Source organism: Paenibacillus sp. P5_B5, from assembly GCF_056400365.1.
The window spans coordinates 1-56,962 of sequence record NZ_JBFULK010000003.1 but is presented as its reverse complement, the minus strand read 5'-3'; the positions used below and the strand labels follow the sequence as shown (position 1 = coordinate 56,962).

Annotated in this window: 68 protein-coding genes and 4 pseudogenes (1 of these 72 cut by a window edge); 11 read left to right on the top strand and 61 right to left on the bottom strand. The window is 37.4% G+C overall.

The window, feature by feature from the left end; translation table 11 throughout:
- Positions 1-109 carry the 3' portion of a HAMP domain-containing sensor histidine kinase gene (locus AC1DOK_RS05140; protein ID WP_477553169.1) on the top strand. Its footprint begins 1,811 nt before the window's first position, so only the last 109 of its 1,920 coding nucleotides appear in the window; its start codon lies beyond the left edge, outside the window; it ends in the stop codon at positions 107-109.
- 32 nt (positions 110-141) lie between these two features.
- Here the strand turns inward: AC1DOK_RS05140 and AC1DOK_RS05135 are convergent, their stop codons facing one another.
- From AC1DOK_RS05135 to AC1DOK_RS05110, 6 genes are all read right to left on the bottom strand, one after another.
- Positions 142-696 (bottom strand): hypothetical protein, encoded by a 555-nt coding sequence (locus AC1DOK_RS05135; RefSeq protein WP_477553168.1) that lies wholly within the window; start codon positions 694-696, stop codon positions 142-144.
- 105 nt (positions 697-801) lie between these two features.
- Complete coding sequence (gene cysK / locus AC1DOK_RS05130) at positions 802-1,737, bottom strand: cysteine synthase A (RefSeq protein ID WP_477553167.1); 936 nt, start codon at positions 1,735-1,737, stop codon at positions 802-804.
- A 186-nt stretch (positions 1,738-1,923) separates the two neighbouring features.
- Entirely contained in the window at positions 1,924-2,580 is a 657-nt protein-coding gene (locus AC1DOK_RS05125; RefSeq protein ID WP_477553166.1) for a hypothetical protein, read from the bottom strand.
- Between the two features lie 2 nt (positions 2,581-2,582).
- Positions 2,583-3,116, bottom strand: a complete 534-nt coding sequence (locus AC1DOK_RS05120; RefSeq protein WP_477553165.1) for a GNAT family N-acetyltransferase — start codon at positions 3,114-3,116, stop codon at positions 2,583-2,585.
- Positions 3,117-3,193: 77 nt separating this feature from the next.
- A complete protein-coding gene (locus tag AC1DOK_RS05115) occupies positions 3,194-3,358 on the bottom strand; it encodes a hypothetical protein (protein WP_477553164.1) in 165 nt (54 codons plus the stop codon).
- A 34-nt stretch (positions 3,359-3,392) separates the two neighbouring features.
- Positions 3,393-3,629, bottom strand: a complete 237-nt coding sequence (locus tag AC1DOK_RS05110) for a hypothetical protein (RefSeq protein ID WP_477553163.1) — start codon at positions 3,627-3,629, stop codon at positions 3,393-3,395.
- A gap of 247 nt (positions 3,630-3,876) precedes the next feature.
- On the opposite strand from AC1DOK_RS05110, the gene AC1DOK_RS05105 reads away from it, so the two are divergent.
- On the top strand, positions 3,877-4,575 hold the full coding sequence (locus tag AC1DOK_RS05105; RefSeq protein ID WP_477553162.1) for a class I SAM-dependent methyltransferase: 699 nt from the start codon (positions 3,877-3,879) through the stop codon (positions 4,573-4,575).
- On the opposite strand, the gene AC1DOK_RS05100 is transcribed toward AC1DOK_RS05105, so the two are convergent.
- From AC1DOK_RS05100 to AC1DOK_RS05065, 8 genes are all read right to left on the bottom strand, one after another.
- On the bottom strand, positions 4,553-5,299 hold the full coding sequence (locus AC1DOK_RS05100; protein WP_477553161.1) for a spermidine synthase: 747 nt from the start codon (positions 5,297-5,299) through the stop codon (positions 4,553-4,555). The genes AC1DOK_RS05105 and AC1DOK_RS05100 overlap by 23 nt on opposite strands.
- 62 nt (positions 5,300-5,361) lie before the next feature.
- Positions 5,362-6,933: a sensor histidine kinase gene (locus tag AC1DOK_RS05095; protein WP_477553160.1), complete on the bottom strand. Its 1,572-nt coding sequence runs from the start codon at positions 6,931-6,933 to the stop codon at positions 5,362-5,364.
- 163 nt (positions 6,934-7,096) lie between these two features.
- Positions 7,097-7,660, bottom strand: coding sequence for a hypothetical protein (locus AC1DOK_RS05090; protein ID WP_477553159.1), 564 nt, complete (start codon positions 7,658-7,660; stop codon positions 7,097-7,099).
- A 45-nt stretch (positions 7,661-7,705) separates the two neighbouring features.
- Complete coding sequence (locus tag AC1DOK_RS05085; RefSeq protein WP_477553158.1) at positions 7,706-8,164, bottom strand: NUDIX hydrolase; 459 nt, start codon at positions 8,162-8,164, stop codon at positions 7,706-7,708.
- A 50-nt stretch (positions 8,165-8,214) separates the two neighbouring features.
- Positions 8,215-9,015: a phosphotransferase family protein gene (locus AC1DOK_RS05080; protein WP_477553157.1), complete on the bottom strand. Its 801-nt coding sequence runs from the start codon at positions 9,013-9,015 to the stop codon at positions 8,215-8,217.
- 37 nt (positions 9,016-9,052) lie between these two features.
- On the bottom strand, positions 9,053-9,634 hold the full coding sequence (locus AC1DOK_RS05075; RefSeq protein ID WP_477553156.1) for a histidine phosphatase family protein: 582 nt from the start codon (positions 9,632-9,634) through the stop codon (positions 9,053-9,055).
- Between the two features lie 178 nt (positions 9,635-9,812).
- Positions 9,813-11,198 (bottom strand): protoporphyrinogen oxidase, encoded by a 1,386-nt coding sequence (locus AC1DOK_RS05070; RefSeq protein ID WP_477553155.1) that lies wholly within the window; start codon positions 11,196-11,198, stop codon positions 9,813-9,815.
- 51 nt (positions 11,199-11,249) lie between these two features.
- Positions 11,250-12,062 carry a class I SAM-dependent methyltransferase gene (locus AC1DOK_RS05065; protein ID WP_477553154.1) on the bottom strand — a complete coding sequence of 271 codons (813 nt, stop codon included), beginning with the start codon at positions 12,060-12,062 and terminating at the stop codon, positions 11,250-11,252.
- A gap of 482 nt (positions 12,063-12,544) precedes the next feature.
- Between AC1DOK_RS05065 and AC1DOK_RS05060 the strand changes: the two genes are divergently transcribed.
- Positions 12,545-13,306, top strand: coding sequence for an MBL fold metallo-hydrolase (locus AC1DOK_RS05060; protein ID WP_477553153.1), 762 nt, complete (start codon positions 12,545-12,547; stop codon positions 13,304-13,306).
- Here the strand turns inward: AC1DOK_RS05060 and AC1DOK_RS05055 are convergent.
- From AC1DOK_RS05055 to AC1DOK_RS04955, 21 genes and pseudogenes are all read right to left on the bottom strand, one after another.
- A pseudogene (locus AC1DOK_RS05055) lies at positions 13,264-13,608 on the bottom strand (2,4'-dihydroxyacetophenone dioxygenase family protein); the annotation flags it as partial. The gene AC1DOK_RS05060 and the pseudogene AC1DOK_RS05055 overlap by 43 nt on opposite strands.
- A 305-nt stretch (positions 13,609-13,913) precedes the next feature.
- A complete protein-coding gene (locus tag AC1DOK_RS05050; RefSeq protein WP_477553152.1) occupies positions 13,914-14,948 on the bottom strand; it encodes a GNAT family N-acetyltransferase in 1,035 nt (344 codons plus the stop codon).
- A 232-nt stretch (positions 14,949-15,180) separates the two neighbouring features.
- Positions 15,181-15,705: a hypothetical protein gene (locus AC1DOK_RS05045; RefSeq protein ID WP_477553151.1), complete on the bottom strand. Its 525-nt coding sequence runs from the start codon at positions 15,703-15,705 to the stop codon at positions 15,181-15,183.
- Between the two features lie 85 nt (positions 15,706-15,790).
- A complete protein-coding gene (locus AC1DOK_RS05040) occupies positions 15,791-16,093 on the bottom strand; it encodes a S8 family serine peptidase (protein ID WP_477553427.1) in 303 nt (100 codons plus the stop codon).
- A gap of 328 nt (positions 16,094-16,421) precedes the next feature.
- Positions 16,422-16,901, bottom strand: a complete 480-nt coding sequence (locus tag AC1DOK_RS05035; protein ID WP_477553150.1) for a YfbM family protein — start codon at positions 16,899-16,901, stop codon at positions 16,422-16,424.
- A 51-nt stretch (positions 16,902-16,952) separates the two neighbouring features.
- Positions 16,953-17,138 (bottom strand): hypothetical protein, encoded by a 186-nt coding sequence (locus tag AC1DOK_RS05030; protein WP_477553149.1) that lies wholly within the window; start codon positions 17,136-17,138, stop codon positions 16,953-16,955.
- A gap of 73 nt (positions 17,139-17,211) precedes the next feature.
- Positions 17,212-17,751, bottom strand: coding sequence for a GNAT family N-acetyltransferase (locus AC1DOK_RS05025; RefSeq protein WP_477553148.1), 540 nt, complete (start codon positions 17,749-17,751; stop codon positions 17,212-17,214).
- Positions 17,752-17,806: 55 nt separating this feature from the next.
- The gene (locus tag AC1DOK_RS05020) at positions 17,807-18,379 is read right to left on the bottom strand and encodes a class I SAM-dependent methyltransferase (protein ID WP_477553147.1); all 573 of its coding nucleotides are present in this window, start codon (positions 18,377-18,379) and stop codon (positions 17,807-17,809) included.
- Positions 18,372-18,812, bottom strand: a complete 441-nt coding sequence (locus AC1DOK_RS05015; protein ID WP_477553146.1) for a DUF4275 family protein — start codon at positions 18,810-18,812, stop codon at positions 18,372-18,374. Before AC1DOK_RS05015 ends, AC1DOK_RS05020 begins: the two co-directional genes overlap by 8 nt.
- A gap of 25 nt (positions 18,813-18,837) precedes the next feature.
- A complete protein-coding gene (locus AC1DOK_RS05010) occupies positions 18,838-19,242 on the bottom strand; it encodes a GNAT family N-acetyltransferase (protein WP_477553145.1) in 405 nt (134 codons plus the stop codon).
- A 189-nt stretch (positions 19,243-19,431) separates the two neighbouring features.
- Positions 19,432-19,959 (bottom strand): cysteine hydrolase family protein, encoded by a 528-nt coding sequence (locus AC1DOK_RS05005; RefSeq protein ID WP_477553144.1) that lies wholly within the window; start codon positions 19,957-19,959, stop codon positions 19,432-19,434.
- A 195-nt stretch (positions 19,960-20,154) separates the two neighbouring features.
- Positions 20,155-20,205: a hypothetical protein gene (locus AC1DOK_RS05000; RefSeq protein ID WP_477553426.1), complete on the bottom strand. Its 51-nt coding sequence runs from the start codon at positions 20,203-20,205 to the stop codon at positions 20,155-20,157.
- A gap of 246 nt (positions 20,206-20,451) precedes the next feature.
- Positions 20,452-21,345: a serine/threonine protein kinase gene (locus AC1DOK_RS04995; protein ID WP_477553143.1), complete on the bottom strand. Its 894-nt coding sequence runs from the start codon at positions 21,343-21,345 to the stop codon at positions 20,452-20,454.
- A gap of 90 nt (positions 21,346-21,435) precedes the next feature.
- Positions 21,436-21,906, bottom strand: coding sequence for a GNAT family N-acetyltransferase (locus AC1DOK_RS04990; RefSeq protein ID WP_477553142.1), 471 nt, complete (start codon positions 21,904-21,906; stop codon positions 21,436-21,438).
- 290 nt (positions 21,907-22,196) lie between these two features.
- Positions 22,197-22,973: a Cof-type HAD-IIB family hydrolase gene (locus AC1DOK_RS04985; RefSeq protein WP_477553141.1), complete on the bottom strand. Its 777-nt coding sequence runs from the start codon at positions 22,971-22,973 to the stop codon at positions 22,197-22,199.
- Between the two features lie 35 nt (positions 22,974-23,008).
- On the bottom strand, positions 23,009-23,494 hold the full coding sequence (locus tag AC1DOK_RS04980; RefSeq protein ID WP_477553140.1) for a DUF1572 family protein: 486 nt from the start codon (positions 23,492-23,494) through the stop codon (positions 23,009-23,011).
- A 625-nt stretch (positions 23,495-24,119) separates the two neighbouring features.
- Positions 24,120-24,659, bottom strand: coding sequence for a ribonuclease FAU-1 family protein (locus AC1DOK_RS04975; protein WP_477553139.1), 540 nt, complete (start codon positions 24,657-24,659; stop codon positions 24,120-24,122).
- Between the two features lie 110 nt (positions 24,660-24,769).
- The gene (locus tag AC1DOK_RS04970) at positions 24,770-25,330 is read right to left on the bottom strand and encodes a DEAD/DEAH box helicase family protein (RefSeq protein WP_477553138.1); all 561 of its coding nucleotides are present in this window, start codon (positions 25,328-25,330) and stop codon (positions 24,770-24,772) included.
- Positions 25,331-25,445: 115 nt separating this feature from the next.
- Positions 25,446-25,907 carry an NUDIX hydrolase gene (locus AC1DOK_RS04965; RefSeq protein ID WP_477553137.1) on the bottom strand — a complete coding sequence of 154 codons (462 nt, stop codon included), beginning with the start codon at positions 25,905-25,907 and terminating at the stop codon, positions 25,446-25,448.
- A 77-nt stretch (positions 25,908-25,984) separates the two neighbouring features.
- Positions 25,985-26,486 (bottom strand): annotated as a pseudogene (locus AC1DOK_RS04960) (HAD family hydrolase).
- Between the two features lie 2 nt (positions 26,487-26,488).
- Entirely contained in the window at positions 26,489-26,917 is a 429-nt protein-coding gene (locus tag AC1DOK_RS04955) for a GNAT family N-acetyltransferase (protein WP_477553136.1), read from the bottom strand.
- Positions 26,918-26,974: 57 nt separating this feature from the next.
- On the opposite strand from AC1DOK_RS04955, the gene AC1DOK_RS04950 reads away from it, so the two are divergent.
- Complete coding sequence (locus AC1DOK_RS04950; RefSeq protein ID WP_477553135.1) at positions 26,975-27,286, top strand: transposase; 312 nt, start codon at positions 26,975-26,977, stop codon at positions 27,284-27,286.
- Here AC1DOK_RS04950 and AC1DOK_RS04945 read toward each other — a convergent pair.
- Complete coding sequence (locus AC1DOK_RS04945) at positions 27,180-27,665, bottom strand: NUDIX domain-containing protein (RefSeq protein WP_477553134.1); 486 nt, start codon at positions 27,663-27,665, stop codon at positions 27,180-27,182. The two genes, AC1DOK_RS04950 and AC1DOK_RS04945, sit on opposite strands and share 107 nt — an antisense overlap.
- A 475-nt stretch (positions 27,666-28,140) precedes the next feature.
- Between AC1DOK_RS04945 and AC1DOK_RS04940 the strand changes: the two genes are divergently transcribed.
- Positions 28,141-28,566 carry an exosporium protein C gene (locus AC1DOK_RS04940; RefSeq protein ID WP_477553133.1) on the top strand — a complete coding sequence of 142 codons (426 nt, stop codon included), beginning with the start codon at positions 28,141-28,143 and terminating at the stop codon, positions 28,564-28,566.
- Between the two features lie 311 nt (positions 28,567-28,877).
- Here AC1DOK_RS04940 and AC1DOK_RS04935 read toward each other — a convergent pair whose 3' ends face one another.
- The 5 genes and pseudogenes from AC1DOK_RS04935 to AC1DOK_RS04915 all read right to left on the bottom strand — a co-directional run bounded on the left by AC1DOK_RS04935 (position 28,878) and on the right by AC1DOK_RS04915 (position 32,869).
- Complete coding sequence (locus AC1DOK_RS04935) at positions 28,878-29,051, bottom strand: hypothetical protein (protein WP_477553132.1); 174 nt, start codon at positions 29,049-29,051, stop codon at positions 28,878-28,880.
- 159 nt (positions 29,052-29,210) lie between these two features.
- Positions 29,211-29,444 (bottom strand): annotated as a pseudogene (locus AC1DOK_RS04930) (undecaprenyl diphosphate synthase family protein); the annotation flags it as partial.
- A gap of 190 nt (positions 29,445-29,634) precedes the next feature.
- Positions 29,635-30,507, bottom strand: coding sequence for a carbohydrate ABC transporter permease (locus AC1DOK_RS04925; protein WP_477553131.1), 873 nt, complete (start codon positions 30,505-30,507; stop codon positions 29,635-29,637).
- Positions 30,508-30,535: 28 nt separating this feature from the next.
- The gene (locus AC1DOK_RS04920) at positions 30,536-31,435 is read right to left on the bottom strand and encodes a carbohydrate ABC transporter permease (RefSeq protein ID WP_477553130.1); all 900 of its coding nucleotides are present in this window, start codon (positions 31,433-31,435) and stop codon (positions 30,536-30,538) included.
- 99 nt (positions 31,436-31,534) lie between these two features.
- A complete protein-coding gene (locus AC1DOK_RS04915; protein ID WP_477553129.1) occupies positions 31,535-32,869 on the bottom strand; it encodes an ABC transporter substrate-binding protein in 1,335 nt (444 codons plus the stop codon).
- Between the two features lie 196 nt (positions 32,870-33,065).
- On the opposite strand from AC1DOK_RS04915, the gene AC1DOK_RS04910 reads away from it, so the two are divergent.
- Together AC1DOK_RS04910 and AC1DOK_RS04905 are read left to right on the top strand one after the other, a co-directional pair.
- Entirely contained in the window at positions 33,066-34,568 is a 1,503-nt protein-coding gene (locus tag AC1DOK_RS04910) for a sensor histidine kinase (protein ID WP_477553128.1), read from the top strand.
- A 42-nt stretch (positions 34,569-34,610) separates the two neighbouring features.
- Positions 34,611-35,294 carry a response regulator gene (locus tag AC1DOK_RS04905; RefSeq protein ID WP_477553127.1) on the top strand — a complete coding sequence of 228 codons (684 nt, stop codon included), beginning with the start codon at positions 34,611-34,613 and terminating at the stop codon, positions 35,292-35,294.
- A gap of 320 nt (positions 35,295-35,614) precedes the next feature.
- Here AC1DOK_RS04905 and AC1DOK_RS04900 read toward each other — a convergent pair whose 3' ends face one another.
- The 7 genes from AC1DOK_RS04900 to AC1DOK_RS04870 form a co-directional block, all read right to left on the bottom strand.
- Positions 35,615-35,902, bottom strand: coding sequence for a hypothetical protein (locus tag AC1DOK_RS04900; RefSeq protein WP_477553126.1), 288 nt, complete (start codon positions 35,900-35,902; stop codon positions 35,615-35,617).
- A gap of 23 nt (positions 35,903-35,925) precedes the next feature.
- A complete protein-coding gene (locus AC1DOK_RS04895) occupies positions 35,926-36,675 on the bottom strand; it encodes a DinB family protein (protein ID WP_477553125.1) in 750 nt (249 codons plus the stop codon).
- Between the two features lie 29 nt (positions 36,676-36,704).
- Positions 36,705-37,373 carry a carboxylesterase family protein gene (locus tag AC1DOK_RS04890; protein ID WP_477553124.1) on the bottom strand — a complete coding sequence of 223 codons (669 nt, stop codon included), beginning with the start codon at positions 37,371-37,373 and terminating at the stop codon, positions 36,705-36,707.
- Positions 37,374-37,613: 240 nt separating this feature from the next.
- Complete coding sequence (locus AC1DOK_RS04885; RefSeq protein ID WP_477553123.1) at positions 37,614-38,594, bottom strand: aldo/keto reductase; 981 nt, start codon at positions 38,592-38,594, stop codon at positions 37,614-37,616.
- A 281-nt stretch (positions 38,595-38,875) separates the two neighbouring features.
- Positions 38,876-39,232, bottom strand: coding sequence for a nuclear transport factor 2 family protein (locus AC1DOK_RS04880; RefSeq protein ID WP_477553122.1), 357 nt, complete (start codon positions 39,230-39,232; stop codon positions 38,876-38,878).
- A gap of 15 nt (positions 39,233-39,247) precedes the next feature.
- Positions 39,248-39,637 carry a hypothetical protein gene (locus AC1DOK_RS04875; RefSeq protein ID WP_477553121.1) on the bottom strand — a complete coding sequence of 130 codons (390 nt, stop codon included), beginning with the start codon at positions 39,635-39,637 and terminating at the stop codon, positions 39,248-39,250.
- 5 nt (positions 39,638-39,642) lie between these two features.
- On the bottom strand, positions 39,643-40,221 hold the full coding sequence (locus tag AC1DOK_RS04870; RefSeq protein WP_477553120.1) for a histidine phosphatase family protein: 579 nt from the start codon (positions 40,219-40,221) through the stop codon (positions 39,643-39,645).
- 200 nt (positions 40,222-40,421) lie between these two features.
- Between AC1DOK_RS04870 and AC1DOK_RS04865 the strand changes: the two genes are divergently transcribed.
- Complete coding sequence (locus AC1DOK_RS04865; protein WP_477553119.1) at positions 40,422-41,003, top strand: TetR/AcrR family transcriptional regulator; 582 nt, start codon at positions 40,422-40,424, stop codon at positions 41,001-41,003.
- Positions 41,004-41,027: 24 nt separating this feature from the next.
- The gene (locus AC1DOK_RS04860) at positions 41,028-42,230 is read left to right on the top strand and encodes an MFS transporter (RefSeq protein ID WP_477553118.1); all 1,203 of its coding nucleotides are present in this window, start codon (positions 41,028-41,030) and stop codon (positions 42,228-42,230) included.
- Positions 42,231-42,385: 155 nt separating this feature from the next.
- Here the strand turns inward: AC1DOK_RS04860 and AC1DOK_RS04855 are convergent, their stop codons facing one another.
- The 5 genes from AC1DOK_RS04855 to AC1DOK_RS04835 all read right to left on the bottom strand — a co-directional run bounded on the left by AC1DOK_RS04855 (position 42,386) and on the right by AC1DOK_RS04835 (position 47,083).
- Positions 42,386-43,060, bottom strand: a complete 675-nt coding sequence (locus AC1DOK_RS04855) for an ABC transporter ATP-binding protein (RefSeq protein WP_477553117.1) — start codon at positions 43,058-43,060, stop codon at positions 42,386-42,388.
- 1 nt (position 43,061) lies between these two features.
- Complete coding sequence (locus AC1DOK_RS04850; RefSeq protein WP_477553116.1) at positions 43,062-44,096, bottom strand: ABC transporter permease; 1,035 nt, start codon at positions 44,094-44,096, stop codon at positions 43,062-43,064.
- A gap of 293 nt (positions 44,097-44,389) precedes the next feature.
- Positions 44,390-45,340 (bottom strand): sugar phosphate isomerase/epimerase family protein, encoded by a 951-nt coding sequence (locus AC1DOK_RS04845; RefSeq protein WP_477553115.1) that lies wholly within the window; start codon positions 45,338-45,340, stop codon positions 44,390-44,392.
- A 39-nt stretch (positions 45,341-45,379) separates the two neighbouring features.
- Positions 45,380-46,675, bottom strand: a complete 1,296-nt coding sequence (locus AC1DOK_RS04840) for an MFS transporter (RefSeq protein ID WP_477553114.1) — start codon at positions 46,673-46,675, stop codon at positions 45,380-45,382.
- A 27-nt stretch (positions 46,676-46,702) separates the two neighbouring features.
- Positions 46,703-47,083, bottom strand: coding sequence for a RidA family protein (locus tag AC1DOK_RS04835; protein ID WP_477553113.1), 381 nt, complete (start codon positions 47,081-47,083; stop codon positions 46,703-46,705).
- 176 nt (positions 47,084-47,259) lie between these two features.
- On the opposite strand from AC1DOK_RS04835, the gene AC1DOK_RS04830 reads away from it, so the two are divergent.
- On the top strand, positions 47,260-47,949 hold the full coding sequence (locus AC1DOK_RS04830) for a helix-turn-helix transcriptional regulator (RefSeq protein WP_477553112.1): 690 nt from the start codon (positions 47,260-47,262) through the stop codon (positions 47,947-47,949).
- A 172-nt stretch (positions 47,950-48,121) separates the two neighbouring features.
- On the opposite strand, the gene AC1DOK_RS04825 is transcribed toward AC1DOK_RS04830, so the two are convergent.
- The 6 genes from AC1DOK_RS04825 to AC1DOK_RS04800 all read right to left on the bottom strand — a co-directional run bounded on the left by AC1DOK_RS04825 (position 48,122) and on the right by AC1DOK_RS04800 (position 54,078).
- Positions 48,122-48,553 (bottom strand): ester cyclase, encoded by a 432-nt coding sequence (locus AC1DOK_RS04825; protein WP_477553111.1) that lies wholly within the window; start codon positions 48,551-48,553, stop codon positions 48,122-48,124.
- An 11-nt stretch (positions 48,554-48,564) separates the two neighbouring features.
- Positions 48,565-49,098 (bottom strand): HAD family hydrolase, encoded by a 534-nt coding sequence (locus tag AC1DOK_RS04820; protein WP_477553110.1) that lies wholly within the window; start codon positions 49,096-49,098, stop codon positions 48,565-48,567.
- 184 nt (positions 49,099-49,282) lie between these two features.
- Positions 49,283-50,050 carry a GNAT family N-acetyltransferase gene (locus AC1DOK_RS04815; protein WP_477553109.1) on the bottom strand — a complete coding sequence of 256 codons (768 nt, stop codon included), beginning with the start codon at positions 50,048-50,050 and terminating at the stop codon, positions 49,283-49,285.
- Positions 50,051-50,121: 71 nt separating this feature from the next.
- Positions 50,122-50,604, bottom strand: coding sequence for a DinB family protein (locus AC1DOK_RS04810; protein ID WP_477553108.1), 483 nt, complete (start codon positions 50,602-50,604; stop codon positions 50,122-50,124).
- Positions 50,605-50,798: 194 nt separating this feature from the next.
- Complete coding sequence (locus AC1DOK_RS04805; protein WP_477553107.1) at positions 50,799-51,794, bottom strand: phosphotransferase; 996 nt, start codon at positions 51,792-51,794, stop codon at positions 50,799-50,801.
- Between the two features lie 196 nt (positions 51,795-51,990).
- Positions 51,991-54,078, bottom strand: coding sequence for an alpha-galactosidase (locus tag AC1DOK_RS04800; protein WP_477553106.1), 2,088 nt, complete (start codon positions 54,076-54,078; stop codon positions 51,991-51,993).
- Between the two features lie 72 nt (positions 54,079-54,150).
- On the opposite strand from AC1DOK_RS04800, the gene AC1DOK_RS04795 reads away from it, so the two are divergent.
- The gene (locus tag AC1DOK_RS04795) at positions 54,151-55,140 is read left to right on the top strand and encodes a helix-turn-helix domain-containing protein (RefSeq protein WP_477553105.1); all 990 of its coding nucleotides are present in this window, start codon (positions 54,151-54,153) and stop codon (positions 55,138-55,140) included.
- A gap of 421 nt (positions 55,141-55,561) precedes the next feature.
- Here AC1DOK_RS04795 and AC1DOK_RS04790 read toward each other — a convergent pair whose 3' ends face one another.
- Positions 55,562-56,449: a phosphotransferase gene (locus tag AC1DOK_RS04790; protein WP_477553104.1), complete on the bottom strand. Its 888-nt coding sequence runs from the start codon at positions 56,447-56,449 to the stop codon at positions 55,562-55,564.
- Between the two features lie 253 nt (positions 56,450-56,702).
- A pseudogene (locus AC1DOK_RS04785) lies at positions 56,703-56,962 on the bottom strand (hypothetical protein); the annotation flags it as partial.

The window sequence follows — 56,962 nt, the reverse complement described above, 5'->3', positions numbered from 1 at the left end:
AATTCTAGAACTGCATGGGTCAGAATACGGAGTGAGGAACACGAAGGAAGGAGTATTGTTTTATTTTACACTTCCCATTTGGAATGAAACTACGAACTTGAGTGAATAATCAGACATATGAATGTGTGATTTCTAGATAAACTATTCTAAATCTCGCGCTGACCCACTTAAGAAAGTCTTCATGAGTCTATTAGAGATGGCTAAAGCTTCATCCCTATTATGTGCTGGTGCTGATATCATGAAACCGTCGCCGCCACTCCAACTCCCACTACCAGAGTTAGGCTCATCTCGTATCCATACTGTTATTGTAAACTCACTTAGGTCCTTACCTATAAACATAGTTCCATAAATTAATAATGGTGGATTCCATTCATTCTGAAAGTAATACATAAGTCCCCCGCCACGAGTATCAAAATCAATCTCTAATTCTCTACTCTCGTTTGCTGTGGTAATGCTTTCTCCTTCTATAGCAATCGTTCCTTTGAATGTTTCTATCCCTGTTATACTTTTCTCCAGCGTACCCTTAAGATCAATCGTTACAGGTTTAACGAAATCTTTATTCTCAATGCCTAATTGATACTTAATCCCTTCCACACGGAATGAATATGACTTCGGATATAGGTATAAAATTAAGGCAATAAGTGAAAGTACCAAAACACTAACGATAGACAATACAATTATTATTTTTTTCTTCAACAGATCCCTCCTCTTACACTTCTTCCTTTAAGCTAGTCATTTTCATAAAATAAAGACAGCTACTTATAACGATAGCTGCCTTTGAATGAAGTAAGAGATCTTATACTATGCTTCTCGAAACAATTCTGTAGATAAATAACGTTCCCCTGTATCGGGAAGTAGTACAACGATTGTCTTGCCTTTATTCTCAGGTCTCTTAGCAATCTGTGCCGCTGCATAGGTTGCTGCTCCTGATGATATTCCAACTAATAAACCCTCAGATGTAGCTAAGCTGCGAGTAGTTTCAATTGCATCGTCATTCTTCACCGTAATGATTTCATCCACAATCGATCTATTAAAGTTATCAGGCACGAACCCCGCGCCTAATCCTTGAATTTTATGAACTCCTTTACTGCCACCGGATAATACAGGGGAATCATACGGCTCAACAGCAATGATTTGGACTGAGCTTTTTTTGCTCTTGAGTACTTCACCAACGCCACTAATTGTGCCCCCAGTTCCAACACCGGCCACAAATATGTCTACCTCTCCATCTGTGTCTCTCCAAATTTCTTCAGCCGTTGTCTGCTTATGAATTTCTGGATTGGCTGGATTATTAAACTGCCTAGGCACGAAGGAATTCGGAGTTGTTGCAGCGAGTTCTTCCGCTTTCTTAATAGCTCCTGACATACCTTCAGCTGCTGAAGTAAGTATGAGTTCAGTCCCTAGTGCTAATAATAGTTTCCTGCGTTCAATACTGAAGCTCTCCGGAAGCGTAATTTGGAGTCTATAGCCCAGAGCCGCAGCTGCAAAAGCTAAACCAACACCCGTATTACCACTAGTCGATTCAATGATAACTGTATCTTTATTAATCAAGCCCTTGGCTTCTGCATCTTTCAGCATTGCAAAGCCGATTCTATCCTTCACACTACCTGCTGGATTGAAGTATTCTAATTTCGCGATCAATTTAGCTTCAATGTGATTGAGTTTATTATAATTGGAGAGTTCTAATAAAGGCGTATTTCCAATAAGTTCAGTTAAATTTGAGTAGATCTTAGACAAGTATATTCCTCCTAAAATATTATTCCGATAAGTTCAGTTGGTTATATACTTACTCTAACATCAATTTTCATACAATTCAACATGATGATCGATAAATATGAACTAGTTAAATACGAGCTAGTTCCTTTTGATCAACAATCTAACTTATTCTCAGCTCTGCTCATCTAACTCATCTCTCCTCAATCATCATTTAACTATTTTTAAATCCCCGTTCACTTCAATTTCTAAACCGAATTCTTGTGTAGAACCCGAGAAATCAGTTCCATTATGCTGTATGCCGTGAAAATCAATTTCAACATCATCTTTATAATGTGGTGATAAATGAATAACACTTGATTCAAAACTAATTTCTGATGAATTGTACATCAAGATTGGTTTAACCTTAACTTCTTTTACATTGCCATAATTGAATAATGTGAGTGAGCAAACAGCTTTCACTTGATTACCTTCTGTTCGAATATTACACTCACTATTTTTCTTAGAATAATCGATTGATGTGATACTGTCTGAATTATTTTTTAATACAAACATGACTCTTTCCGTTACCAGTGGATAGCAAATAACAAACACTATGCAACCAATAATGATTCGACTCAGGATCTTCGGATATTGAGGTCGATATATTCGTACAGCTCCGCCAATTCCAATGAATAATACAATGTAACCAAGACATACAGACAAGTGTAACCCCGTCTGATTTTCCCCTGTCCATGGAGAAATTCCCATTGCTGTAAAAATACGATCTCCAAGTGAACTGTCCAAATGATCAAGCGCTAATAAGAATAAGGCTATAACGATTAGTAGGACATATAATTTATCCTTCTTCAGCATTGACACCTTCATTTCTATATCTTATTACTGAATTCCTTCTGTAAAATTGAGAACAAATAGGAATCATGAAAATTTCCTTTGTGCCACATATGTTCCCTCAAGTGACCTTCCTGCTTCATCCCAACCCGCTTCATGACTTCAGATGAACGAATGTTTTTTGGACGACACGTAGCGTATATTCGGTTGAGTCTCAAATCCTTGAAACCATAGCTTAGCATGGCTAAAGCAGCCTCCGAAGCGTAACCTTGCCCCCAGAAGTTCGGATTGAAACAATAGCCAATTTCACCATTATACTCATCAACATGTATGCCGCAACCACCAATTAATAATCCAGACTCCTTAAGAGTGACTGCAAATTCATAGTCTTTACGAGGATTCTGCTGCTGCATAGATATTATCTGCTCTAGATACCCTTTCGTATCATCTTCGCTATTAGGACCCCATATCATATACTCGGTTACTGCTACATCAGATGCGTATAAATGTACACTTGCCCAATCCTCTAATACAAAATCACGGATGATTAGCCTAGATGTTTCAATTTGCATTGAAAATCCTCCTTCTATATCTGAATAAGCTCTACAATGTTCATATCTACTTCAATTGACATTCAAAGAAGGCCAGCTTATCCTTCAGGCAATTTATAGTATATTACAATCAAAAATGTAGCTAATGGACCAAATAACATAGATATAAAAAACCAAATTAGCCCACTTCTATTCTTACTCTGTGCTAGTCCCGCATTAATAAGCGCTAGCGTTCCCCATCCGACGAAATAAGCATTATCCATATTCTATAGCTCACCTACTTAACAAATATTAAATTTACAAATATGAGAGTATTACAGAAACTAAGATCCCTAGAACACCAAGCAAAACTAATGGTGATCTTAAAGTTTTAAGAAGACCTTTCATCTGTCTATCCATTACATCCTTCTTATCATCTAATGGCAAACCATCATAACCTTGGATTACCCTAGGCCCAATAATTGTACGTAATGATAAAATGATAACAAGCCATATAATTGAAATTAAAAATATCCTATCTGACCATTCTTGCATATTCCATCTCCTCTTTTTGTTAATGTTTATCCACTTCTGCCAGAATCGACACTGTTACTAAATATTTAAGATATTTCATATTACCACCCATCGCAATTAATGACTTAATTTTCAGAAAATAAATTACCTATCACACATTGATTGTTTATAGGTTAAAACTATATTATTTATAAATTCCATATATTAGTTATTTTACCACTCTTATAATATGATGTCAGTAAGATATTGAGGTAAAGGAGATTAAACGATGAAAACCAATAATCGAGATGACGTGAAGCTGAAGTTTGATGAGGTTGCTCTAAATTATGATAATCAAAGGAAGAAATTGATACCTTGTTTCGAGGATTTTTATCAGATGGCAATTTCATTAGCAGAATTAGATAACGATTCTCCAGTTGTTCTTGATTTAGGGGCAGGAACAGGACTTTTTTCTAGTTATATTCTTAACAAGTATCCCAAAGCCAAATTGACACTTATTGATCTATCTGAAGCCATGCTGGATATAGCCAAAACCAGATTTCAACATCATTCTAATGTAGAATACATTGTCAGTGACTACACGAAATACGATTACACTGAGCGCTATGACTTAGTCATCTCCTCATTATCTATTCATCACCTACTAGATTCCGAGAAGCAAGAACTGTATCAGAAAATATTTTCCATTATGAAAGACAATAGTATTTTTATCAATGCAGACCAAGTTCTTGGTCTTACACCTTATCTAGAATCTCTCTACACATCTAAGTGGAAGAATTATGTTGAGAATAGCGGGCTAACCCAGCAAGAAATAACAGCTGCTTATGAAAGAACCAAATTAGATCGTATGACTACACTCGATCAACAAATCAATTGGTTACAACAGATCGGATATTCCGATGTCGATTGCATATATAAGTACTATAATTTTGTTGTCCTATTTGCTAGGAAATTGCATCCCGAATGATATACCCATGATTGAGTTCAATTTCTGTAAAGCCTGCCATATAGCGTTCTTGAAATCCGATCGGTATGTTTCTGCCCATAATAATTATATTTTGTACGTCGCTGCGATGATCTGATGGTAATAAAAACGATTTAGTATAGGCAAATTCTTCGCTTAGAGTCGTGTAAATGGCATTAATCAATTTATCATTCTCACCTTTACCCATCAGATTCATGATTATAGAACCACTGGGATCGAGCTTATCTTTAGTTATACTGAAAAATTCCTGTGAAGTTAAATGTAGCGGGGTCCCTTTATCAGAAAAAGCATCCAAAATAATGTAATCATAGGTATGTGGTTCCTCATCAACAAGAACTTGACGTCCATCACCAACTATTACATTGTCCTGGCTATATCCAAACCACTTCTTACTAATCTCAACCACTTTGTTGTCGAGCTCCGCTACTTTAAATCGCTTCTCTGAACAATGGCTAGCAATAGTTCCAATCCCATGTCCGATCAGAAATACTTCTTCGAATGAGGGGCTATTACACTCCATTAAGTGGATTATTGCACGAGGATATTCAAAAACAATGCGTTCTGGATGGTTCAAATCCATCGCACCTTGTATAGCATCATTAGAAAACTGTATGATTCGAAAATTTCCTTTCTCGTCATATAACTCTGTCGTGTCATAAACGGAAATTTCAACGCTTAGGCCGAACTCTTTGGATAGTAAATGCAAGTCATCGATCTCCTTCTAGCTGTCAGCTGCACTGATATAAATGATAAGTTTAACATAATGCTTCAATGAGCGCTAAGAGAAATAGGCAATTTAATAGTAAACACTGTACCCGAGCCGACCTTACTTTCTACATTAATATAGCCATTGTGATCTTCAATAATTTTTTGGCATAATGACAGTCCTAGTCCAGTTCCGTCTTCTTTGGTTGTATAGAACGGATCAAAAATCTTCTCCATTTCACTTGGTGATATTCCCTTCCCAATATCTCGTACCTGAATGGCCGCCATATCTCCTTCTCTGCTAAGTGTAAACTGTACATGACCTGGCTTTTCCATTGCTTGATAAGCATTGCGTATCAGATTGATTAATACCTGAATGATCTTATCGCGATCGATGAATAGCATCATATTCTGATCTGTAGCTTCTAATTCAATTATATGTCCACGTGATGTAGCTTCAGATTCACAGAGAGAATAAACTCTCGCCATACAGCTAACTATCTTCTCATTCTTCATATTGCTTGCATGTGGTTTAGAGAATTGCAAGAATTCCGCGGTCAGCTCGCCTACCCTCGTTATTTCTCCCATAATTACCTCATACCATGGCTCAATGTTATAGCCAGAGCTTTTGGACAACTGGATAAATCCTTGAATCGCTGTTAAGGGATTGCGTATTTCGTGTGCCATACCTGCTGCTAATTCGCCTACCATCTTCATTTTCTCAGTACGCGTCTGTTCTTCCTGTTGTTTGAGCCAGTAATCACGTCTCATTTGAAAAATACGATCTTCACCCGTATGGATCAGTTGTTGAAAAGTCGTAGCTTCCTGTGGGAAGAGAGTCTTACTATATGTCACCTGAATACCTAATTCCTCAAAATTCAACAGCTGATCAGTACACTCTTCTTGCGGCAAAAGGAGAGCAAACCGATCACCTGCATACCTGGATGCAGCTATATGATTTGGAAATCGTTTCAAGAGAGTAAGTGAGAAGCTAACCAATATCTCATTCGCAGTAGAGATGTCTTTGGCATTCAGTGACTTAAAATCATTGATATCAAACAACACAAAGAGTAATTCATGATTCGTCTTAATTGTCTGCTCTACTTTCTTCATATATCCAACGTAATTATAAAGACCTGTTAACATATCATGGTTGGTTAGGTAATCATTATGCTCGGTCAATTTCCTTCTTTCGGTTTCAATACGCAATATGTCGTGGAACAAACCAACAATGAGTATAGCAGATACGATATCTATCACAGTTACTAACATCGTATAAATCGAAATGGGGTCGACATAGGTGAAGCGAATCAATGAATATTGTAGGATTAATAAGATACCAATTGGAATCGTATCCCGAAATCTACTTTTATGCTCAATCAAGCTGATAGTTAGAATATAATACAGTAATAAAGACCAATTTAGCTGGCTAGAGAAATGGAATACCCCTAAAAAAATGAATTGAATTCGTTTAAGCCACGGGTACTTGTGATCGAGCGCTATACTTAAATATAACATTGCAGCAGGGATCAGCATGAAGACAACATTCGTAGATTTATTAAGCAAGACAGAGGAGATTATGATGAATACTAAGATCAGTGGTACGCAGATTAGTTTGACACTTTTAATGGACAAGTAGAATCACACCTCATTGATAGATATTCGTCATTATTTACAATATTCTATCCCACATATTCTCTCAATTATTTTAATTTCCTCTGTTTCTTACAAGTACTTTTTATAAATGTGCTCTCGTTCTAGCTAGTAAGCTTAAATAACCACCAAAAAAAACTTCCGATTAATTCCATAATTTTTTAAACCAATAAGTAGGAGAATCCATAGGTTCTGAAACTGCATGTATATAGAATGCTTCAACCTCTTTGGGATCCGTATGGAGTAATTTATATGGGAAATCATATGTTTTCGCAAGATTCACTATAAACGATTGGCAGTTGCTATTCTTATTCAATTTACTGTTCATTAACCTACCTACAACATAATCTAGCATCCCATCATGATCCTGTGCTAGGTTAGGTAAATTCACCTCCACACCCCCCTCCTTTGTTGGGAAGCAGAATACGATTGCATCTTTCCTATAAGAATAAAAATCAGCTCTTTCTATCCAATTTCCTTCGATGGAATAAGAATTCTGACCATGTTCATTTACCTTTAATGAGAGTGATTCTGGTGTTGAATTATGAAATACATAATAAAAAATAAAAATTGGGGCTGCTATAACCAAAATTGGAATACTAAAAAAAATGACGGATAGCCATTTGTTCTTCTTTAGCATAAATACTCCAATCCCTATAGAGCCTACACAAATAATGATGAAAATCAAAAAGCCTAATGCAAAAGTCAAAGTTCATTGCACCTCTTTACATTAAACAAACCAAGTAATCCTTATTTAACTTTGATCCTGAATGTATCCTATTTTCTTTAATACAAACTCTGTAAATGAATTGATATTGGAAATTGGTTCTTCTAGTGAAAAATATCTTAATTCTAGGCCCTCGTCATCATTAATAACAGGGTTCCCTTCAATTCCAATAGCTTCATATACGGCCATTACATTATAGATCTCGTCTCCATGCGGATACTTATAATACATATCCCTTCCGGAAAGAACAGTAATAAATTTCAATTCTTTAGCCTTTAACCCCGCTTCTTCAAATAACTCACGAGCTGCTGCTTCCTCCAATGATTCTCCTAATTCTAATGAGCCTCCAATTGTACCCCAATCATAACTATCCGTTCGTTTTTGGAGTAATATCTGATTTTCACTATTGAGAACAATGACACAAGCACCCGCCATAATTAAAGGCTTCGTCCCAACAAACTTTCTTAAGTCCATTATGTATCCCATAACAATACCTCCGTGATGTGTAATTATGTAGTCTTCGCGATTGATAGCACCTATAGAAACGAATTTCTAATTAATTTAACAAGCTCATTTTTTTCCTGATCAGGAATACTCTCACATAATCGAGCAGCTGCAACTGGCACGATCCACTGGTTTATTTCTTGATTGTTCAGTTTGGATTCCTTGTTGTATGCAATCAGGTATCTGTTTAGTAATTGTTTTCTTATACGGGAGATCATGTATTTGATTACTCTAGGTATCTCGTCTGGCATTGTTCCAAGTCTAAGAAGTAATACAGTTCGAGCAACATCGCCTGCTGGATTCCCAACCATACCCGTCATCCAATCAATGATCCATTCGCGATCACCTAAGATAATATTGTCAGGATGAAAATCCCCATGACAAAGTTTAGAATCTTCACGAAGACTACTTAAATATTCAATAATCTTTTCTTTTTCTTGTAAAGATAGTATAGGCGCCTGTTCAATTCTTTCCGTTAAAATTTCTTTCTGTTTCGGCAAACCTGATACAGACTGTTCATGGATATTATGATGTACACGGGCCATTCTCACTGCCTCTTTGCCCACAGACCAAGGCTTCTCCGAAATAGATTTGAGCATCGTCTTCCCAGATACTCTCTGGTATACAATCCCTTTACGTCCATCGTAATCTATGATTTCAAATGGTTCAGGACTTGCAATTCCAGCATGATAAACACTCATACTTATTTTAAATTCAGCCTCGACAAAAGCTACTGGAATGTATGATCTGTACAGTTTTAATACTCGATCTTGATCATAAGTAAGTATTTCAGCTGTCCTACCAAAGGCGATTACTTCATGTCCCTGTTTCATAATTGATTCTCCTCATTTTATATATTTCTGATTCCGGTCAGCATACCCATATTCTTGTTACAAGCTTTAATTGATTCTCTTCTATTTCTAGCTTATATATATCTGGCATCGTAGTGGATTCCCAGAAATCAATATCATATTTATGATCAAAGTAATTCAGCATCAGCGTCATAATATCACCGTGAGTCCCTATAACGATTCTTTTTCCACTGTTATCTGACAGAATCTGTTGTAATACTCGTATTGCTCTTTCTTGTGCCTGCAAGCTTGATTCTCCATCTGGAAATGCATAATGCTGATCTTCATATAATCTTCTCTTTGATTCATAAAATTGTTCCTTAGAAATGACATGCTCTTCTCCTGCTAATTGCCTTTCTCTTAAATCTCCTTCCGATCGAATCTCTTTGCCTAATTCATTAGCTAACTCTCTGATTGTAAGAATCGCTCTCTCATAGGGGCTAGAAATCAATAGATCAATTTTCTCTCCCACTAATATTTCCTTGACCTTGATTGCATCCAGCTTCCCCTGCTCCGATAATCCTCTTGTTAATTCCATTCCTTGAATAAAAGGCGATTCCGCATGCCTTACAAAATAAATGACTGTTTGTATAGTATCCACTTCCTCTTATGTCTTTGCCTCTATTAAAAAAGAATGTACTCATCCAGTTTAGATTACCATATTAAGGAATATACATCCACTAATTCTAATTTGAATGAATTTCTGACTCTAAGAGATATCAACAAAAAAGCAGGAGCGCTAGCCCCCGCCTTGTTCGATCTATAGTCAAACAACAATTTTATAACTGTGCAACAATTCGTTCAGCTGTTTGTTCGCCATTCGCGATGCAATCTGGAATCCCGACGCCATAATATGAGCATCCCGCCAGCATAACATGGGGATAGGTTATTTCTAATTTCTTTTCTAAGGATTGAACGATTTCATGATGCTTCATATGATAGTTTGGCATGGACTCATGCCATTTGGTTACTTTATGCATAACTCGTGTAGAGGTGATTCCAAGGCTGCTTTCAATATCTTGCAGGGCAACTTCAAGCAATTCTTCATCCGTATGTTTATGCAAGGATTCATAAATCGGCTTTGAGCTTTTGTAAAAAAGTCTCACTAATAAATTTCTGTTACTAGATGTATGTTCCCATTTACGACTTGTCCACGTACAGGCATCGCAAATTAAATCACTATTATCCGTAACGATGAAGCCAGTCCCATCTTCAGGTAGTAGATGATCCGGAATATTAAATCCGACGTATATACTAATCAAGGAGCTATTCTTGAATTGATTAAAGTCTTTATCAAGCTCCTTATCCTGCAATAAAGTTTGGGCAACTGAATGTGGGGTGCTGAGTACGACGAAATCTGCTTCGATGTCTCGCTCGTTAGCTAAAGTAATCTGATATTTCTCATCATGCTTCTGGATGCTATCAGCTTGTACACCTTTAATGAACTCTACTTGGGTTAAAAGTTCCTCCATCCTGTCAATTAACGACGAAACGCCATTCTTGAATGACAGGAACTTCTTGTTTCCATTCGCTTTAAATGTTTCCTTGTTAGCATAAAGACCTTGAATGATGCTGCCGTATTCATTTTTGTAATCCAATAAATAAGGAAGAGTAGAAGCAATCGTCAGTTCATTAAGCTTACCGGAGTAAACGCCAGATAGAACTGGTGAGATTTGTCTTTCAACAAGTTCCTTTCCAAGAAAGTTCTCTAGGAACAACCCAATCGAATCGTCCTTGGTGAACGTTTCATTCTTCGTATAGAAATCTTTGAGAGCCGCGACTTTTCCCTCTGCTGAAATCAGATCACTGTTAGCCAATGATTCCAAACTGAGTGGGATACCAAACACAGCATCTTCCGGAATACGCTTTAACTCGCCGTCCATATGAAGAAAGGATACACCGGTTGCGTTATATACGACATCTTCACGTAAATTTAGTTTATCTATAAAAGGAGCTACATTTGGTTTGCGAGCGACAATAGAATCCGCGCCGGTTTCCATAATAAACTCGCCTTCGCTGACCGTATTTATTTTGCCACCTAATTTAGCATTGGCTTCAATTAATATTATTGACACATCCAAGGCTTTCGCCTGAATCATTTGGTTCAGGTAGTACACAGTAGACATACCCGTAATACCTCCACCGATAACCGCAATTGTTGTCAAAGTAATGTCTCCTCAAAGAGCAATTTAATAAGGTAAGTATACCATAATGAATTATTTCTTTCTTCCGATATACAGCAAATGTGAAGAAGCACCTAAAATATAAGGATTTTCTGCAGCCTTCATCACCACTTGTAGAATCCCTTCATACTCTTCTTTACCTCGACTTTGCCAATAATCCCACTGTTCAGTCTTCATTCCACCTGCAATGCTACCTGAAGCTATCAGCTTGAGACTTTCGAACCCGTGATTATTCATAAAAGGATTGATATCTTCTATATCAAAATAATAGGCCCCTGTGAATCTTCCTTCATCACTATGATTGAATAATCCTGTAGCTGTAAAATTATTGATACCCTCCAAAGTATGATTAGGCTTCCAGTGCTCAGGCCACATCAATGATGTTGTTAGATGACGTATTCTAGACATGAATGCTACAAACACAATTCCATCTTTCTTCGTAACTCTGTGCAGTTCAGTAATCGCCTTTATTCGATCCTCTTCCGATTGCAGATGATATAAAGGCCCTAACATTAAAGCACCATCAAATTGTTCGTCCTCAAACATATTCAAATCTCTTGCATCAGCTATATGAAAGCCCTGGAACTTATCTTCAAGTTCCTGTTCTTTCGCTTTTTCTTGCGCCAGATCTACAAGTTTAGGAGTTAAGTCAGTTAAAACAACGTTATATCCCGACTTCGCCAATTGAATGGAGTACTTCCCAGGACCCGCACCATTATCTAAGATCAGGCCTTCTTGCGGTAAAAATTCTTTAATAAAATGAAGGTTAATCATAAATTCAACAGGTTCCCTATCGAGTCTTCCCCATTCATCAAAAGCACTGTAAAAGTTAATGATATTCTCCATCATAACACCCCTCAATTTTTCAAAAATACGTTCCTCTAAGTCTCTAAAAATTGTACTATTTCCTTATTTATGATCTCTGACTGCTCGTGGTTAATTGCATGGCCAGCGTTATGAATAATCTTGTAATCCATATTATTTTCTTTTAATTTGGTTATCGCTTTTGGGTAATTCTATTCGCTTATTCACTACACCGAATAAAATTAATGTCAGCCACTCAGTGGGCAGGCAAAGTCTAATATCTCTTTCTCTTAAATACACAAATGATATCCCTTGAAGCTCCTTGAGATTGGCTCGTGTCAAAGCAAGAAAATGAAGTATTTGTTAACTTGATCAATAGAAACTTCACAAAAAATACACATAAGGAGTATTGACAAATAATTATTTTTATGATATAATATATAATTTTATTATTTACGAACTTCTTATTGTTTGATACTATACATTCACGATGGTCAATAAATCAACTTAAGGAGGAATTGTAGATGTTAATTGCAAAAGGAATAGAGATCTTAGAAGTTTCAGCAAACATGATGGGGAGAATCGAAACTATTCACCCTACATTGATCTGGGACACAGACAATACGATCCTAGTGGATACTGGATATCCGGGTCAAATGCCAATTCTCCGTCAAGAAGTAGAGAAAGCAGGGGTTGTCTTTAATGAGCTGAATATAGTAATTATAACACATCAAGACTTAGACCATATTGGGAGTTTACCGACTATTCTGAGTGGGGCACCTCACGATATCGAGGTTTTAGCAAATGAAGTAGAAAAGTCCTATATTCAAGGGGAGCAAAGAATTCTCAAAATTACTCCAGAATCCATTGACCAAGCAATGAACTCTTTACCGACAAACGTTCCAGATGAGTGGCGCAAGGCATTCAAACAAACACTTGAAAACCCACCCAAATCAAAAGTCGATAGAACAATTGCCGACGGAGAAGAATTACCTTACTGTGGAGGTATAATAATCATTAACACTCCCGGACACACGCCTGGGCATATCAGTCTGTACCATAAACAAAGTAAAACACTTATTGCTGCAGACGCTATGATCGTTGAAAATGGCGTACTGCTTGGTCCTGATCCGCAATTCTGTCTCGATGCAAACTTAGCCATAAAATCATTGAAAAAGTTTACACAATACGATATAGAAACGGTAATCTGTTACCATGGTGGTTTGTATAAAGATAACATAAATCAACGCATTGCAGAATTAGCATACGAGTTAGACAAGGAGTAAATATTGCAGATTACAAGCTTTAGACCAATTACTTCATTATTCTCATCAAAATATTGAAGACATCCACCCAATATAAATAAGGTTATTACCTCTTCTTCCTCTGTAATTAATGTATGAATATCACCAGGTGGTTCGAAAATGAATGTCCCAGGTTTAGCAACCCAGTCCCGTCCTTCATAATTCCATTGCCCTTGAATATTGTAGCCAATAACACATCCACCTGTATGTCTGTGAGCAGTTAATGTTTTATTGCCTTTGATCTTGAATAAATAGGTCCAGGTTCCTGTAGCTAAATCAAACCTTAAAGGTTTAAAATAACAATTTACTTACTTCCCTTCATTAAAGGGTATCCATGGTAAGTCTTCAACATTAAATATCCTTTCTGGCAATTGTAATTTTTCCGCTAATTTTATTACTTCTTCATTAATGATCATGTAAAAATACTCCTATTCTTGAACATATAATTTAGACCTGAATATACAGTTAGCCCAGTAGCTACAAACATTATGATTTGATCCAGATACCAACCCAAGACTTAATTGTGAATATTCTACCTTTTATTCCAAATACGTAAAAGAATCATTGAGATATAGTCTTCATATCCAAACTAACTAATAACTAAGTATTTAGGATCTGCCTTGATTTCTATTATTAGATTCTCTAATTCTTCTTGTCTTCGTTTACTTGTATTGATTAAATATTTACTATCTATTCCGGAATTGATGAATTCCTCTAGTAATACAACACTTCGTTCTCCCATTTGGAATTCCAAAGGACGCGACTTATCTCGTACAGTCAGAGTTTCCACATCAGTAACTAGAACGACATATTTAATTCTTACATTGAGATCACTTAATCTATTGGTCAAATTCTCAACATCAGTTGGAAAAGTTACATAATCTATCACGACATCATAATTGCGACTAACTAAATTTCTTGCAAGGCTCGCAATATTCTCCCATATTAACATGAGCGTTTCTTGACATAGCCAAGGTTTACCTCTTCCATTAACAGGTATATGACTGATATCATCACCGGAGATATAGGAGCTTCTTGGAAGCGATTCAACTAATTTTTTAGAAGTTGTTGATTTTCCTACTCCAGCTGGGCCAGAAATTACATAGATCGTTGGTTTCATCTCATTCAGAAAGTCCAAACGATAGACTACTTCATCATCATAAATATCGCCAGTCTCTGTAAAACCATACTTTTTATAAAGATATCTAGCAACTGTGTTGTCAGCGTTTACCGTCAAGTTCAAGCATATACTATGCGGGAATCGCTCCCTAATAAAATCGACCACAGCTTTTAAGGCCATCATGCCGTATCCTTTACCTTGATGTCCTTCGTCAATCATGAAACCATTCATCCAGTAGCACCAATTTGTTGTAACATCAAATGCCACCATCACAAAGCCAACTAAATCATCATTACTGTATAGGCAAAATGGTAAATACTCGTTCTCATCGCCATCAGGGCGAATATGCACCTTAGCCAATGAAACAGCAACAGAAGGGACAAAATATTCTTGTTGTTCTCGGACTTTTAAATTTAAAGCCTCCTGCCAGTTATCTCGCGTTGTTGCTACTAATCGAATCATAGTAATCTTCCATTCTTGTTGAATTTTCAATTGGTTCTTCATTAACCACTTTATGTCTCTTCTATAGTAGTTATATGTTATTTCCCATTATCTGTATTCTGAGTTATCTCTCCGATCTTCTCTCAAATGTCTTCATGTTTAATCTTCTTTCGGGTCACAGTTCATTATACCAAAAAGAAAGTGTTTTTTATTCATCAAACCCTATATTAAAACAGCATTAATCTTTTTTGTATCAATGGTTATATGCTGTTTTACAGCTGCGAAAGTTGAGTTATTAACTATCAGATATTACCTTCCCATCAATAGTGGTACCAAGGATTGACTCTAGTTGCATATAATATTTACTATTTTTATCTGGAGTAGCATACCAAAAAATAGCTCCGTCGCTAGTTTTAATTTTTTCTGCTACTTTCTTAAATGATTTGTTAGCAATTTTAAAGTTTACCTCAAGTTTCTCGATCTGGTTATCGTTTATCTTGCCCCATAATACTTGAAAATTATCTTTATCACTTGCACATTCAAGCTGACTCGTTGTTACGTTTGTTTCACTGTTAATTTCAATATTACCCCCAGAGCAAATAGAACCACTTTGGCTAACATGACTTATATTATATCCAAGATTATTTGTATATATGATAAGAGTACCACTCACAATTTCCTTTTGAGCTATTACACTTTTATCAGCCTTAAAAGCTTGAAGTATTTCTTCGGATAATAATTTTTCGGTCTGCTCACTCTTACAACCTGTTAAGAAAATAATAAAGAATATCAAGCCAATTAAACCTTTACAATGTTTCAATACAATTTCCTCCCACTATGCTATTATTTCGATCCCAAGAAAAGAAATTCACGCTCTCTATTGCATGATCTCCTTTTAGTGTATATTACTTATGCAGATCAAAAGTGTCTATGACTTTAGCTATGTCACCATACTTCTCAAATAGAATTGCTGCAACTCCCGATACGACAGCTGTTGCATATGACGATCCAGAGGCTATTTTATAAGCTTTAGAATTATCGGAATTTAATGATTTTATATCAACCCCTACTGTATCTAATTCGGGTTTACAAGCACCTGATAATTCCCCTTTACTAGAAAAGTAAGCAACTTGGTCGTCAAAAACATTATATGTGTGTTGATTATTGGTATACCCAACGGAAATAAAATCAGGACTACCTGAAGATATCCGGATTTACTCTTATCGTATTCTCCTCACATGCTCCTAGTAATAATAGACTGAATACTGGTATAAAGAGCATTGTTATTCTCATATGATCCTCATATCAACCCTATTTAAGCTTTGCCCTAATGAATATAACTACAAATAGTATCAATGATAAGTATGCAAAATTGAGATTAAACTCCGAAAATCCGAGAGCGTCCGTAGGTCTATCAGCGAAAATCCGATAACCATAATAGAGGTAAACTATGATTAGCAGAATTATGATTATGTTTAGGATCTTTTTGATCATCATATCCACGACCTTTTTGACTTTGTGCTTACAAATTTCATTTCAGGTTATGTATAATAGCATAGCTTCGTTATTTTTGGATGCTTGTATATAGTAATTTTTCACCTCTTCGTAATAAGTAAAAATGTACTCCTGATCGCCTTGTTCTCTCCAATCTATAGATGGATAAATATCTAGTTCATTCATAAGATCTGGATCGAATCTGTTCTTAAGTTCATTCTCGCTAAGATTAGATAAACAAGAAGCTACGCTTGAGACTTCTTCTTTTGTTAAATACCTAACGGGTCCAAACCCCAAATCTTCCCCCATCTCAGTTCCACCCAATATCACATTAAATAATGGTAAATCTCCTTCCCAAGCACTTTGATTTAAAATAAAATGAATGGCATGCCATGCTTTGTCTATGTCTAGTGAACTATTCTCGCTATCGTCTTCATCATAAATGAAATCAATTAAACTCTCTGTCCCATCTAGTATTTTATCAAGAGTTTCCGTAGAAATTTGTTTTAAGTTTGCTGTCATCCCCATAAATTTCACCTGTCTTTAATATTTTTTGGTCTTGCAATAGGTTCACTACACAATTACTGGATCAATAAATTCAGTCCACTGCATCATCGGTTCATTAGCCGAATTTATGGTTAACGTTCCAACATACTGACTCACTGTATTTATTCCTACTTCAAAATAATGCTCTAGCATTGATTTTATAATCCAAGGCATCTCCAGCGTATGAATAATTTCTATGCCTCTTATTTGCATATTCACTCCTTCATATATTGTGTTGTCCCATAATTCATAAACGCTTATATGTTAATTATTATTGCTTATTTAATCAGGATTCTTTATTATCAAATCGGAATACGAGTTTATATCCATCAAATGTTTCACCAGATTCCTCGAAAAACTTTCCAACTATATATTTATTAATCGTCTTCCTCCAGAATTTTTGTCCAATCACGTTTCGTTCAGAAGGATTGGTGAACAATTCCCAATTGCCAATAAATTGATCAAATACCTTAATCGCAGCGGATTCAGCTATTCCCTGACCTCTGTATGGTTGTAAAAGGAAAAAATCATTGACAAAATAATCTATTCCCTTTGCACAATGTGGTGGTGTAGCTATTAGAATAAATCCTGCTGGTCTCTGATCCACCATTATCACAAAAGGGTATAAACAATTTGGTTTTTCCCACCATATACTTTGGACGTCGTATTGATCACTTAAGGTCGTAAACTCATCACTATCTTCATAAATGCCATAACGATTGGGATAATTACCGTAATGCCCAGATAAGTCATACAAGTATAGTGGATATAAATTCTTGATTATATTGGATTGGTTCTTATCTGTTAAAATAACATCGACTTCCATTACGAGGATCAAACTCCTTATCAGATCAAATGTGTTTAATAGCGTTACTGTGAAATTAATTCTTTATTACATCCACAATTAATGATACAAATCCTAATGACCCATTTTGATTTCGATGATCAAATCTTTTAGATCTATAGATAAAACCATCTTCTGGGTTCCAATCATGATAATGAAATTCTCCATCTTCATCACAGTATTCAAGGAGAACGACTTGAAAACCAGCTTCCTCAAACATCTTCGTTATTGTTTTATAATTATGTAAAATCTTATGACTTGCAGCTGGATGATCTTGAGGTCCAGGTCCTCCTATTTTGACTATATTGAGGTACTCTTCGTTTGGAAAATAACCATCAGGAACAGCGCATCTGATATAGCCTCCTGAAGTCAAATATTCATGACAAATCCTAGCTGCTTGAACACCTTCTTCATAGGTCAGATGCTCCCAAACATGTTCTGATAATATCGCTTGGATTCTTCTATCAGGAAAGCTTTGTTCCCAGTCCTTCTTTTGGAGTAAATCTAATTCATTCATTTGAGTTTGAATCCATCCCGGATAACTCTGAGATGAAGCCCCAATAATAATCTTAATTGGATCAGTTGAAGGAATATGCGAGATATTAATCAAGGGTCTGGTTCTCCACCTTTCTCCTATCAACATAATAAGGTCCACACTGATCCTCATGTGTCTTTACATAAGTCCAATTAAAGTTCTTGTCTGTTACGTAGACATCATCTTCAGAATCGAAGTATTCAGCTCTTAATTCCTCTGCTTCTTCAATATATAGCGCATAGTTATTTCTCTGATAGAATACATAGCAGCCTTGTTTACTAACTTCATTAAATTTTATTCTGGCTTCTTCATGCTTAACGTGTGGTAATTTTTCAAAACTGAAAACATGCCATAAATATTGGTCTGTGCGGATCTTCCTTTTATCATCGATTGATACTTCTGAGGCAAAATTCGTTTCCCAGCGAGATCGTAAATTTAATTCACTTTCATTCAATTTACTTACTCTTATTTTCTTGTTTAATAAAAATCCGAATAGATTTGTCTTCATAAAATGATCTTCCTTATCTTATGGTTTAGTTCTGATCCTTACGCCAAACTGCACCTGGACAAGGTGTGAAGCCACATTTTTCATAAAATGATTTGTGCTGTTCCTGATAAGTTACTGTTACTATAGAAATTCCCCGATCCTCTGCCTCTTGAAGTAATCTTCGAACCAGATCCTTGCCAATTCCCTTGTTATGATAGTCCGGATGAACAATAACGTCTTCTAAGTAACCGTGCTCGATTCCAGGACCCGCTATATAACCAAATGCTATTAGCATTCCTTCATCGTTTCTTACTCCTGCCCAAAATAAGCATTTCTCAAAAAGCATTGGATAGTCATCCTCTCGGCGTGACCAACCAATTGCCTCTCGTAAATGTGGAACTTCATGATTTGCTATGTCTTCATTAATAATAATTTCATAATTTGGTTCCATTAAAATACCAGCCTTCGATTAGTATACGTTTAACTTACCTGATAAGGTTGTAACAGCTTGACCAGATAGAATTATTCTCTCGTGCTCGACCTTTAACTTCAGTGTACCTTGTCGTGCCGATAATTGAATTGCACTTAGGTTGTTTTATTAATCAGACATTAAGAACTCCTTCTTTAAAAAGATTTATCTTTACTCAAATACAATTTCGTCACTATTCTTCGTACTGGAGAACCACCTTAACACATTATTATGATGGTTAATAATCTGAGATGCTGTAAGGCCATCCGTATTCCATGTACTATGAGCATCCTTCACAAGGGTTACATGATAGCCAAGACTAAATGCCCGTCTACAAGTCGTATCTACGCATATTTCAGACTGTATCCCCGTTAGAATAAGTTTAGTAATTCCTCTGCTATCAAGCTCCTGTTGGAGTGTAGTTTTGTAAAAAGAGTCCGGTGTTTCCTTCTCAATTATTATATCTGTACTTATCGGTGCAATTGAAGGATGAATATCCCAGCCTGGTGTTCCAAGCTCTAATGGTGTTCCAGGTCCTGCATTATGCCGTATATAAAATATAGGAACCCCCTTTGATCTAGCATCTGTAATTAGTTTTTGAATTTTCGCAAGTAATAGTTCACCTTGATATACCGGATCAGCCTCATCAAACATAAGGACCTGTACATCAATTATTAAAAGGGCATTATTCGTTGACATTAATGTTAACCTCCTTTTTTTGGTAAATTCAAACATCCTTCTAATTGAAGCAATTATATAAGTTTGTTATCATATTATTAAGAAAGACCAAGTGCGCTAACACTCGGTCCATACAATTGGCTTGGATGGTAATTTCCCTTCAAGTTATAAGGAAACGAAACCCCACCTTCGGCTGTCAATCTTAGGGTGGGATTTTTATTTTTTCTTGTTGCTGTTAATGTATGTTAAAAATGCAAGGATAAACATTCCGAAAAGGAACATAATCGTCAATGCATCTTTTACTTCCATGGCATCAACTACAAGCTTTCCAAAAGGAAAGCTGCTTCGTAAGCAGGGAAACCATGCCCACCCAAGATTCAATTATACTCATATTTTACCTTATTTTACCTATGGGTACAAGCGTTCTTATTAAGTGAATCGATCTTCATTTCTTCACAAATCTATATCCTGTAATATCAAACCCCATCTTCTTATAAAATTCATGTGTTTTCATTATTTGTCTTTAAAATACCTTTGTCCTGCAGCTTGCCAAGCACCATAAAATTGTTCAACAGACGAATATCTCTCGGATTTATTTCTTTCTATAGCACGACAGGCAACATCATAAAGCTCTTTTCCCGCTTCCCACTTCGTAAATGATCGATCAAGTTCTCCACCAAGTAATGCAAAAGACACTGCTCCCATATTAAACACATTCGTGCTCTCATTAATTTCTGCTCCAAGCTCAAATTCTTCAGGTGACATAAATCTTGAAGAACCCCAAAGCCTTCCCATCAAATTGATATAAGGTTTCCTCTGATAATAGTCAATATCGCAAATTTTCGTAACATCGTTCTCAAAATCATAAAGAATGCTACCATCATAAAAATCAATAGCAACATACTTTTTCTCCTCCACAAATACATGAAACGTAAATATACTGTCTAATGATAGTAACCGTTGTTCAACAGGTAATTGTCTAAATTTGAAATACGGGGAATCAGGGTGACTGTATTTTGCTGGTGGTGGATAAGACCAGTGCGGGTGCAGACATTCTCCATCAAACCATTCAAAAACTGCCACATACCCTGACTCAACTTCATAATGTTCAAATATCTCAATCAAATACGGATGCCTTAGTTCTTCATATAGATAAACTCCTTGCTTTAACCTTACGATTGCATCTTCCGGATCGCCCTCATACGCTAGTGTTTTAGCTCCAGCATATTTCACAAATTTCCTTATCCCGTCGCTCTCAACACCAAAGCTAATATTACCTGAATCTTGTTGATCAAATACAGTAAAAACATGCCCCAAATCTCTTAACCATTGAAAATCATGTGCCTCTTTTAGTTGAAAAGTTATATCGTCAATATGATACGTAATTAGTGTTGGTTTATTATTCATTTACGCCTCCATGTTAAATTGAATTTCCCCTCAAAAACTCCTTTGTTCTTTAAACGTACTCATTCCACAAATAATTTCTATTTTCAATGATTAACTATTCAATTCCGCTGTTGGGTCTAATAGCTTATAATGACTTACATTCTCGTAGCGATTATTGTTCAAGAATCCTAGCGAAGTATAAAATACTTCTGCTTCCTTATTTTCTGTATGTAAAACTAATACCTTAAATTGATCTTGGGCCAGTCTGGTAATCTCATTCACTAATATTCTTCCAATTCCCATTCTTCGATACTCATGCAAAACATACATTCTGCGCAGCCTTCCGATTCCTGGTTCTAGATTATATGGCTCTTGATTAAGTCCACAAATGCCAATAAGTCTTTGTTTATCAAATGCCCCAAGCAATACTTCACCTTGCTTATCAAATGTATTAATTCCGGAATTATAATCTTCTACTAGACGAACAACATGACGATAACCAGCGAGCTTACTTTCCTCAACTAACTCAAATGGTTCTAATCCTGATAAGTCACTTATACGTTTAAGAGAAATATTCTCCATACTCGCCCCTTCTATTTCATTGCTGCCATAATCAAATGCAAGGTGTTTTCTTTATCATGTGGTTTGAGAATGATCATTCTTTGATTTCGGCTGTAATGAATTACTGTATATTCCGTTCTGACAATAGATCCTTATATGTTCACCACTAATTTGCATGCTGATAATAAATCCACTGCCATTGTCCGAAATAATCATCGATCTTTTTCCCGAAATAACCTTGTTTTCATAGATTCCAGTATGTAATGTTTCTGTGACTCTCGCCGATTATATATGTTTTGGGATCCCTTAAATTAAATGACACCAAATTTTTTTAACGCATAGGAAATACCGTCTTCACTTGCTTTCTTAGTGACGAAGTTCGCTTTTTGTTTTAGCTGTTCCCCGCCGTTCCCCATAGCAATTCCAAGTCCAACATACTCCAACATGTCGATGTCATTTCCCCCGTCGCCGAAAGCGATGGCTTCTGACCTGCATATGTTGAAATAGTCCAATACTTTTTTTATCGCAAGTGATTTGGAAACCTCCGTTTCTTCCAGTACATTCGTCACGTACTCATGAAAATGCACAAACTTGAGTGTAGGAAATCTATCCACGAATTTTTGAGCTTCGCTGTCGTCCGCATACAAACAAATGCAGTATACTTCTTCTGATAGAGAACCAATTTTTTCGGGATATTGAGTAACACTCAAAGTCTCTTTTAATGCCGTCATGATTCGTACATCTTCGGAACCGATACCATTCATAGCGAATTGCTCGGTGAAATAGGAAATGCCGTGACCATTCAATTCAGCGAAAGCCGAGATATCTTGAACCATTTCTGACGTCAGCACTGATTTATGAATCGTTTTATCTTCACATTTGACAAGCGCGCCGTTTGCGGAAATAAAAGTATCAATGCCGAGCGCCCTAAACTCTTCGCACATATTGTACGGTCTTCCCGTCGTGACGACCACTTTTATTCCGCTGCTAATCAATTTCTCAATTGCTTCTTTCGTGCTTTGAGGCATGATTCTGTCTGTTTCACTTAATAACGTCCCATCAACATCAAAAAATACAATCTTATACATATCTAGTGAACTAGCTCCCTTACAATTAACTCGAATTATTGATTGCTTTTCTTTGGTATTGATGTTGTGGCGTATTTATTATCCAATAAAATCTTGGCAATATATAAGATCTGTCCCAGATGCTCTGAAAAGTGAGTCGAGCTTTGGAAAAGTATCTCTAAATTCGTTCTCTCTTTATTTCTAATCATTTGTGTCCGATTCAGTGTTTCTTGATCTATCGTCTTAGTTGTTTCTATTAACTCAGTAAAGTTCTCTTTTAGAAGAGTTTTCAACTCTAGTATTGTTAAGTAGGTTGTTTCAAATTCCTGATCTCGATCCCGTATGTAAACTTTGTTATGGATTCCGTTACTGATTCTTTCTTTGATGTTCCCCACGATATGGATAATTAAATTTGCAATACTATTACTAGAATCATTAGGGCGCCAATTAGCCTCTTCATCGTTCAACTGATTTAAGACGAATAGTATCCTCTTCTCAATGTCTATAAATTTCTCTGCTAAAACATCTGTTATCACGTCCACGAAATCACTCCTCAAATATTTCTCAATTTCCCCATCTCATACCCGGTGCATCCGCTGGTCGATCCTCAAAACCAAATTTCTTATATTACCTACTAATATATCATCATTGAAAGCACCAAGAAGTATATAATTATCGTTGTCTTTTATTGAATGATACTCGAACTTGGATTCATGTCATAAGTATGCATATTTGAATCTTTCCACATAAAAAAGACAACACGGTACACTCGCTAAACTGAGTTCCTGATGTCTTAATAGTCATGTTTATTTAGTCGTCTAGCTTGATGTAATATCGTAATTATTTCCGTTTTACGGTCTATTATCCTATATATTATTCGAAGTTTCCCGTATATTCTCTATCGTCTTACTGTCTTTAAATTCAGATACAACTCTTCCTAATAGTGGATAATCAGGGGTATTTATTATTTCTTCGATTAATTCAGCCATTTATTAATTTTCTCCATGGCTGTATTTATAATAATTCATAATCTCATTATGTGTTAATAATTATTGGTTTAATAATCCAGTTTTATAACAACGATGGCTAAGCACGTAAATGGACAGGTCGAGTGCAAAACTCCGAAATCTACTATTCATTTAAATGTCTTGTACCTTTCAAATTGTTTTATGCATTATTTCCAAATATTTCAAAATGATTTATAGTGTTCTTAATAATAGGGTTTGTATTAGTTGTTAACGTCTCTACAATTTCATTCAGTGTTTTATACGCGTTGTCATAATCATTCCGATTAATTTGGTCGTTTCTTAATGCTTCTTCTAGTTCGTCTTCGTCAAGAATGTACAACCGACCATCTGGCAGATAGACGACATCCAAATAAAGATCTTCTATATAAGGTATTCCTTTATCAGTAACTCCATGGGCATACACTATATCAAAATACCATTGAACGATCTTACCTTCTCTATTAAATGTTGTTGTTGTCGAGTAGCTCAATCCTTCCGGAAAATGCATTAACCAAGTATATCCATTATCAACTATACAAATTTCTTCATTATCAAACTTAACATATAGAGGCTCTCTAACTTTCTTAAGATAAAGGCTTGTTATGTAACCATTAAATAAACTGTCTTTAACATACGTTTGTCTATATTCTTTCTCCAAAATCCTAGTCCAATTTGGTCGATCTGCAAACTTTCTCTTCATCGAATCCCTCTCATCTAAAAGCTATATTTTCCTTCTTTGAAATTGCTCTCTATGTGTTCTTTATTCTTTGACTCACCTATAAGATACATCTTACTATTTTGCCATACTCACTATAATTGAAACTTTTCCTTAATGATTTTTGCGACTTCTTCAGGACTCACACCTGTATTATTAATTTTAATATAGTTCTCTTTTTTGATTTCACCATCGACAGAATTCAATCTATATTTTTCCATCGAATCTTTTAAATCCCGCTCAGACCATTCAATATTTCGTTTTGTTAGTTTATGCTTTAATCTATGAGGGCTTTTGTTACGCTCAAGTCTTTCTTCTACAGTTGCTTCAAGTTCAACAAAGTAAACAATTCCACCACGTGATTCAAATAAATCACTAATTCTTTTGATGTAGTCCCAATCATTTTGCAGATCAAATGCCCATACATAAGTAAAAATCAATCCGTATAGATCACTTTTAGATACCTCTTCAAATATTTCCTGACGAAATAAATTAACTAATTTTTTTCCCGTTTCAGAACCATAGCTAAAAAAGGGAGAAACCAATTCAATAGTCATATGATTATGAAAAAGCTTCAATTCCGTTGTCTTTTCCAGTTCATGTCCCACTGTCATTTTACCAACTGCCTGTGGTCCAAATATTATAATTAATTTCATAAACTCTCCCCCATGCACTAATGTTATTGTATCCACGAACCCTCAACAGTCCAAGAAGCGCGACAACAATCCGTAGCTGAATACTGTTTTGTATGAATTTGACAGAAATACACAATTAGACTTTTAAAGCAATTCTTTTCTTTAGCTCTTCTACTACTGGCATTACTGGTGGACTAACCTCAGACGGGATATCTTCTATATTAAAAAAATGATACTCTCTGCTTTCATTATCCATCATGATCTCTCCACTAAATTTATTACTTGTATAGACCACATCGACTATGTACACTTCATCACCATTAGGGTAAATATAGTGTAATTCTTCCCCTGAAAACACTCCGAAAACACTAAGCTCTTCGGCACTTAGCCCTGTTTCCTCAAAGAGTTCTCTTTGCGCAGCATCCTCAGTTTTCTCGCCTAGATCAACTGCTCCACCTGGAAAACACCAGCATCCGTTATCAGCTCTTCTGAGCATAAGAACTTGGTCCGATTGATTAAATAAAATAATACTAGCACCGCATAATAATAATGGTTCATGACCAATTAGTTTCCTCATGGTCTTTACGTACTCTGTCATTAGCAATCGCCTCCATATTTTTGGGTTTTCAGTCAATTAAACGATAATCACTTATTTCACGAATCCATAAGTTTCTTTCATCGAAGAAATGACTCCTTACTTTCTAGATAGCTCTTCAATTCATACAGATCCATTATTGTATAATCTTTTTCAAAATTCTTATCATAAAATATATCTTCTTTCCATATCCCGTTCATGCCAATCTGTCTACTGGCTTGCACATCATTGACTGGATGATCTCCGACGTAAACGGCTTCTTCTGGCATCAAATCAAGCATACGAAGTGCTCTTAAGAAAATCTCTGGGTCAGGCTTTCTCACGCCTTCAATCTCAGAGACCAGAATTACATCGAAGTACGATGCAATTCCTAAAGCATTTATGTTATGGGTCTGAAACTCCCCGAACCCATTTGTTATCATGCCTAATTTCATCTCGGCATCGCTCAGAACCTGCAAAGTCTCGTGCAAATTCGGAAAGCCAATACAATGTCTTTTAATACTGATCTGCAATAAAACTCTGTAAAGATGAATCCCGATCAAGCAATGTTCCATCAAGATCAAAAATAAATCCTTTAATCACTTTCACTTTATTACACTCTCATGAACAACCCCGAACATCCCTGTCATTCCTTCATGCTTATTAAGCCCATATTTATTATAAAATGACTCCTTACCTTTGGCTGCAAACAAGCCAACAAATGCTTTTTCTGGTGCATTCTCTTTTAGGTATTCAATAATTGTAGTCATAATTGTATTACCAATTCCTTTGTTTTGATGCTCAGGTGCTACAGCTACATCTTGAATATAAAAGTAAATCTGTCCATCTCCGACTAATCTGCCCATTCCTACTATTTCTTCTTTATATTGAATGACAACACCAAATAACGATCGGTTTAATGATTCTTTTAAAACATCAAAATTCATATAATCGTTCCAACCGACTGCATTACAAAGCTTTTTAAATTCTGCAATTGTTGGCATTCTCTTAAGTGTTATATATTCGTTATTCATAAAAGCTCCTTTAATTATGGGATATGCCTGTAATCAATTCGACGGTCGGGATGACCTATGCCTTTGATCGTGGATACATTGGCACCCCACAGAAGAATGGAAAACGTCCTACGGCTTAATCATACGCAAGATTCCGAAGAAAATCCCATCGCCATCTTGACTAACCGTTTTGACCTTGAGGCTGATGAAATCAGCCAGATTTACCGAGAACGCTGGGCAATAGAGACTTTCTTCAAATGGATGGAGCAACATGTAAAGATAACTATATTTTCTTTACGGATTCCTTTATTGTTTTCTGTTCTTCTTCATCCCATATTTCATAGATTTCGAAAGTTCCATCTTCAAAAAACAGTGGAAGTCTTCTCTTAAACCAAGCTTGCATGGGATAATTCATTGCTTCATTTATTGGTATCCACTTTAATTCACCCTCAGGTGGGGTTTGTAATAATTCCCCTTCAAACGATTGTGCTAAGTAATTAAATACCATAGATCTGATGTTCTTCTTGGGATCTACATATTCATCTAGACCTTTATATACTAAATCCTTTACTTTTAATCCTGTCTCTTCCCAGACTTCACGTATGGCCCCTTCGGTTAAACTCTCTGGAAAATCCACTTTACCACCAGGTCCGAGCCAACCCGGAAAGCCAAGTTTGCTCGGTCTATTAACAAGAAGAATTTTATCTTCATTTTGAACCAAACACATGGTATACATCGCAATCTTTACGTCTTGAGAATTAGTTGTCATATATAATAGTCTCCTGTTCGTGCTAGTAATGTTTCGACATATTCTACCATATGAAATGAGTGGTTTGTATTTGAAATCTATTTAATACGAATCTATGTGAATTTCTCCGTATATATTAAAGTTAAATTGTTGCTTACTTGGGCTTCCTCAAATGCTTCTCGTTGTGCACATTACCAACCTGTTTCACCATTTTCTCTATGGAAAAACACCATTTATATTAACGTAAACCCCAGCAGTAATAACGCTTTCATTCAAATTCACGAGAATAATCCTCTCTGCAACACACCTTATTTTACCATATTTTATTTGGCATTACTGCGTGTTCTCCGTTAATTAAAGACTCATAAACATTGCTATGTTGCTTTTACAAAATACTAGTTTGTAAATTTTCTTAAGTGTATCTGATTATTAATCCAATCATTCTGATGATAGCTAGCATAATTTGAAGTATAAAACTTAAGGAGATGATTTAATATTGGTACGCCTTCTTGATAAAGATGCTGTTCAGCCGCGAAGCAGATTTAATCTATCTAATTCATTTACTATCCCTCGTTCGCCCAGTAGGGTTACTCTTGCAACCATTCGTATAAGAATTCCTGTGAATTCTCAACCTAATCGAGTTGAATTAGTAGCAACTGTCGGTGTTAGAGGAGTAACTGGTATCGCTCAAATTCTCTTCAGAATATTCCGTGATGGGAGAGAAATATTCAATACAAAACAAGGCATTGAATCAGCAGGTTCAGAACAAAACTATGCTGTTACATTCCAAGCGATTGATAGAAATGTACGGGCAGGAAACCATGTTTATACTGTGACAGCAGAAAACCAAACTGCAAATACTAGAGCTGATGTTGTTGGTCCTATTTCTTTTAGTGGATTGGCTATTAGAACGAGAAGATAACTTCTGGGCAGCAAAAAAAAAAGCCGTCGCTAAATGCGACGGCCATCAGTACGAAATTTGTTAGAGTAAATACGTTGAATTTTTATTAACTAATAAATTGCAAAAACGATACTAGACTAAGTTTCTCTTCTTCATCGCAATCTCCCATAATGTCTTCTTGGTTGTGTGTCTATGTATATTAGACTCTCTTTTAGCCCCTTGGAGGACTTGGACAGTACCCCCAATAATAGTAGGAATGTTCCACCTACTATGAGCACATGAATAAGGTTGAAAAGAAACTTACAAAGACAGCCGGTCGCCCCGCACTCTGTTCACCGCTTTTTCTGTTTTACAAATCTCTTCGTAATATAATTTTTTATTATTTTACTTGCTATATCGCTTGATTTTTTTAATTTACCGTTTTTCTTAGCCTCCTCGAAAAGAATCTTTAACGGAAAATCATTTGTCGTATTTCTTGCAGTTGCTTGCATTTCTGTATCAACCATTCCGGGATCTACTGAGTATATCTTTACAGAGTTAGATCTAGCTTCTTGTTCTAAACTAACACACTGTCCTCTTTTCTGTGAATTGTGTTGTGGTGACTTAATTCTACAAGAAAAGGCCTTCCTTTTTCTATTTATCTATTTACACAAGATATTTTACGCTCTCCAGTTTTCCGTTGAAAATGCATATAAAGTAAGAGACTTAATATTAAAATCATTACAATTTCGAATTATATCTCTCATTGTCATCATACCTGCGTAATGTCCTGCAGTTCGTGGCAATCCTCTCTTTGTAGCCCACCTTCCATTCCCATCCATCATTATTGCAATATGTTCTGGAACTACACCAGAGAACTCATTAAGGCGTTGATTAAGTATAGATTTTTTCATAACCATCTTGAAGCTACCTCCAAATTAATATTGCGTATGATTTGTGTTACCCTCTCTTATACAATCGTTGTTTTAATACCATTATAGTTCATTGATTGCTCTTTTTCTCGTAAGGCCCATAACAAAACACGCAAGCCAGAAGAAATAATCTCCATAGCTTGCGTGTTTTATAAAATTTAAATAAAATTTGTTACTATCAACCTTTAACCGCACCGGCTGTAATGCCCTTGATGAACTGATCCTGTGCGATGATGTATATAATGATCGTTGGAATAATTGCCGATACAGCAGCCGCCATCAACGGACCGTATTCGGTACTAAACTCAGACTGGAAGTGCTGCATGCCAAGCTGAAGTGTAAACTTGCTGTCTGAGTTCAGATAAATGAGCGGTGCGAGAAAATCATTCCATGAGTGCATGAAGGTGAAAATAACCAAACTTGCAATCGCTGGACGAGTAAGCGGAAGAATAATGCGCCAGTAGATCCCGAATTCGCCTAAGCCATCAATACGTGCGGCTTCCGATAACTCTTCGGGGATCGAGACAAAGAACTGACGGAACAGGAATACGCCGAATGGGCTAAATGCACCAAGTAAGATTAGTGCCCAATGCGAGTCGATAACTCCGAGATTTTTCATCAATATAAACTGTGGAATCATCATGACTTGAAACGGAATCATCATTGTAGCGAGGTAAACAAAAAACAACTTATCCCGCTCCGGAAACTTGACTCTGGCAAATGCGTATGCCGCCATCGAACAGGTGATAATCTGCAACAACGTTGTAATCACCGCGATTTTAATGGTATTCAAATAGTAAGTGGCGAACGGCAGCTCTGTCCAAACCTTTTCATAGTTCGACCAATAAATTGTGCTCGGTATCCACTTGATCGGAAAACCGAAAATTTCGCCCTCAGACTTAAGTGATGCGGATATCATCCATAGAAACGGTAAAACCATCGTTAATGAAACGAGAATAAGAATGACATAAAGCAATAGCTTGGACAGCTTTTCTTTTCGTTTGTACGATGAATACGCACGGGGAATTTCCGCTTTAACGGTTGTCTCCATATGTGTAATCCCTCCTGTTATCTATCCGTTAGTAATTCACCCATTTTTTCTGGCCTCTAAATTGAATAAGCGTAATAATTAAAATTACAAAGAACAAGATATAGGCCATTGCGGAAGCATAACCGTACTCGTACCGCTGAAAAGCCGTATTGTAGATGTCGTAGACCAGTACATGCGTTGCTCGACCCGGACCGCCTTGAGTTAAGATAAAAATCAAATCAAACACTTTAAAGGAGTTGATAATTCCTATAATGGCTGTAAAAAAGATAACCGGCGACAGCATTGGGACAGTAATTTTCCAAAACTGCGACACTTTGCCCGCGCCATCAATTTCGGCAGCTTCATACAGGTCGCTCGGAATACCTTGGAGTCCAGCCAAATACAACACCATGTAGTAGCCGATTGAGTGCCAAATTTGAACGATAATGACGGAAACAAGTGCCCATTCAGCGGAAGCTAACCACCCAGGCGGGCTATCGATCCCAATAGCGCGTAGAACTCCATTTATCGGCCCCATCGTGGGATTAAACAGTAGCTGCCAAATAACAGCGACTGCGATTGTCGCAGTAATATGTGGTAGAAACATAGCCGTACGGAATAATTTTAATCCTTTGATCCCTTTGTTCAGCGCCACAGCAACCAGAATGGCCAATATTAGCGTGATTGGCACAGATACGAATGTCATAATTAAGCTGTTCAAAAAAGAGATGAGGAATGTATCGTCTGACCATAATTGAATGAAATTATCTAATCCGACAAACTTGATTTCTCCAAAACCATTCCATTCCGTAAAACTTATAAAGAAAGAAGCGATTACAGGAAATAAAATAAAGATGGCAAAGCCTAAAATATTGGGTAGCAGAAAGCCGTAACCGATAAGCCGGTTTCTTCTCACATATGCGCTGGATGATTTCGATCCACGCTTCATGCTGTTTCCCTCCTATTGACATGACGAACTTCACTTAAAGAAACGATGCCGTTTCAGAGTAAAATTCGTCATGTACTCTTTCTATTTTTTAGAAAATGATTACTTGGTTTTCACATACTGACTGTATTTCTCTGCCCATTCCTTCTGTACGCGTTCAGAAATTTTCTTAATCGCCTGTTCTGCAGTTTGTCCGCCAGTCAGTGCAACTTCGCCTTCCTGTTTGTATACACCGTCTACGAGCACCTTCTTAACGCCCGGTAACAGCGGATACTCCGGATACTCTTTTTGTTCAACTAGATAATGAATGTTGGTCGGCTTCTTGCTTCCATCGCCTATATAAGCTTTCTTAACCTCATCATTCATATAACCCGTCAAGAAACCTTTGGAAGCAAATGTTTGGGCACTCTTTGCTCCTGTCATATATTCGAGCACTTTGAACGCTTCTTCTTTATGTTTGGATTTGCTGTTCATCATGATAGAGACAGGTGTTGACATACTTGTTCCAGCAGGAACTCCTTCTGGATGCGGAACCGGAACGATGTCCCAATCGAAATCAATTTTCTTCTCTTCTTCTGCCTTTCTAAGCTGCGAGACATGCCAATCACCAATTAGATTCATGGCGACATTACCTTTTTGGAAGGCCGCATTATAGTGTGCAGAGGTTGTAATTTGCTCACTCCAAGCCATAATTGAGCCGTCTTTCTCCATATCCATCCGCAACTGCAGCGCATTTACGAAAGGTGATAAATCTTTATCAATTACCGATGCGCCGGTTTGAGCGGCCTGAAGATACCAGGATTGCGCCCAAGGCTGCAAAAATGCGCCATAAATTTTATTCTGTCCTTCGCCCTTCGTCATCTGCTTGGACAGTTCGCGGAATTCGTTCCACGTCATATCGTCTTTCGGATAAGGAACTTTCATTTTGTCGAACAACGTCTTATTGTAATAAAGCACCCAGGTAGATTTTCTATATGGCAAGCTAAGTGTCTTACCATCAAGTTTCATCTGGTCATAAATGGTACCGTACCCTGATACATCGACGTTATTTTTCTTGATATGGTCATCTAAAGGTTCAAGGATTCCTGTATCCAGGAACACATCCATATTACCGCCAAATAAATCGATGTCTTCACCAGAGGAAAGCTGCATGCGTACCTTCTCATAATATTGTTTCTGCGGGGTCGTACTGAATACTACTTCAATGTTCGGATTTTCTGCATGGAAGCCTTCGTAAACCTGTTCAAATGTTGGCAGATCATCTGGTAGTACCGTCATTTTTAAAGAAACCTTTTCCGAGCCAGCATCTTTGGTTTTACCTTCAGCTTTTTCGGAAGCGCTTTCTTTCTTTGGAGCAGAGCTCGTGTTGGAACCACAACCAGCTAATAATCCCGTAAATAGAACAATTACTGACAGCATGGCTATTACTTTTTTCATTTACAATTCCCCTTATCTTGAGTATTATTGTGAATGCGCTTTCTAGCAGAAAAGTTCTTCATCCTTATAAAAGATTCTGAATGTGTTTTCTACTTGTTTACATTATAGATAGAGCAGAGTGTGACGCATAAGGTGAATTTTTTATACCCCCTCTTACTTACGTCCCTTTGCATCGACAGAAAGTGAGAGCTGGTTGATGATTTATTTAACTCTGCTGTTTCTAATCCTATCCTTTCTATTGACCTACAAGAGACTAAATAGCCAGTCAATTCGTTTCATGTACGGGATTATCACCGGTTGGACGGTCTCGTTCTTCGCGCTCATTCTGTATTTAAGCAAGTTTAATTTTTATCACAATATGTTTAACTCTTTATTCAATTTCAGCCCGGGAACGTGGAATCATCTCGTCCTGACCAATTTTAATCCGGTGCTGTTAATTCGGTTGCTTAACGGAGGAACCATTCTGTTTTATTATTCACTTCTTTGCTTTGCTGTGTCTTTTACGAGTACACCAAAAAATTGGAACCATTCAAAGATTTATGTCATTATTACCGCTATCTCGCTCGTCCAACTTGTATTCTTTGATCCAGCTTTCAACGTCTGGCTGCAGAAAACAAGCGGAAATTTACCCGAGCATCTCGCAATAGGGTTCAATTATGCGATATCTGGTGCAAATTTAATACTCAGTTATATGAAGTATGTATATTTGGCTGTCACATTTGCGCTCATGATTCACTATTACTGGAGCTATCCCAAAATACGATTCATTAAACAGTACGTTTTGTACCATATTTATATCCTAGCGTTTGTCGCAACAGTGCACAGCATGCTATTCGCTTGGGCTCCCCAAAATTTAGCAAAAGCGACGTTCATAGAAGGATATTATAATTATTTGCAGCCGCCTATTGTAACACAATCGGTCACGCTTTCCATTCTGCCTTATATTGTATTTACGGCGCTTGCTCTATTGACTTATATTATTTACAGGTACAATTCGATCGAAGCTTATCATAAAAACCACAACATGCAGATCAATAAAAGTATCGATACCGCTTCACTTGGAACTCGAGCCTTTACGCATGCGTTCAAAAATCATTTACTAGCAATCGGTTCAGAGGCAGAATTCTTAAAAGAAAAACATGCTGGCGATGAAGAAACCGAACACAGCCTGAACCTTATGATCGAGTCCGTTGCTAAAGCATTGGACAGCATTAATCATGCAGCCCAGCAGCTCGGTTCAATTGAGTTGAATTTGCAACCGCTTTCTCTTGCAGTTCCGATTAAGGAGGCTGTTTCTCGCATAAATACCGACAATGCAGGTATCCAAATTACTGTTTGTACGGGAGAAGATGACATACTCGCTTATATGGACGAATACCATATGAGCGAAGTTATTTATAACCTGCTGAAGAATGCTGTCGAGGCGTCATCGGGGAAAGAGACAGGACAAATAGAAATAAAAACGGGAGTACAGAAAAATTGGGGCGTAATGTCGATTTCAGATAATGGTCCCGGAATAACACCCGAACATTTGGATTTGATCTTCTCTCCTTTTTATACGACGAAATCTTCAGTCACGAACTGGGGGATTGGACTTTCTTTCTGTCATAAAATCATCAACGGACATGACGGGAAAATAGCTGTCGAAAGTGAGCCGGGACAAGGTACAATATTTAAAATCTACCTTCCAATCTTATAACGAAATCAATTCAATCTATGATTCTATTGAGGTGAAGTATCTATGAATAAGCCCATAAACATCCTTGTCGTAGATGATATGGAAGCACATCGACGTCGGCTCGAACGACTCATCGAAAGCTGTGAAGACATGAAGTGCATCGCATCGGCACAATCCGGCGAAGAAGCCGTCAAACAAGCGGAAATCCATCAGCCCGATATCGTTCTGATGGATATTGAAATGGAAGACAAGCTTGCTGGTATAAACGCTGCCAAACAAATTTTCGAAAAGTTCCCTTATATTAAGATTATTGTTATAACGGTACATAAAGATGATAATATTATTTTTGCAGCCTTCCAAACGGGAATTATCGACTATTTGCTTAAATCAGCACCTAAGGAAGAGATCATTGATGCGATTCGCTCGGCTTACGCTGACCGCTCCCCAATTCGACCCATGATTGCTCAAAAAATACGCGAAGAGTTCGTACGCATCAAAAATACGGAGAGCAGCATGATTTATATGATCCAAATAATATCTGAGTTGACGCCAAGTGAATTGCATGTTCTGAAGCTTCTGTGCGAGAACAAAACGAGAAAACAAATCGCAGAAGAACGCATCGTCGAATCTGAAACAGTTAAAAAACAAATCAACCATATTTTAAAAAAGTTCAACATGAAAAGGTCTGCCGAAGTCGTAAAGGCAGTCAATGAAATGAGAATATTTGAGGTATTGAAGAAGCTGTAGCCATCGTTTGGTTGCAGCTTTTTTTGCAGAATTTAATGTTGTAAGCTGTCATCGATCCTTGCTTCCCTAATCCTCATCTCTGAGATCATATCCATAAAAAAAAGTTCATTGATTATTCTTTTTCTCGTTAATATAAATATCTAGGGCAACAATCAATCTTTTTGCTACCTTAACAAATAGGACAAGGCAATATATACAGAAGCCTATTAGTCCTAAATAAATTAGTTGAATTAACATCACGCCAATAGAAAACCCCATATTTTTTTCCTCATTTCACATGTTTGATTTGCTTTCCAGAAATCCTCAGCCAAATGAATTACCTATTCACTTTTCGAATCATTTTGGTTTTCAATTGTTTGTTTATCAATGGCAGCTAACACTTTTTTTATTCCTTTACTCTCAGCCCAAATGAGAAATACGATCCCAATTATTAAAGCCACAATACTTGCTATAAGTGGTCCATTGCCTATGGCGTTTAACATTAAATCAAATAAATTTTCATCCCAAGAATTAAGCCCTGAACCAAAAATAGCAGCACTCAAATATCTAACCCCATACAAAAATGCCGATATCATAATAAAGATTGTTCCAGTCGTTCTCCGGCTCATCATAACAACCTCCAAATTTAGTATTAGTTATTCCCTTCATCCATTTCTTCAGGTGCAAAAGCATTTAGTATAACTTCTTCATTTGGTTGAATGTTCAGTTTATTTTTAATACGTATTGATTTATTCAGGTGGAGAAAGTTATGTCTTGTGGCAGGCATTAATATTAAACCAGCAATGTTCTTTTTACTCCAATAATCAGCTAACCAAGTAGCATTTTCTTTAATATCTCCTTGACTCACTAGTTTATTTAGTTGTATAGATTCTACTTTTTGTTTAAACTGGCCTGGTTGTATCGACTTTATTACTTCTTGCGTTCTTCGTCCGACTTCAAGTCGATATGCTAGTAAGGCATTAATATCTATATTTACACTTAGATCTTTTACTTCTTCCTCTGTCATCCCATTTCCAGAATGCGTATAAACAATCTTCAGTTCTTTGACCCAATCACCAGAATACAGGATCTGTTCATTATTACTTACCAGAGTATTCATCGTCATATCTTCAATTCTAGCAATATGCCAAAGGTGCCATAGAATAGAGTTTTTGGTATCTGGGGATGCGGCTGGACAAGTGCGAAGAGTTTCTTCTCTAATATCTTTTAATAATTCATCCTCTAGAGTAATAGCTGAAGTATTATCCATTCTGGAAGAATACAATAAAGCATGTTGACTTAAAAATAGTTTAATTACAGTTTCATGTTCAGTAGGATTTAGAATTATACTCGTTAATTTCTTGTGATTTTCATTCCATACCTTTCTTTGTTTCAAATCCATATTAGTTCCATCCTTTAGATGATTAAAATTTAAAGTTTTGTAATCTCTTGAAGTTGTATACTTAATAGCCAACTATATAACTCAGGATTTGAGTAAGTCATATACATAACTTCTTGCTCATGTTTCATTCCAGGATAACGTGTAAAGTTTATTTCTTTGCCAGCTTCTTGCAAGGCTGTGACCATGTCAATTGATCCGGCAATTGGGACAATATCGTCTTCCTCTCCGTGAAATGCCCATACAGGTATATCTATTAATTGAGCTGCTTCCCTTTCATACCGACCAGCAATTGGTACAGCTGCAGCAAAGATATCAGACGTCCAAGTTGCCAAATCCCAAACTCCTATTCCTCCCATGCTAAATCCTGTTACATAAACTTGCTTCTTATTGATACTATATTCAGACATGATTTGTTTTAATAGAGCTATTATTTCGTGTCTAACTACAGGCCAAGATGATAATGAAGGACATTGAGGCGCCAACACAAAGAAAGGAAAATCTCCACTCGCCTCAGCGTGTCTAATAAGGCCATAGTTATCCAATTGGTTAATATCATTACCTCGCTTCTTTATTCCGTGAAGAAACAGAATTAAAGGCCAACTTTCGCTTGATTCATATTGATTAGGAATATACAACTTGTATCCAATATTAGTCTTTATAGTTATTTTTTCATTAAAAACATCATCAGTAATAGTCATAATCTAATCCTCCTTACAAGATTTATTAATTTCACTTTATCCATTGTTAAGCTCCTTGAAGTTGATTGGTATCACCGTAGTGATATTACGTTGTTATCCGTTGTCAAAGCCATCTTCGGTACACTCGCAAAATTAATGTCAGGTTCTTAGTTTGATCCAAAAATTCCCCACAATTAGCCGACATCCTCTCCAAGTGGAGAGGAATAAATGGTTAAGAATGGGGAGTTTTTTTACAGAAAATTACGGAAGATTGATTCCTTTAGAGCTTACATAGAGTGTATACCATTCTTCCCGAGTCATAAGCTGAGACTGCCGTTCTGCATCCTTGCAGGCAATAATCCGCTCTGCATTGGAAGTTCCAATCACAGGCTGAATTCTAGCAGGATGCCTCATTAACCAGCCAAGTACGATCGCTTCTAGGGTTGTTTCTTTCTCAGCAGCCATTTGATTCACTAAATCCGCAGTCTTCTGAATATGAGCAGGTTCGCTATCAACTGACCGCCCAGTAAATTTGCCCTGAGCAAGTGAGGCCCAAGCTTGGATTTGAATTTTCTCCATCTGACAGTATTCAATAAGACCATCAGAGAAATTGACAGTTCTGCCTGCATCTTGATTTACGTATATTCCTTGATCAAGCCAATCAAGCCGAGATAAGCTCATTTCAAGCTGATTCACCATTAACTGGTCTGGAATCGCCTGCCCTAGAAACTTGATCTGTGCAACACTCATGTTCGACACGCCAAAATAACGCACTTTACCAGATGATTTCAAGTAACCGAAAGCTTCTGCAACCTCTTCAGGCTCCATTAGAGGGTCGGGGCGATGCAATAGAAGTATATCTAGATAGTCTGTATTTAACCTATTTAGAATGCCATCAACTGCTTCAAGAATATGAGATTTGGAAAAATCATAACGCCCTGGAATGCTGCCTTCTCCGAATCGAATACCACACTTAGATTGAATGATGATTTGTTCACGCATACTTGGAGATGCTTGCAGAATACGCCCAAAAGCCTCCTCAGCCTTCCCCATCGTATAAATATTCGCATGATCGAACATCGTAATCCCGATTGAACGTGCAGCATCTACCGCCTTTTCAGCATGAAGCACATCCTCTTGCGTTAATGGATTCTGATTCCAACCACCGCCAAATCCCATGCATCCTTGAACTAATCGGCTAGCTGTTGTAATTCCTCGTTGTTGTAATGGTATCAATTGCACCATACATACCTCCTGTCGATTAAGTACCTTTTCATATATGTAGAGCAGAAACGCGTGCAGCGTCCTTTTTAGGGACCAAAGTAATTAACGAAAAAGATGCCAAAGTAAAGAAGGCATCTTTATTTTCGCTAAGTCTTATCGTTTGTTAAATATGTCCATAAACTAATTGTGTTTGTATTAGGATATTTATATTAGAAAAGTATACTTGACTATAGTGCCTCAATCAAGGTTATAGTGGGAACATGCTAGTGGATTGCTATGAATGCTTGTAGAATAATTACTTAGTCTTCTCTTGTAGGTGTTCCTTGATGGAATACCATCTGCCAAGTGTCTGTATTCTTTCTCCATATAGAACTACGCAACGCACGCTTGCTATCATGATGTCTAAATGTTTGATACGTTGCTAATACTAGATCTGTCGATAGTTCTTTGATTTTGAAATCGGTCACAGTGTGTTTAATGCTCGCATTAATGCCAATGCTGGCAGCATCAAGTTGGTTCTGTTTCGTGTATGAATTTCCGGAGCTTCCAATTTCCAGAAAATCGTCCGCAAGCAACATTGCGATCTTCTGAACATCATACTGCATCACTTGTTCTTCAAGATGAAGAATATGCTTTTCTAGCATAACAGAATCCATAATATCCCAATCACCTCATACATTCCCCTTTTGTTTTACTCTCTTCAAGAAAAAATATATTGAAAAAATCACTAAATAATATACAAAGACCAAGAAAAATCCGACTATAAGTTCAATGTAGTTTATCTCAATTTTTCTAAATAATAGATTTACTATTAATAATACATATAAAAATATCGTTGCAAATAAGGGATTTACTATATACTTCTTTACAAATGATTCTTTCGCTACTTCTGTCTCTTTCAATCCTGCTTTGGTATGTTGTATGTAAATATACACAACTGCAATAGTGACAATCGCCTTAATATCCAGTACCCCTTGAGCAAAGTATTGAAATACAAAATAATAAGGAATCGATAATAAGATTGCATTGAATACGTTTTTAACTAATTTATGTAGAAACATACTCGTTAACTCTTTTCATCCCATAATCTTGTGACTTCTATTAATTCTTGGCCTTCAAATTCAAGTTTATAAATGTCAGGTTTCTTAGTTTGATTCAAAAATTCCAAACCATATTTGGAATCGTAATAATTCATCATCAATGTCATTACATTCCCATGAGTGCCAATAGCAATTTTCTTCCCCTTGTATTCTTCTAAAATCTTTTTCAAAACCTCTACCGATCTATTTTGGCAAACGGAGTTAGACTCTCCCCCTGGTAAAGCAAAGTTGTAGTCATCGAAATTCTTCTTAATAGAGGATATAACCTCTTCATAAGAAATGATGTAGTCTTCCCCTGTGAAATGCCTTTCTCTAAGATCTTCATATGTCTTTATTTCTAGATCTAACTGCTCAGCTAAGCCATCTAATGATAGAATTGCTCGGGCATAAGGACTTGATAAAATAGCATCAATGCCCTCGTCTTTTAATATTTCGGTTATTGTTATAGCTTTTAACTTGCCATTATCCGTAAGTCCCCTCGTTCTTTCATTTCCTTCTGTATAGGGTGACTCAGCATGTCTAACCATATAAACAATTGTCTTCATAGAACCCTCCTTGAGTTACTTCCATTTACCACAGCTCTTATATTCCCTCATATTCATCACCATAGCATAGCTATTAGTCACTGTATATGAATGAAATAAATTTGAAGACAAGCATTAACATTACTTCTATTTACACTTGCATCAAGAACTTAAATTTGTTAGTATAACTGACGAACGTTCGTTAATATCGAGGTGATCTATTGAAAAGTGAAGAAATTAAAAACATCGCTTTGAAGTATTTTACAATTCATGGCTATGAGGGAGCATCTCTGTCTCAAATTGCCGAGAAAGTCGGCATGAAAAAACAATCCCTCTATGCTCATTTCAAAGGGAAAGATGATCTCTTTCTACAAGTTTTACACGATGCCAAAGAGGCAGAATTATCATCCAAACTGAATTACTTAAGTCAAGTTGATACCCAGAATCCAAAAGATGGTTTATTAGGATATCTGCATTTAGTCATTGATCTATTTCAAAAGAACGAGCAGTTAAAATTTTGGCTGCGTATGTCTTTTTTTCCACCTATCCATCTTGCAAAAGCCATTGATACAGAAGTAATCGATACGGAGCAAACCATTCAAACCGTACTTGAAAGCAAGTTTCAAGATTGGATCGATGCCAAAGTCATCGTAGAAGATGCAGCGATCATCCCTACTCTAGCTTTCTTAGGCGTAGCTGATTCGATCATGCTAGAGCTTGCATATGGAAATGACGAACAACGATTAAACGATAAACTAAATGCTTCATGGACCGTATTTTGGAGAGGTATTTCACAGCTATGATTTTCCAGAGAGAGGTATTATTTCATGAAGAAACCATTAAGAGAACAAAAAACAGTCTTACTCATCCTACTAAGTAATATATTCATTGTTTTTCTAGGAGTTGGACTCATCGTCCCGGTCATGCCATCATTTATGAATATCATGCATTTATCAGGCCAAACAATGGGCTATCTCATGGCCATATTTGCGTTCTCGCAACTACTCATGTCTCCCCTTGCAGGACGATGGATTGACACTCATGGTAGAAAGAAAATGATCATCATCGGTTTATTCCTTTTTAGCCTTTCAGAACTGATCTTTGGTTTAGGCACGAATGTATCCGTTCTATATTTATCCAGGATTCTAGGAGGGATTAGTGCTGCATTTATTATGCCGGGCGTTACAGCCTATGTTGCCGATATTACTTCTGTAGAAGAACGATCTAAAGCAATGGGTTATATTTCTGCCGCCATTAGTCTCGGTTTTATTATTGGCCCAGGTATCGGTGGCTTTATTGCTGAGCTTGGTATACGTGCGCCCTTCTATTTTGCGGCAGGCTTTGCGTTAATAACTTGTATTTCATCGATATTTATTTTAAAAGAGCCGCTAACCAAAGCGCAGCTTAAGGAAATTACTCAACTTAAAAAACAAACCAGCTTTATTAGTGATATTAAACGTTCGCTTCATCCCATGTACTTTATTGCCTTTATTATTGTATTCGTATTAGCCTTTGGTTTATCAGCATATGAAACTGTATTCAGCCTATTTTCTGATCATAAATTCGGCTTCACACCAAGGGACATCGCAACCATTATTACAATAAGCTCGATCTTCGGGGTTGTTGTACAGGTCTTTATGTTCGGCAAAATGGTAGATAAACTCGGTGAGAAGAAACTCATCCAGTTGTGTTTAATTGCTGGTGTAGGATTCGCCGTAGCATCCACTATGATCTCTAGCTACTTTGCTGTATTGTTAGTAACTTGCTTCATCTTTCTTGCATTTGACTTGCTGCGACCAGCTTTAACGACCTATTTATCCAAAACTGCGGAAAAGGAACAAGGATTTATCGCTGGCATGAATTCAACCTACACAAGCTTGGGTAATATCGTCGGACCCGCATTAGCTGGAATATTATTTGATGTAAACATCAACTATCCATATCTTTTTGCTGCAGTCATTATGTTCATCGGTCTAGGCATTACCGTGATGTGGAAAGAAAAACAATCAGCTAGTAGCTTAGCTAAATAATTTAGAAGAACGTAGGGAGGTAGTGCTTGTAAGATGGGCACTACTTCTTTTTTTCTGCAGTGAACACTATATTAGTACTTTTAGAATGAGAATCGTATAGCCAAAGAAAAAGGAAGTCGTATATTCGTCATGATGAATATACGACTTCCTCTTTATTATACAATCAATCCATCTTTCATGGTAATGATATGATCCGCATAAGGGAGCATTTCTTCATCATGGGTGACCATCAAGGTTGTGAGGTTGAGTGTCTTGGTCAGCTCACGGATGAGCGTCATCACATCCCGTGAACGCTTTGAGTCCAGACTTGCCGTTGGCTCATCCGCGAACAGGATTTTAGGCTTGTGGATGATGGCGCGAGCGATAGCAACCCGTTGTTTTTCCCCACCGGATAAGGAAGCGGGATAAGCGTCCTTGCGATGATCCATTCCGACTAATTTGAGAATCTTGGCGACTTCTTCCTTTTGCTCGCGTTTATTCATTTTGGACTCTGAGACGTCGAGCATTAGCATGAGCTGGTCTTCTACGGTAAGGAACGGTACCAGATGAGCAGATTGGAATACAAATCCAAATTTGCTTGCACGTATCTTTCGGATCTCCTCCTGCGTCATCGCGGCCATGTTGTTCCCTTCGAATTGCACCTGCCCATCGGAAGCGCGTTGAAGGCCGGCAGCTATGGTGAGCAGCGTGCTTTTTCCGGAGCCGGAAGCACCCACGAGAGCCGTGAGTTCACCTTTTTTCAGGGAAAGGTTGATTCCGTTGAGTACTTGCTCTGTAACTTCGCCATTAGTAAATGATTTGGTAACGTCTTGTATTGTGAAGGTTGTCATATTACATGTCTCCTTGTTGAATAGCTTGTAAAGGTTCCACTTTCCGAATCTGTAGGCCAGAGAGGGTAGCGCCGATAAATCCGATGACTAAGAAAAGTATGGATAATAGCATCGTCCCTTCTAATGTCAGACTAAACGGCATTCCTTTTGGTGCGATCATGTTAAAGCCTAGGCTTAATGCTACGGACAAGACCAATGCGATGATGGTGATGAAGAACATTTGAGCCCACATCATACGGAATAGCGTACCTGTTTTTACTCCGATCGCTTTCAAGATGCCGTATAACCCAATTTTCTGCACATTCATCATGTAGAAGAAAATCGCGAACAACAAGCCGCTGATGGCAACCAAGAACCAAATGATCATATTAAGCGACATGTTCTCTGCCTTGTAGCTTGAGATGGTGTTAAGAAACTCGTTATTTGAAAAGGATTGTAATCCCGTGATCGTCGGTGCTGTATCTTGTCCAGGGATGAACATCAACTGCAAGCCCTTCGCACGGTAAATCTCTTTATAGTTATCCATGTTAATATAAGCGACAGGGGCGTGGCTGTATTTCTTCTGATCCACGAATTTGACGACTTTGAATTCGCCGTTGAACTGATTATTTGTGAGTATATCCCCGACTTTAATGCCATCCTTCTCCAAGGAACGGTCTAACACGATTTCTCCCGGACCAACTTTTTCGAATAACGGGGAATCCGTTGAAGTCACGAACGCTACGGTATGCTGCTTGTCCTCTGCATCGTTCACAAAGCCCATTTGAATGGAAAATGCTGCGGCATCCTTGTTTTCCTGTAACACTTGGTCTTGCACCTTTGGATCGATTTTGGAAAGATTATACGTTGCTTTCGCATCGGTATTCATATAGAAATAACCTTGAGGCATATCCTTGATCAACGCCGCATTATCTTGGGACAATCCATTGGTTAATCCCGAAATAATAAACGTTAGAAAACTTACAAGGAATATAATAGACCCTAATATAATAAACTTCGCTTTACTCTTCTTCATTTCTTTCCATGCCATATTCATGAAAAAACCCTCCATTTCTTTGTTGCAACATGAGTATATGCTTGTTCTATGAACGGAGTATGAACGGAAAATTACATTTGCGGATAATCGTGATTTTTGTCATAGCGATTTTTCTTTACCACAGGAAAGGTTAAAATCAAATCAGTTCTTTATTTTTTGGAGGGATGATTCGTGGAAATAGGGGTTCCCACGTTTGTAGAAACCAAAAAAGAGGGACGTCGCATAGTGCAACGTCCCTCTCTCCTAAAGCCTTTATACGGTTACTGCAACTTACACGAATCTTTAGCCAGCGTTTACCGGCAATACTTATCTCTCAAAGCCAGCGCATGTTTGACGGATTGCTCCACGCCTCTTGCTTGGTCTTCAAGCATTTGCTCCATTAGCTCTTGCGGCGGGTAATAATAATCTAGCGGCTTAATCACGGACAAGTCATAAGGTGGCTCCTCGACTTTAAATGCTCCTTCACCGACTTTGGACACGCCGCCAGCACCCGGCTCTCTTTTGAAATGGATAGCGTATGGGAAACACATTTCTACGTTGATTCGAGTCAACGTAGATTTCTCCACAAGGATTTTGAACAGTTGATCCAAATCGATGTTGCCCGTTCCCGCAGGAACACCGCATACTCTATAGTCTTCTCCGTCATGAACGATGATATGGTCTTTAAAATGGGTGGTGTATGCGTACGGTGCCAACTTGGTCACAGCATCAACCGGATCCTCCCACGCCATCATGCCATTCCCGAGATCGCAATGAGCGCCAACCCAAGGACTGTTCACTTCCTCAATGATTTGGATAACCTCATCCGCTAGCTCTTCCTCATGGTTTTCCACGGCAAGCTTAATTCTGTATTGTTGCAGCAAAGGAACAATTTTCTTAATGTTTGTAGGTGCTTCAGCCATCCGTGCAGCGTCGTATTCGCCCATACAAGTGTATGTCCGGATGACATCCGCTCCGATTTGATGAGCAACTTCAATCACTTGCGACAAGTGATCCGGGTCCGTACCATTCGTATCGATCTCAGCGAAAAATCCGTATTTCTGGATTTCAGCCTTCACTCTTTTCAGGTATTCAGGCTCGAACGATTCCAGTGTTCCCCATCCAGGTAGTCCCGGCCATTTCACGATGTTGATCATAACCCCGTCTAGCCCGAGCTCTGCACTCTTTTGAATAAATTTAAAAATATCCATTCTACCTGTGATAAAGTGCAAGTGATAGCTTTCTGTTTCCAAACCGATTTTCATATGTCTCTCCTCCATACATTCTGGTTTTTTTATGATAAACTACTGAACTTGAGCTTGTTCTTGAGCTTGTTCTTGCGCTCTTTTCTTCTTAACGATTCTTACTAAGTAACTGCTGACGATTAAACCTAACACGGCAAACCCAATCATGGTCATAAACACATGTTTGTATCCATCAATCCCCGGTGTGCTATCTAGCATATTTCCATACAGCGTAAAGGCGAACATGGATGGAAGATAACCAATCATACAAGCAATGGATACCGCCGCACCGCTAATTTCCCGAGGGATGCCAACCTCTTCGATCGGCGCGAAGAACACGGCTCTTTGTGAGAAAATAATCGCGCCATAACAGAGTGTAAACGTCATACCTACATAGATATTCATAGATTCATGCGGAAGCCACATAAAGATGATCATGCCGATAATAGCGAACACAAAAGTTACTCTTAAATATTTGGACGGAGATTTGAAAGTTTTATCAGCCAGGAAACCACCAATAGGTCCGCCGACCATTTTCAAGCAGTATTGGTTGATAATCCCGTACGCCCCGACCAGCGCAACAGGCATTCCGTAAATATCTTTCAGGAACGGTATGAAATACGTAAGTCCGATATAAATGGAGTATACGGAGAAGATCGTAAATGAGACTACCCATATTTCAGGCATTTTGAGGGCTTTTAGGGCTCCATCAAACGCCATTTTGCTTCGATTGATTTTATTGCCATGCTCGTCTGTATCATTAATGACGTCGTCTTCAATAAGGAAGTACGATATGATAGCGGTTACAATCGCCGTAACAGAGAAGAAAATGATGGCACCTTTTAAGCCCGCAGCATTTGCCCCCATCCATTGGAAAATACCAAGCGCAGCAAACGCTACAATCGTATCTACGATCCCTCTTCCTGCTTCCAGGAAGCCGAACATTCTGCCCTGCTCATTGCTGTCCCCGAGCAATCTTACCGTTTTGATCAGAACGGGCCAGAAAGCGAGTTCTGCAAACAAAGCGAAAAGCGCCCATAATATCAAAATTTCATAATACCCTGGAAACGTTGTCATGTAAAATCCGAGTAGCCCTACTCCACCCAAGGCGATTGGGAGCAGCTTTTTCTTGGAAAACCGATCTGTGATGTACATCGATGTGATGTAACCAAAGGTTTGAACAAGGGCATAGACGGACATTGTGAAACCGATTTGCGTATGTGTCAGATGGAAATATTCCATCATCGGAATATAAAACGCGTCTTTTAAATATGGTAATTTAAAAATTGTCCCCCCGCCCAGAATGAGTACGGCAAGCGTCAACCATTTTTTTGTCACAACACTTTTCGATTTCATTTTCTACTCATTCCCTTCCCCAACTTCTTATTCTTCAATAAAAGCTGTTACTTCAATTTCTACCAATGCATCCTTTGGCAGACGTGCAACTTCAATGGTGCTTCGTGCTGGATAGTTGCCATCAAAATACGAAGAGTAAACTTCATTTACCTTTGCAAACGTATTCATATCTTTCAAAAAGATAATCGTCTTCACAACGTTCTTCAAATTACTGCCCGCTGCCTCTAAAATGGCTTTTACATTCTCGAGCGATTGTTTTGCTTGTTCTTCGACGGATTCAGGCATTTCATTCGTTTGAGGATTGATCGGAAGTTGGCCTGATACGAAAATAAGGTTTCCGATTTTAGCACCCTGAGAATAAGGTCCGATAGCTCCTGGGGCATTCTGGGTTGAAATTGTTGTATGCATGTGATGTCCTCCTAATATGGAATAATTATCATAATGATAATTTATTATTACGATGATTTTATTTTAATACATGTTTCTCATAATTACAATACTTTTTTGAGAAATTATCATTGAAATAATAATTTTTTATTGTTAGACTCAAAATATGAGAAATGGCAGATAAAGGGGTGGTATGAATGGAAGATTCAGATAAGCTCACGAAGTATATCCCGGTTGTTCATTTTATTGGTGAAATCATGGGTAAGAATTGCGAGGTTGTTTTGCACGATGTGACGAAGCCGGACAACTCTATCGTTGAGATTGTTAATGGACATATTAGCGGCAGAAAAGTGAACGGTCCAATCACGGACCTTGCATTAAAAGTATTGAAGGACAAAAACTATAAAGATAAACATTTTATCTGCAATTATGAAAGTTTCGGCAAAAGCAAGAAGCCTTTTCGTTCTTCGAGTTATTTTATAAAGGATGAACATAATGAAATCATCGGCATGGTCTGCGTGAACGTCGACCTATCCGATCTTATCAAGGCCCAAAGCGTTATTGATGATGCTATTATGCTTACCAATTTAACCATTACTGCTAACGACGAACCTAATCATACGGAGAAGCACAAATCGGCTTTGGATCTTAACGTACTGGAAAGCTTCGAGGACAACATCGAAGATCTCCTCTTATCATTGATTAAAGGAGTATTATCCGAGAGCGAAATCGCGCCTGAGCGAATGTCTCCTAAAGAGAAAATCGATGTCGTTAGAAAGCTTAACGAAAAAGGGGTATTTCTGCTCAAAGGTGGAGTAAGCGAGGTTGCCAAACATTTGGAAGCTTCCGAAGCGACGATCTACAGATACTTGAATAAAATAAAATAACGAAATCTAAGGTGGCACCACGAAATCCGGATCACGACGTCCCACCGACTTAAGGGCACCGTCAGGTGCCGACCGCAATGCGGTTAGTCGGTGCGGATGTGTCCGCCTGATTCAACTCACCTCAAACATTTAATAATGTTCTGCTCGATTGTTGTTTTCAGCCATTAACTTGTTATTGAATGAATGATTCCTTATTATGCTCCATCTGAATACGGATTCCTTCACGGTCAATCTGTATCCAATATTCTACGATTTTCTCATTTTCAACACGATAGACGGCACTTGCGATTTCTACAACTGGTTTATTAGTTGGTGAAAAACCGTCTACTTCTCCAATATGAACTCCGGATTGTTTCCAACGTACATAAACTCGATCATTTTGTACTAAAAACTCTTGTATAGTTAAACTGAATGCTCCGTAAGCTCCAACCATTTCACGAACATGATCTGCATAATTGGCTGGAGACCGTTCAACGGTCACCTCATTTTCCGAAGTAATCTGATGTGCTAGAACACTCTCCGCCATCAAACTGTGGGCCGCATCCAGTTCTTGCCCAGAACGAACCTTCTCAAAAAACTGTCGCACTACTTTTTCTGCTGTCATAGTGATTCCTCCTAGCTTTGTAATATTTCTTGCAAACTCTTTAGATTATTGATGAATATATGCTCTGAATCGTTTGCATTTTCTCTACCTCTTAATAACCAAATAGTATGTAACCCTAATGCTTTAGCTCCCTCGAGATTACTGATATTATCGTCAACAAATAAAGTTTCTTCTGGTTTGACATTTAATTCAGTTAGAGCTGCTTGAAACATTAATTCATGAGGCTTTAAAACACCTAAGATTGAAGACATGACAAAGGTTGAAAAATAGTTTCTTAACCCAACATTCCTAAATACACGATCTAGCGACGGCCAAGTATCCGATACAATCCCTAACAAATAATCATTGGAAAGCTCCGGTATTACCTCAAAAGCGTCTTGGTAAAACTTAAATTTATCGTCGTTAAAAACAGTATCATAAGCTAATCCTTCAATTTGTTCTCTATTAAGTTCAAGCGATGATAATTCGTTAGAAACGATTGTATAAAATTGTACAAAGTGTTTGTACTCTTCTGTTTTAGTTAATATCAAAGGGTTTTCGTTCATATATTGACAAAACTATAGAAATTTGGCGAGATAAACCAATGGCCTGACGTAGGATGGTTCAATACTCGTCCAGATTCAAATAAAATTGCTTTTATGTGTTTCAATTCCTTCACTGGAATTCACCACCCTCTTATTATTAATCATCACTTCAACTTCTTTTTCAAAACAACTTTGCATTCAATTATTATAATCGAAATTGCAACTCTGTTTTAACACCTATTTTTTCAAATCCACATTTCTTATACATTTCTTTAGCAGTGTCTGAACTATCTGTAATTAAATATGCATGTTTCACATTTTGATTTTCTGCTCTTTGCAGCAAATATTTGATGACTTTACTGCCAAAACCTCTCCTCTGATATTCTTTTAGTATATCGAAATCTTCAATTTTGGCTATGTTTTGTAAAGTCATTAATTCACAGTTCCCAATTGGTATGTCTTTATGATAACAAACGTATAAATCTAGAGGTTGATTAGACATTTGGTATACTTTTAATTTACGCTCAATTCTTCTTCTCGCAAAATCCTGTCCCATTGAATCTTCATTCGCTAATACATCGATGTTTCTACCATCCAAAATCACTTCATCACTAATGGCTTGCTTTATAACACAGTCACTATTTCCACCAATGTTTTTAAAACGATCTGTTTTAATATACATGTAATCGTAAATGGTCGTTTCAGGTTTGACATGCAATTCACCAAATATCTTTTCATCTATATCAAAATTCATTTCTATTCTTAAAAAACTCTTATTTTGTTCTTTACGCAAAGTAAGTTCATTAGAAATTATTTCTTCAAGATTTTCACTGTAGTTTTTCACTAGAGTAAAATTATGAGTATACATATCCGGAATTTCATCATCCCAAAATCTGATAAGATTTTCTTCTTCATAACTTTGAGAAAATAATTTAGTGTACATTAATTCGGCATTTATTATTTGAGTCTTCATGTTACCCTCACTTTATTACATTATTACGGTGTTATCCGAAAGAACCGACTTCTTGGAAATTACATTCTAATTTATTTCTCTTGGCATTTGTTTTTTAATAACATGATTTGACCTATATGATACACATTGTGAATACACAAATTGGAAACAACCCCCCACCAAGGTGCATTAAAATAAGAGGGTATCTCACGATTGAGTCTGAATTCATCACTTTCCTCTACTGCTTTGATCCAATTAATAAAACTAGCAGCTATCCGATGTTTTGTTTCATTCCATTCTTCTTCATTGATGAGAAGTGGATCTACATAAAATGTATCATCGTTATTTATGTTCTTATCTGCAGTAATTTCTTCCTCAATAAATCTCTTCAACCATGCCTCATTCCAAAATATAAGATGATTCACAATCGCCCAAATTGATTCCGCTCTCTCATTCTGCCAAGCAGCTTGTGTTACCGACAAATTATTTAATATTTCTTGTAAGGGTATAAACCAACTTCTATCGTTATAACAAGCAGCTAATTGATCTAATAATAATGCCTTGTTGTTAATCAAGAATCATCCTCTCTTTCGGTTCTTTCGGATAACGTTCGCGCATTACCGACGTCCAGTCGGCTTAAGCACCGACGGTCCGGGTGGCTTTGCCACTTAGCCGGTTGGATGTGTCACCTGAATCAACTTCTACGAAAATCCTCTTGGTGACCAAGGGAGCGTAGCGACCGCTGTGGTAATGCAATGTTAGGTGATGTTCAAACGCTTCCTCGAGTATCCCAAATTAAAGTCTTATAAGCATTTATTGATTTCAATACTAGTTCTTCGTCCTTTACGCCATTATGAACAAAAAGCTTCAGTGGGAAAAAGATTCCTTCCATCAATGATATTCTTATATCCTCTCCGAATTGATCGTAAGTATATTCGCTGGAGATCTTACTACAAATTGCACGGTAATACAGTTCAAAAATACGTAAGGTCTCTTCCCCACCATGAAATAAATCATGAATAAATAACATGACCAAGTCTTCTGTACAAAGTCCAACCCTCACTGCTTCAAGGTCAATTATATACGGCCTTGAATTACCGACTAATGGATACAATATATTACACACATTCAGGTCACCATGGATGAGAGTAGTATTTTGATTATTATTTAAACGTTCAACGTGTCTTTGAGCGTTCTCACGTAAATTAAGTAGACTCATCTCATATATTTCAAATTGGTCTTCTCTAAGTTTAAACGGTTGATACTTTCTAAAATGAAGATAATCTTTCTCCAAATAAGCAATATGCTTTAAATATTCTTCCGTACTCTCCAAGTGCCTAGGAGTAGATAGCTCTTCCTTCCCCCAAGAGACAGCATGAAATTGTGAGATCACTTCAATTATAGTCATTACTTTATTGGACTCAATGGGTACTTCCCAGTCAGCAATATTACAATGTGTCGGAGTCAAATCTTCCATCAACAATACACCTTCATGTCTAGGTTGATCATACTCATTGTAAAAAACCTTTGGAATGGACACATCCTTGTTGGAGTAGTACTTGTACATAATATTCTCGTATGGATCAGACTCAGATATCGTGTCTTTCTCTAATAATGGAAAGACACGATTGTCTTTCGTTTGTACATCAATTTTATTTAGTGATGCCCGATCTCGATCAATATGCTCTGTTCTTCTTATATCAAGAATTTCAGAAATACCTTGATCCCTTAATATCTCTAATAATTGATTGTCGTTTAATGGCATTTATTTTTCTCCAATCTTGTTTGAATTTCACCTAACGTCTTATTTACGAACTTCGTAAATAATTCCCATAGTTATTTTATTCGCGAAATTATTGAGCTACCCTCCCGTTCGAATCATTTGCGACTCGACGAGCAAAAAGAAGCTATCCTATAGGGTAGCTTCTTTTTCTGCTCTGCGGATTTGTCCGTGACAAGGCTTATATTTTTTCAAAACGAACTAATAAACTGTCATAGTCGCCGACCAATTGAACGTCGATGCCTCTATTCATTAAAAAGGCTCCCGATTTCGTCCACTCCGTTCCATCTATTTCATAGCGATAGATAGCGGAAGGTTCCAATCCCTTCAGCTTAATGGAGTAGTATTTTTTTCCGTATCGCTGATGATCTAGAAAGACAAACAAAGCACTGCTATCCTCGTTTACGTATTGGACAGCTTGAATGTCGGAGTTTTTCAACGATTTTAACCGATAAACATGACCAAACTGCACGACCTGCCTGATCGTTTTATATTCATCGATATACGCTTTGATCTGCATCAGCTTATCTTCTTCGATTTCATTCAAATTCGTACCTATACCGAGAGATCCACACATTGCGGCATGCATACTGAACTTTAACGGAATGGTACGATTGTTCATGCTATCATCGGTCAACCACGCACGCATATATTTGATCGGGTAAATTAAACTATAATGCTCCTGTATAAAAAGACGGTCCATAGGATCTGTGTTATCGCTTGGCCAAAACTCGTCAAAGTAGGCCATCGCACCAAAATCGACTCTGCCGCCGCCTGAAGCACAAGCCTCGAATTCAACGGTCGGATGCAATCTTCTTAAGGTTTGAATAATCGTATACACACCTTGCGTATTTTTATGCCAGATCGACTTATATTCCCCGGGATCTTGAGAAGAAGATGCGATTTCCGCAGCATATCGATTCATATCCCATTTGACGTAGGCAATATTGTTCTCGGATAATAAAGCGTCAAAGCAATTGATCAAGTAATCAATTACCTCGTTGTTCGTCAAATCCAGCATATATTGGTTTCTTCCCATGAGAACTTCTCGGGTAGAATACCGGTAAATCCAATCCGGATGGTTTCGATATAAATTGCTATTCGGATTTACCATCTCCGGTTCAATCCAAATCCCAAATTGCATGCCCAATTCATTCACTCGTTTGATGAGGGGTTCCAATCCGTCAGGAAATTTATCACGATCGACATACCAATCGCCTAATCCCGCTTCATCGTTTGCTCTCCCTTCAAACCAACCGTCGTCAATAACAAAAAGCTCGACACCTAGCTTTGCCGCTTTTTCGGCCAATTTGATTTGATCCTCATACCGCACATCAAAAAAAGTTGCGTACCATGAATTGTAGAGGATCGGCAGCGCTTTATCCGCCAGTGGCCTAGGCATTACATGCTTTCTTGCGAAGGTGGAAAGGGTGTTCGACATCTCGGTGAATCCATTTGAAGAAAATCCTGAAAAGACAGATGGGGCCTTGAATGTATCTCCTGGCTTCAATACCCATTCAAAATCCGTATCGCTAATTCCAGTCAATATATTGACATACTCAGTAGAAACGGCTTCCACGACTGTTTTAAAGTTTCCGGAATATTGCAAGGCACCGTAATATACATCGCCCTGATCTTCATTCGCATTTTGATGAACAACAAAAAACGGATTCACATTATGGGCTGTCAGTCCATAGAGACTTTCATACACTTTTTTTCCACAGTCAATCGATTCACTGCATTGCTGGTATTCGCTGCTCCAATGTCCGTTAAAATTGATCGTCTGAAATCCGGTGCCGGCTACCCCATATTCAGCGGAATAAAACCGTTCCAGAACGATATTGTCCTGTCCGATATTTTCAGCTTCTCGCCATTTTTCAATAATGTTCTCTTCTTCATAGACACGATAATGCAAGGTAACCCGCAAAGCATAATAGATATCTTCCAAAACGATGACAAGATGGTTATCCTCCACGCGATATTCATTGATCTTATACCGAAAATCACGGACTCCATCGGCAAAGGTGACTTTCATCGAAGCCTCTTTAAATCGCATGCCTCCAAAGGAGGAGCATTCTTCCATCTTTTCTTGAACGCTTAAAGACCAGTGATACTTCTGCAATTCCGACCCTACGAAGTCTTCGATTCGTTCTATTCGCTTGCCCCAATACATGTTGCATAGCAATTGGTTTTGATCGGCGTATAGTACATAAGATGTGTGCTTCGTGTTAAGTAGAAAATATTTATCTTGATAAACTTTTATCGACATATGGAACTCAAATGCCTCCTTTTGAAATCTATAAATAAAGCGCTTTCAATTATTATAGAGTAAGCATATCCCTTGAACAATGCAATATATAATGGAATGATGGATTATATTATGATTATTCTCACTTATGGAATTGACAAACGGTGTAGAGAAAAGCATAGTATTAGCATGGATATTATAAAAAAACAAGACGGCTTCTTGTCGGAAAAGTTGATCATCCTTCCAGATAATATTATTTCTGAGTGTGCCATGCATCCGCTTATCCGACCGCTCTATATTACAGACATTGGATTTTTCCCCCGTATGATAACACATTATCACGCGCGCCCCACAGGCTGCGAAGCACATATCGTGATCTACTGTATCGCTGGAGAAGGCTGGGTTAGCCTTAATGGTCATAAGAAGCAAATCATGCATAAAGGATCAATCATGGTTATTCCCGCACATATGCCCCACGAATATGCCTCTTCCAAGACAAATCCTTGGACTATTTATTGGTTTCATATGAAGGGGGAGAACGCATCTGCATTCTTTGAAGGCATCGATCAACATGCTATGCCTACCCATATAACCGTCGAGAAATCCACCAAAATTATTGAGCTCTTTAATGAATGCTATGATCTTCTGGAGAGAGGATATTCGTTAAACCGGATTATTTACGTCTCACAATTGGCCTGTCATCTTGCAGGATTAATTCGATTCTCACAGCAACAGCTAAACAATAAATTGAGTCAACATAAGAAACACGATATTGAACTTTCACTCCAGTTCATGACAGAACACTTGGAGAAGAATATCTCCTTGGAAGAGTTAGCTGAACGAGCTAATCTCTCTGTTCCTCACTTTTCTTATCTATTCAAAAAAACGACTGGCTACTCGCCAATCGATTACTATTTGCGACTCAAAATACAGCTAGCCTGCCAACATCTTGACTTAACCGAGCAAAGCGTTAAAGAGATTAGCATTCGACTTGGGTTCAAGGATCCTTACTATTTTTCGCGAATTTTCAAAAAAATAATGTGGAAGTCTCCTTCAGACTATCGTAATAGACAGAAGGGGTAACTTTCCCCGGGCTTCATTAATGCCTTACCCGTCCATGTTCCTGGCAACTGGTCGTTCCTGATTATTTTCGTTATTTGAAATGAAAACAAAATGATGCTTGTCATATTTATTAATGATAGAGTTGACTTTGATTAGCTGGTTTATCCAATGCCTCTGACTCCTTCGAAATACTATCGTGATCTGTTTATATATTTTATTTAACTTATTCTTAAGTAATCTACTCTAATGGATCATAATGTTTTAAATCAGATTCTGTAATACTTTTTTCTTTGCCTTCTTCTGTCAATCTATAACTAAACTGCAACACTTCATTATGTGCAAAATCGAAGACTTAGCCTCGCAGGGTTGTCTGCCTGATTCCGCTCCCTCTAATTATCTTCGGGCAGACCAAGGGGCGATAGCCCTGCAGCGTGAATACGGTTTATATGATGCCAATGCCTTCATCGAGTTGCTTACAAAGTCCTTTCCAATGCTCCCATGCTTTTATATATTCTGATAAATCATTTGGATGATGCTTTGCACTTAGCCCTACACGACAATATAATTGTACGGACACTTCATCAATTAACCTTGATCTGTCAATATATCCATGTTCAAGACAATTAAATGCTGTATATAAAGTGTCAATATTAATATCATCTGGCGAAGAACAAAAAGCATACATAAAATCATAAATTAATGGACCTACCATTGGTGATGGATCTATTACTCCAACTAATTTAGATTGATTGAAAACAAAATTATGAACCCCAGTATCACCGTGCAATAAATATCTTCCCCCGTGCTCTGGATCTTCTCCAAACAATTTATGGCTTTGTGACTTAATAAATTTGTAGTCTTCGGTTGTTAATATATTTCCAATGTTGCTTCTAGCTTCCTCTATACCAATATCGTTAAATTCCTTCCAAGATCGACGTGGACATTCTATTCTCCCCCATATACTTTCATCCTGATATTTCTTGTATTTATTTAACAGCTCTTTAACAAATAATGATAACCAGGACTTCTTTGCTCCACGATTAATATGGGTTGTACCATTAATAAACGTGTATATAAAATATGATTTATCATCAGCAGTGTAAAGGATTTTTGGCAACAACACTGAGTTGCTATAAGAATTCAAAAGCAGTTCGACTAATTGAACTTGATTTGGGTAATCACTCTTCAAAATATACCTATTGCCCTGTTTGGACTCCAAACTTAAAACAAGGCTATCAGTTGTTCCGGACTTTCTTTGGATTTTAATAATTTCATCATTATTAAATTGAAATATTCTGTTTATCTCCTGAATGGTAGGTTCAAGCATCATACATTATTCTCCTTATTGGCTTTATAGTCTTTGCATTGGTTTCATATAACGTTTGTGTATTCACGAATCCGAGAGGGTTAAGGTCCGCCAGGACCGAGTGGCTCCGCCACTTAGCCTCGCAGGGTTGTCTGCCTGATTCCACTTCTCAGAAAAGCCTCGGGCAGACCAAGGATAGGCCTGCCGATCCTTAGCATGAATATAATGTTAGATGATGTTACAGACCTCTTCGAAATACTGAAAAAGTTATTGTTATTTAGCTTCCATTATTACAAAGTATACATCCATGGCATGACAAGTAGATATTATGTTTCACGCATTTTGGGTAACCGACAGGTATTGTTGGATTATCATCATCCTCTTCAATCTCTGACCATTCTAAGTAGCTATTCATATTAATACTAGCTATATCAAAGACATTAATCATTAACTTAAACTGCTCTAAACATCCAATAATCCAATCTTGGCGTGGTTCATAACTTAATCGTTCCCAACCTAAGCCATCTATTGCGCAAG

Excerpts from the sequence above, each read along its gene's own strand:
- AC1DOK_RS05125 (WP_477553166.1), bottom strand. The coding sequence starts at position 2,580 with ATGAAGGTGTCAATGCTGAAGAAGGATAAATTATATGTCCTACTAATC.
- AC1DOK_RS05120 (WP_477553165.1), bottom strand. The coding sequence starts at position 3,116 with ATGCAAATTGAAACATCTAGGCTAATCATCCGTGATTTTGTATTAGAG.
- AC1DOK_RS05115 (WP_477553164.1), bottom strand. The coding sequence starts at position 3,358 with ATGGATAATGCTTATTTCGTCGGATGGGGAACGCTAGCGCTTATTAAT.
- AC1DOK_RS05110 (WP_477553163.1), bottom strand. The coding sequence starts at position 3,629 with ATGCAAGAATGGTCAGATAGGATATTTTTAATTTCAATTATATGGCTT.
- AC1DOK_RS05105 (WP_477553162.1), top strand. The coding sequence starts at position 3,877 with ATGAAAACCAATAATCGAGATGACGTGAAGCTGAAGTTTGATGAGGTT.
- AC1DOK_RS05085 (WP_477553158.1), bottom strand. The coding sequence starts at position 8,164 with ATGGGATACATAATGGACTTAAGAAAGTTTGTTGGGACGAAGCCTTTA.
- AC1DOK_RS05080 (WP_477553157.1), bottom strand. The coding sequence starts at position 9,015 with ATGAAACAGGGACATGAAGTAATCGCCTTTGGTAGGACAGCTGAAATA.
- AC1DOK_RS05065 (WP_477553154.1), bottom strand. The coding sequence starts at position 12,062 with ATGGAGAATATCATTAACTTTTACAGTGCTTTTGATGAATGGGGAAGA.
- AC1DOK_RS05060 (WP_477553153.1), top strand. The coding sequence starts at position 12,545 with ATGTTAATTGCAAAAGGAATAGAGATCTTAGAAGTTTCAGCAAACATG.
- AC1DOK_RS05050 (WP_477553152.1), bottom strand. The coding sequence starts at position 14,948 with ATGAAGAACCAATTGAAAATTCAACAAGAATGGAAGATTACTATGATT.
- AC1DOK_RS05035 (WP_477553150.1), bottom strand. The coding sequence starts at position 16,901 with ATGACAGCAAACTTAAAACAAATTTCTACGGAAACTCTTGATAAAATA.
- AC1DOK_RS05030 (WP_477553149.1), bottom strand. The coding sequence starts at position 17,138 with ATGCAAATAAGAGGCATAGAAATTATTCATACGCTGGAGATGCCTTGG.
- AC1DOK_RS05025 (WP_477553148.1), bottom strand. The coding sequence starts at position 17,751 with ATGGAAGTCGATGTTATTTTAACAGATAAGAACCAATCCAATATAATC.
- AC1DOK_RS05015 (WP_477553146.1), bottom strand. The coding sequence starts at position 18,812 with ATGAAGACAAATCTATTCGGATTTTTATTAAACAAGAAAATAAGAGTA.
- AC1DOK_RS05010 (WP_477553145.1), bottom strand. The coding sequence starts at position 19,242 with ATGGAACCAAATTATGAAATTATTATTAATGAAGACATAGCAAATCAT.
- AC1DOK_RS05005 (WP_477553144.1), bottom strand. The coding sequence starts at position 19,959 with ATGTCAACGAATAATGCCCTTTTAATAATTGATGTACAGGTCCTTATG.
- AC1DOK_RS04995 (WP_477553143.1), bottom strand. The coding sequence starts at position 21,345 with ATGAATAATAAACCAACACTAATTACGTATCATATTGACGATATAACT.
- AC1DOK_RS04990 (WP_477553142.1), bottom strand. The coding sequence starts at position 21,906 with ATGGAGAATATTTCTCTTAAACGTATAAGTGACTTATCAGGATTAGAA.
- AC1DOK_RS04985 (WP_477553141.1), bottom strand. The coding sequence starts at position 22,973 with ATGTATAAGATTGTATTTTTTGATGTTGATGGGACGTTATTAAGTGAA.
- AC1DOK_RS04975 (WP_477553139.1), bottom strand. The coding sequence starts at position 24,659 with ATGAAGAGAAAGTTTGCAGATCGACCAAATTGGACTAGGATTTTGGAG.
- AC1DOK_RS04970 (WP_477553138.1), bottom strand. The coding sequence starts at position 25,330 with ATGAAATTAATTATAATATTTGGACCACAGGCAGTTGGTAAAATGACA.
- AC1DOK_RS04965 (WP_477553137.1), bottom strand. The coding sequence starts at position 25,907 with ATGACAGAGTACGTAAAGACCATGAGGAAACTAATTGGTCATGAACCA.
- AC1DOK_RS04955 (WP_477553136.1), bottom strand. The coding sequence starts at position 26,917 with ATGAATAACGAATATATAACACTTAAGAGAATGCCAACAATTGCAGAA.
- AC1DOK_RS04950 (WP_477553135.1), top strand. The coding sequence starts at position 26,975 with ATGCCTTTGATCGTGGATACATTGGCACCCCACAGAAGAATGGAAAAC.
- AC1DOK_RS04945 (WP_477553134.1), bottom strand. The coding sequence starts at position 27,665 with ATGACAACTAATTCTCAAGACGTAAAGATTGCGATGTATACCATGTGT.
- AC1DOK_RS04935 (WP_477553132.1), bottom strand. The coding sequence starts at position 29,051 with ATGGTTGATACAGAAATGCAAGCAACTGCAAGAAATACGACAAATGAT.
- AC1DOK_RS04925 (WP_477553131.1), bottom strand. The coding sequence starts at position 30,507 with ATGGAGACAACCGTTAAAGCGGAAATTCCCCGTGCGTATTCATCGTAC.
- AC1DOK_RS04920 (WP_477553130.1), bottom strand. The coding sequence starts at position 31,435 with ATGAAGCGTGGATCGAAATCATCCAGCGCATATGTGAGAAGAAACCGG.
- AC1DOK_RS04915 (WP_477553129.1), bottom strand. The coding sequence starts at position 32,869 with ATGAAAAAAGTAATAGCCATGCTGTCAGTAATTGTTCTATTTACGGGA.
- AC1DOK_RS04910 (WP_477553128.1), top strand. The coding sequence starts at position 33,066 with ATGATTTATTTAACTCTGCTGTTTCTAATCCTATCCTTTCTATTGACC.
- AC1DOK_RS04905 (WP_477553127.1), top strand. The coding sequence starts at position 34,611 with ATGAATAAGCCCATAAACATCCTTGTCGTAGATGATATGGAAGCACAT.
- AC1DOK_RS04900 (WP_477553126.1), bottom strand. The coding sequence starts at position 35,902 with ATGAGCCGGAGAACGACTGGAACAATCTTTATTATGATATCGGCATTT.
- AC1DOK_RS04895 (WP_477553125.1), bottom strand. The coding sequence starts at position 36,675 with ATGGATTTGAAACAAAGAAAGGTATGGAATGAAAATCACAAGAAATTA.
- AC1DOK_RS04890 (WP_477553124.1), bottom strand. The coding sequence starts at position 37,373 with ATGACTATTACTGATGATGTTTTTAATGAAAAAATAACTATAAAGACT.
- AC1DOK_RS04880 (WP_477553122.1), bottom strand. The coding sequence starts at position 39,232 with ATGGATTCTGTTATGCTAGAAAAGCATATTCTTCATCTTGAAGAACAA.
- AC1DOK_RS04875 (WP_477553121.1), bottom strand. The coding sequence starts at position 39,637 with ATGTTTCTACATAAATTAGTTAAAAACGTATTCAATGCAATCTTATTA.
- AC1DOK_RS04870 (WP_477553120.1), bottom strand. The coding sequence starts at position 40,221 with ATGAAGACAATTGTTTATATGGTTAGACATGCTGAGTCACCCTATACA.
- AC1DOK_RS04860 (WP_477553118.1), top strand. The coding sequence starts at position 41,028 with ATGAAGAAACCATTAAGAGAACAAAAAACAGTCTTACTCATCCTACTA.
- AC1DOK_RS04855 (WP_477553117.1), bottom strand. The coding sequence starts at position 43,060 with ATGACAACCTTCACAATACAAGACGTTACCAAATCATTTACTAATGGC.
- AC1DOK_RS04850 (WP_477553116.1), bottom strand. The coding sequence starts at position 44,096 with ATGAATATGGCATGGAAAGAAATGAAGAAGAGTAAAGCGAAGTTTATT.
- AC1DOK_RS04845 (WP_477553115.1), bottom strand. The coding sequence starts at position 45,340 with ATGAAAATCGGTTTGGAAACAGAAAGCTATCACTTGCACTTTATCACA.
- AC1DOK_RS04840 (WP_477553114.1), bottom strand. The coding sequence starts at position 46,675 with ATGAAATCGAAAAGTGTTGTGACAAAAAAATGGTTGACGCTTGCCGTA.
- AC1DOK_RS04835 (WP_477553113.1), bottom strand. The coding sequence starts at position 47,083 with ATGCATACAACAATTTCAACCCAGAATGCCCCAGGAGCTATCGGACCT.
- AC1DOK_RS04830 (WP_477553112.1), top strand. The coding sequence starts at position 47,260 with ATGGAAGATTCAGATAAGCTCACGAAGTATATCCCGGTTGTTCATTTT.
- AC1DOK_RS04825 (WP_477553111.1), bottom strand. The coding sequence starts at position 48,553 with ATGACAGCAGAAAAAGTAGTGCGACAGTTTTTTGAGAAGGTTCGTTCT.
- AC1DOK_RS04820 (WP_477553110.1), bottom strand. The coding sequence starts at position 49,098 with ATGAACGAAAACCCTTTGATATTAACTAAAACAGAAGAGTACAAACAC.
- AC1DOK_RS04815 (WP_477553109.1), bottom strand. The coding sequence starts at position 50,050 with ATGAAGACTCAAATAATAAATGCCGAATTAATGTACACTAAATTATTT.
- AC1DOK_RS04805 (WP_477553107.1), bottom strand. The coding sequence starts at position 51,794 with ATGCCATTAAACGACAATCAATTATTAGAGATATTAAGGGATCAAGGT.
- AC1DOK_RS04800 (WP_477553106.1), bottom strand. The coding sequence starts at position 54,078 with ATGTCGATAAAAGTTTATCAAGATAAATATTTTCTACTTAACACGAAG.
- AC1DOK_RS04790 (WP_477553104.1), bottom strand. The coding sequence starts at position 56,449 with ATGATGCTTGAACCTACCATTCAGGAGATAAACAGAATATTTCAATTT.